The 57,671-nt window shown below is 35.3% G+C and carries 53 protein-coding genes, 8 tRNA genes and 4 rRNA genes (2 of these 65 running past the window's edge); 62 read left to right on the top strand and 3 right to left on the bottom strand.

Features of this window, described 5'->3' with window-relative positions; translation table 11 throughout:
- The 5 genes in view from PYW35_RS12745 to rsmI are tightly spaced (at most 47 nt apart) and all read left to right on the top strand, a layout consistent with a single transcriptional unit that may run on beyond the window.
- Positions 1–499: the 3' portion of a PSP1 domain-containing protein gene (locus PYW35_RS12745; RefSeq protein ID WP_103322988.1), read on the top strand. 308 nt of this gene lie to the left of the window's left edge; 499 of the gene's 807 nt are visible here — the last part of the coding sequence; its start codon lies beyond the left edge, outside the window; its stop codon occupies positions 497–499.
- Positions 500–513: 14 nt separating this feature from the next.
- Positions 514–849, top strand: a complete 336-nt coding sequence (gene yabA, locus PYW35_RS12740; protein ID WP_016911340.1) for a DNA replication initiation control protein YabA — start codon at positions 514–516, stop codon at positions 847–849.
- 47 nt (positions 850–896) lie between these two features.
- Complete coding sequence (locus tag PYW35_RS12735) at positions 897–1,625, top strand: tRNA1(Val) (adenine(37)-N6)-methyltransferase (protein WP_103322989.1); 729 nt, start codon at positions 897–899, stop codon at positions 1,623–1,625.
- The gene (locus tag PYW35_RS12730) at positions 1,618–1,866 is read left to right on the top strand and encodes a GIY-YIG nuclease family protein (protein ID WP_016911342.1); all 249 of its coding nucleotides are present in this window, start codon (positions 1,618–1,620) and stop codon (positions 1,864–1,866) included. Before PYW35_RS12735 ends, PYW35_RS12730 begins: the two co-directional genes overlap by 8 nt.
- 1 nt (position 1,867) lies before the next feature.
- Positions 1,868–2,710: a 16S rRNA (cytidine(1402)-2'-O)-methyltransferase gene (gene rsmI, locus PYW35_RS12725; RefSeq protein ID WP_016911343.1), complete on the top strand. Its 843-nt coding sequence runs from the start codon at positions 1,868–1,870 to the stop codon at positions 2,708–2,710.
- Positions 2,711–2,773: 63 nt separating this feature from the next.
- Here the strand turns inward: rsmI and PYW35_RS12720 are convergent, their stop codons facing one another.
- Entirely contained in the window at positions 2,774–3,049 is a 276-nt protein-coding gene (locus tag PYW35_RS12720) for a transition state genes transcriptional regulator AbrB (RefSeq protein WP_016911344.1), read from the bottom strand.
- A 232-nt stretch (positions 3,050–3,281) separates the two neighbouring features.
- Between PYW35_RS12720 and metG the strand changes: the two genes are divergently transcribed.
- From metG to PYW35_RS12515, 41 genes are all read left to right on the top strand, one after another.
- The gene (gene metG, locus PYW35_RS12715; RefSeq protein WP_103322990.1) at positions 3,282–5,282 is read left to right on the top strand and encodes a methionine--tRNA ligase; all 2,001 of its coding nucleotides are present in this window, start codon (positions 3,282–3,284) and stop codon (positions 5,280–5,282) included.
- 20 nt (positions 5,283–5,302) lie between these two features.
- The gene (locus PYW35_RS12710) at positions 5,303–6,067 is read left to right on the top strand and encodes a TatD family hydrolase (RefSeq protein ID WP_103322991.1); all 765 of its coding nucleotides are present in this window, start codon (positions 5,303–5,305) and stop codon (positions 6,065–6,067) included.
- A gap of 55 nt (positions 6,068–6,122) precedes the next feature.
- Positions 6,123–6,674 (top strand): ribonuclease M5, encoded by a 552-nt coding sequence (gene rnmV, locus PYW35_RS12705; protein WP_103322992.1) that lies wholly within the window; start codon positions 6,123–6,125, stop codon positions 6,672–6,674.
- On the top strand, positions 6,668–7,561 hold the full coding sequence (rsmA, locus tag PYW35_RS12700; protein WP_026023195.1) for a 16S rRNA (adenine(1518)-N(6)/adenine(1519)-N(6))-dimethyltransferase RsmA: 894 nt from the start codon (positions 6,668–6,670) through the stop codon (positions 7,559–7,561). The genes rnmV and rsmA overlap by 7 nt, the downstream gene beginning before the upstream one ends.
- A 99-nt stretch (positions 7,562–7,660) precedes the next feature.
- Entirely contained in the window at positions 7,661–7,924 is a 264-nt protein-coding gene (veg, locus tag PYW35_RS12695) for a biofilm formation stimulator Veg (protein WP_016911349.1), read from the top strand.
- Positions 7,925–8,072: 148 nt separating this feature from the next.
- Entirely contained in the window at positions 8,073–8,921 is an 849-nt protein-coding gene (gene ispE, locus PYW35_RS12690; RefSeq protein ID WP_103322993.1) for a 4-(cytidine 5'-diphospho)-2-C-methyl-D-erythritol kinase, read from the top strand.
- A gap of 69 nt (positions 8,922–8,990) precedes the next feature.
- A complete protein-coding gene (purR, locus tag PYW35_RS12685; RefSeq protein ID WP_016911351.1) occupies positions 8,991–9,815 on the top strand; it encodes a pur operon repressor in 825 nt (274 codons plus the stop codon).
- Positions 9,816–9,832: 17 nt separating this feature from the next.
- Positions 9,833–10,207 (top strand): RidA family protein, encoded by a 375-nt coding sequence (locus PYW35_RS12680; protein ID WP_016911352.1) that lies wholly within the window; start codon positions 9,833–9,835, stop codon positions 10,205–10,207.
- Between the two features lie 57 nt (positions 10,208–10,264).
- The gene (spoVG, locus tag PYW35_RS12675; protein ID WP_103322994.1) at positions 10,265–10,618 is read left to right on the top strand and encodes a septation regulator SpoVG; all 354 of its coding nucleotides are present in this window, start codon (positions 10,265–10,267) and stop codon (positions 10,616–10,618) included.
- A 212-nt stretch (positions 10,619–10,830) separates the two neighbouring features.
- Positions 10,831–12,189 carry a bifunctional UDP-N-acetylglucosamine diphosphorylase/glucosamine-1-phosphate N-acetyltransferase GlmU gene (gene glmU / locus PYW35_RS12670; RefSeq protein WP_016911354.1) on the top strand — a complete coding sequence of 453 codons (1,359 nt, stop codon included), beginning with the start codon at positions 10,831–10,833 and terminating at the stop codon, positions 12,187–12,189.
- A gap of 46 nt (positions 12,190–12,235) precedes the next feature.
- Entirely contained in the window at positions 12,236–13,198 is a 963-nt protein-coding gene (locus tag PYW35_RS12665) for a ribose-phosphate diphosphokinase (protein ID WP_103322999.1), read from the top strand.
- A gap of 130 nt (positions 13,199–13,328) precedes the next feature.
- A complete protein-coding gene (locus PYW35_RS12660; protein WP_016911356.1) occupies positions 13,329–13,949 on the top strand; it encodes a 50S ribosomal protein L25/general stress protein Ctc in 621 nt (206 codons plus the stop codon).
- Between the two features lie 128 nt (positions 13,950–14,077).
- On the top strand, positions 14,078–14,650 hold the full coding sequence (pth, locus tag PYW35_RS12655; RefSeq protein WP_016911357.1) for an aminoacyl-tRNA hydrolase: 573 nt from the start codon (positions 14,078–14,080) through the stop codon (positions 14,648–14,650).
- Entirely contained in the window at positions 14,647–18,156 is a 3,510-nt protein-coding gene (mfd, locus tag PYW35_RS12650) for a transcription-repair coupling factor (RefSeq protein WP_103322995.1), read from the top strand. Before pth ends, mfd begins: the two co-directional genes overlap by 4 nt.
- Complete coding sequence (locus PYW35_RS12645) at positions 18,143–19,651, top strand: polysaccharide biosynthesis protein (RefSeq protein WP_103322996.1); 1,509 nt, start codon at positions 18,143–18,145, stop codon at positions 19,649–19,651. Before mfd ends, PYW35_RS12645 begins: the two co-directional genes overlap by 14 nt.
- A gap of 7 nt (positions 19,652–19,658) precedes the next feature.
- Positions 19,659–20,825 (top strand): MazG nucleotide pyrophosphohydrolase domain-containing protein, encoded by a 1,167-nt coding sequence (locus PYW35_RS12640; RefSeq protein WP_103322997.1) that lies wholly within the window; start codon positions 19,659–19,661, stop codon positions 20,823–20,825.
- Positions 20,822–21,088: an RNA-binding S4 domain-containing protein gene (locus PYW35_RS12635; RefSeq protein WP_016911361.1), complete on the top strand. Its 267-nt coding sequence runs from the start codon at positions 20,822–20,824 to the stop codon at positions 21,086–21,088. The genes PYW35_RS12640 and PYW35_RS12635 overlap by 4 nt, the downstream gene beginning before the upstream one ends.
- A 16-nt stretch (positions 21,089–21,104) precedes the next feature.
- Positions 21,105–21,482 carry an FtsB family cell division protein gene (locus PYW35_RS12630; RefSeq protein WP_016911362.1) on the top strand — a complete coding sequence of 126 codons (378 nt, stop codon included), beginning with the start codon at positions 21,105–21,107 and terminating at the stop codon, positions 21,480–21,482.
- 90 nt (positions 21,483–21,572) lie between these two features.
- Positions 21,573–21,956: a S1 domain-containing RNA-binding protein gene (locus tag PYW35_RS12625; protein WP_016911363.1), complete on the top strand. Its 384-nt coding sequence runs from the start codon at positions 21,573–21,575 to the stop codon at positions 21,954–21,956.
- A gap of 87 nt (positions 21,957–22,043) precedes the next feature.
- A complete protein-coding gene (gene tilS / locus PYW35_RS12620) occupies positions 22,044–23,315 on the top strand; it encodes a tRNA lysidine(34) synthetase TilS (protein ID WP_103322998.1) in 1,272 nt (423 codons plus the stop codon).
- On the top strand, positions 23,308–23,844 hold the full coding sequence (hpt, locus tag PYW35_RS12615; RefSeq protein ID WP_016911365.1) for a hypoxanthine phosphoribosyltransferase: 537 nt from the start codon (positions 23,308–23,310) through the stop codon (positions 23,842–23,844). Before tilS ends, hpt begins: the two co-directional genes overlap by 8 nt.
- 92 nt (positions 23,845–23,936) lie before the next feature.
- Entirely contained in the window at positions 23,937–26,045 is a 2,109-nt protein-coding gene (gene ftsH / locus PYW35_RS12610) for an ATP-dependent zinc metalloprotease FtsH (protein ID WP_016911366.1), read from the top strand.
- 63 nt (positions 26,046–26,108) lie between these two features.
- A complete protein-coding gene (gene hslO / locus PYW35_RS12605; RefSeq protein WP_016911367.1) occupies positions 26,109–26,987 on the top strand; it encodes an Hsp33 family molecular chaperone HslO in 879 nt (292 codons plus the stop codon).
- A 97-nt stretch (positions 26,988–27,084) separates the two neighbouring features.
- Entirely contained in the window at positions 27,085–28,014 is a 930-nt protein-coding gene (cysK, locus tag PYW35_RS12600; protein ID WP_016911368.1) for a cysteine synthase A, read from the top strand.
- A gap of 132 nt (positions 28,015–28,146) precedes the next feature.
- Entirely contained in the window at positions 28,147–28,938 is a 792-nt protein-coding gene (gene folP, locus PYW35_RS12595; RefSeq protein WP_016911369.1) for a dihydropteroate synthase, read from the top strand.
- Positions 28,931–29,290 (top strand): dihydroneopterin aldolase, encoded by a 360-nt coding sequence (gene folB, locus PYW35_RS12590; protein WP_016911370.1) that lies wholly within the window; start codon positions 28,931–28,933, stop codon positions 29,288–29,290. Before folP ends, folB begins: the two co-directional genes overlap by 8 nt.
- The gene (gene folK, locus PYW35_RS12585; protein ID WP_016911371.1) at positions 29,291–29,779 is read left to right on the top strand and encodes a 2-amino-4-hydroxy-6-hydroxymethyldihydropteridine diphosphokinase; all 489 of its coding nucleotides are present in this window, start codon (positions 29,291–29,293) and stop codon (positions 29,777–29,779) included.
- Positions 29,780–29,987: 208 nt separating this feature from the next.
- The gene (lysS, locus tag PYW35_RS12580; protein WP_016911372.1) at positions 29,988–31,475 is read left to right on the top strand and encodes a lysine--tRNA ligase; all 1,488 of its coding nucleotides are present in this window, start codon (positions 29,988–29,990) and stop codon (positions 31,473–31,475) included.
- 290 nt (positions 31,476–31,765) lie between these two features.
- A 5S ribosomal RNA gene (rrf, locus tag PYW35_RS12575) occupies positions 31,766–31,880 on the top strand.
- A gap of 14 nt (positions 31,881–31,894) precedes the next feature.
- Positions 31,895–31,970, top strand: a tRNA-Val gene (locus tag PYW35_RS12570).
- A 5-nt stretch (positions 31,971–31,975) separates the two neighbouring features.
- Positions 31,976–32,051, top strand: a tRNA-Thr gene (locus PYW35_RS12565).
- A gap of 7 nt (positions 32,052–32,058) precedes the next feature.
- Positions 32,059–32,134 (top strand) — tRNA-Lys (locus tag PYW35_RS12560).
- Positions 32,135–32,166: 32 nt separating this feature from the next.
- Positions 32,167–32,241 (top strand) — tRNA-Gly (locus tag PYW35_RS12555).
- Between the two features lie 16 nt (positions 32,242–32,257).
- Positions 32,258–32,346, top strand: a tRNA-Leu gene (locus PYW35_RS12550).
- An 8-nt stretch (positions 32,347–32,354) separates the two neighbouring features.
- A tRNA-Arg gene (locus PYW35_RS12545) sits at positions 32,355–32,431 on the top strand.
- Between the two features lie 23 nt (positions 32,432–32,454).
- A tRNA-Pro gene (locus tag PYW35_RS12540) sits at positions 32,455–32,528 on the top strand.
- A 17-nt stretch (positions 32,529–32,545) separates the two neighbouring features.
- A tRNA-Ala gene (locus PYW35_RS12535) sits at positions 32,546–32,621 on the top strand.
- 136 nt (positions 32,622–32,757) lie between these two features.
- A 16S ribosomal RNA gene (locus tag PYW35_RS12530) occupies positions 32,758–34,313 on the top strand.
- Positions 34,314–34,568: 255 nt separating this feature from the next.
- Positions 34,569–37,495, top strand: a 23S ribosomal RNA gene (locus PYW35_RS12525).
- A gap of 87 nt (positions 37,496–37,582) precedes the next feature.
- Positions 37,583–37,697: ribosomal RNA gene (rrf, locus tag PYW35_RS12520) — 5S ribosomal RNA — on the top strand.
- Together the 16S, 23S and 5S rRNA genes with 8 tRNA genes alongside form the textbook arrangement of a ribosomal RNA operon.
- 87 nt (positions 37,698–37,784) lie before the next feature.
- Positions 37,785–39,686: an FUSC family protein gene (locus tag PYW35_RS12515; protein ID WP_103322214.1), complete on the top strand. Its 1,902-nt coding sequence runs from the start codon at positions 37,785–37,787 to the stop codon at positions 39,684–39,686.
- Here the strand turns inward: PYW35_RS12515 and pdxR are convergent.
- Positions 39,681–41,090: a MocR-like pyridoxine biosynthesis transcription factor PdxR gene (pdxR, locus tag PYW35_RS12510; protein WP_103322213.1), complete on the bottom strand. Its 1,410-nt coding sequence runs from the start codon at positions 41,088–41,090 to the stop codon at positions 39,681–39,683. The two genes, PYW35_RS12515 and pdxR, sit on opposite strands and share 6 nt — an antisense overlap.
- A 110-nt stretch (positions 41,091–41,200) precedes the next feature.
- Between pdxR and pdxS the strand changes: the two genes are divergently transcribed.
- Both pdxS and pdxT read left to right on the top strand, forming a co-directional pair.
- Positions 41,201–42,088, top strand: coding sequence for a pyridoxal 5'-phosphate synthase lyase subunit PdxS (gene pdxS / locus PYW35_RS12505; RefSeq protein WP_103322212.1), 888 nt, complete (start codon positions 41,201–41,203; stop codon positions 42,086–42,088).
- Between the two features lies 1 nt (position 42,089).
- Positions 42,090–42,668, top strand: a complete 579-nt coding sequence (gene pdxT, locus PYW35_RS12500) for a pyridoxal 5'-phosphate synthase glutaminase subunit PdxT (RefSeq protein ID WP_103322211.1) — start codon at positions 42,090–42,092, stop codon at positions 42,666–42,668.
- 50 nt (positions 42,669–42,718) lie between these two features.
- Here pdxT and PYW35_RS12495 read toward each other — a convergent pair whose 3' ends face one another.
- Positions 42,719–43,939: a NupC/NupG family nucleoside CNT transporter gene (locus tag PYW35_RS12495; protein WP_016911179.1), complete on the bottom strand. Its 1,221-nt coding sequence runs from the start codon at positions 43,937–43,939 to the stop codon at positions 42,719–42,721.
- A gap of 174 nt (positions 43,940–44,113) precedes the next feature.
- Between PYW35_RS12495 and PYW35_RS12490 the strand changes: the two genes are divergently transcribed.
- The 14 genes from PYW35_RS12490 to PYW35_RS12425 all read left to right on the top strand — a co-directional run.
- Positions 44,114–44,575, top strand: a complete 462-nt coding sequence (locus PYW35_RS12490; RefSeq protein WP_016911178.1) for a CtsR family transcriptional regulator — start codon at positions 44,114–44,116, stop codon at positions 44,573–44,575.
- A gap of 14 nt (positions 44,576–44,589) precedes the next feature.
- A complete protein-coding gene (locus PYW35_RS12485) occupies positions 44,590–45,126 on the top strand; it encodes a UvrB/UvrC motif-containing protein (RefSeq protein WP_016911177.1) in 537 nt (178 codons plus the stop codon).
- Positions 45,127–46,131 (top strand): protein arginine kinase, encoded by a 1,005-nt coding sequence (locus PYW35_RS12480; protein WP_016911176.1) that lies wholly within the window; start codon positions 45,127–45,129, stop codon positions 46,129–46,131.
- A gap of 18 nt (positions 46,132–46,149) precedes the next feature.
- The gene (locus tag PYW35_RS12475; RefSeq protein WP_016911175.1) at positions 46,150–48,612 is read left to right on the top strand and encodes an ATP-dependent Clp protease ATP-binding subunit; all 2,463 of its coding nucleotides are present in this window, start codon (positions 46,150–46,152) and stop codon (positions 48,610–48,612) included.
- Positions 48,613–48,767: 155 nt separating this feature from the next.
- Positions 48,768–50,138: a DNA repair protein RadA gene (radA, locus tag PYW35_RS12470; RefSeq protein ID WP_103322210.1), complete on the top strand. Its 1,371-nt coding sequence runs from the start codon at positions 48,768–48,770 to the stop codon at positions 50,136–50,138.
- Between the two features lie 22 nt (positions 50,139–50,160).
- The gene (locus PYW35_RS12465) at positions 50,161–51,219 is read left to right on the top strand and encodes a PIN/TRAM domain-containing protein (RefSeq protein WP_016911173.1); all 1,059 of its coding nucleotides are present in this window, start codon (positions 50,161–50,163) and stop codon (positions 51,217–51,219) included.
- A 1-nt stretch (position 51,220) separates the two neighbouring features.
- Positions 51,221–51,907, top strand: a complete 687-nt coding sequence (gene ispD, locus PYW35_RS12460) for a 2-C-methyl-D-erythritol 4-phosphate cytidylyltransferase (RefSeq protein ID WP_016911172.1) — start codon at positions 51,221–51,223, stop codon at positions 51,905–51,907.
- Entirely contained in the window at positions 51,900–52,379 is a 480-nt protein-coding gene (gene ispF, locus PYW35_RS12455) for a 2-C-methyl-D-erythritol 2,4-cyclodiphosphate synthase (RefSeq protein WP_103322209.1), read from the top strand. The genes ispD and ispF overlap by 8 nt, the downstream gene beginning before the upstream one ends.
- A 15-nt stretch (positions 52,380–52,394) precedes the next feature.
- Positions 52,395–53,849 carry a glutamate--tRNA ligase gene (gene gltX, locus PYW35_RS12450; protein WP_016911170.1) on the top strand — a complete coding sequence of 485 codons (1,455 nt, stop codon included), beginning with the start codon at positions 52,395–52,397 and terminating at the stop codon, positions 53,847–53,849.
- 255 nt (positions 53,850–54,104) lie between these two features.
- Positions 54,105–54,746, top strand: coding sequence for a serine O-acetyltransferase (gene cysE / locus PYW35_RS12445; protein ID WP_016911169.1), 642 nt, complete (start codon positions 54,105–54,107; stop codon positions 54,744–54,746).
- Positions 54,730–56,133, top strand: coding sequence for a cysteine--tRNA ligase (gene cysS, locus PYW35_RS12440; RefSeq protein ID WP_016911168.1), 1,404 nt, complete (start codon positions 54,730–54,732; stop codon positions 56,131–56,133). The genes cysE and cysS overlap by 17 nt, the downstream gene beginning before the upstream one ends.
- A gap of 13 nt (positions 56,134–56,146) precedes the next feature.
- The gene (locus PYW35_RS12435; protein ID WP_162829036.1) at positions 56,147–56,536 is read left to right on the top strand and encodes a Mini-ribonuclease 3; all 390 of its coding nucleotides are present in this window, start codon (positions 56,147–56,149) and stop codon (positions 56,534–56,536) included.
- A complete protein-coding gene (gene rlmB, locus PYW35_RS12430) occupies positions 56,529–57,275 on the top strand; it encodes a 23S rRNA (guanosine(2251)-2'-O)-methyltransferase RlmB (RefSeq protein ID WP_016911166.1) in 747 nt (248 codons plus the stop codon). Before PYW35_RS12435 ends, rlmB begins: the two co-directional genes overlap by 8 nt.
- Positions 57,275–57,671 carry the 5' portion of an NYN domain-containing protein gene (locus PYW35_RS12425; protein WP_016911165.1) on the top strand. Its footprint extends 122 nt past the window's final position, so 397 of the gene's 519 nt are visible here — the first part of the coding sequence; it begins with the start codon at positions 57,275–57,277; its stop codon lies beyond the right edge, outside the window. The genes rlmB and PYW35_RS12425 overlap by 1 nt, the downstream gene beginning before the upstream one ends.

The following is a 57,671-nucleotide window of genomic DNA, read 5'->3' as shown; positions in this document are numbered from 1 at the left end:
AAACTGTGAATATACTTTAGATAAAAGCAAAGTCATTTTTAACTTTACTGCAGATGATCGAATAGATTTTAGAACTTTAGTTAAATCTTTAGCATATGAATTAAAAACGCGTATCGAACTTAGACAAATAGGTGTAAGAGATGAAGCGAAATTATTAGGTGGAATTGGTCCATGTGGTCGTTCGCTTTGCTGCTCAACATTTTTAGGTGATTTCGAGCCAGTTTCTATTAAAATGGCTAAAGATCAAAACTTATCTTTAAATCCAACTAAAATATCAGGTGCTTGTGGCCGATTAATGTGTTGTTTAAAATATGAAAATGACTATTATGAAGATGTAAGAAATGAATTGCCTGACGTTGGAACAACTGTTGTTACGCCTGAAGGTGACGGCAAAGTTGTTGGGTTGAATATTTTAGATATTACAATGCAAGTTAAAGTAAAAGGTTTCGAACAACTTTTTGATTATAAACTTGATGAATTGCTTGAAGTCCATTCATAAGGGAGGATTATATTGTGAATAGGGACGAGTTGTTTGAAACAATTATGACGTTAGAAAGTGAACTAAAACAAATTAATGAGCATATGGAAAAGTTGAAAAACCAGGCAGTGGAATTAGTTGAAGATAATGTTGCGCTTCAAATGGAAAATGATAGCTTGAAGAGAGTGATTGAATCTAATGAAGCGCCTCAACAGAAAAAGGCGAATAAAAAAGTGAAACCACTTCAAAGTAGAGACAATTTCGCTATGTTATATCATGAAGGTTTTCACATATGTCGTGGAGAACTATTTGGTAAACATAGACAAGGACAAGATTGTTTATTTTGTTTAGAAGTGCTGAATAGAGACTAAATGAATCAGGCATTTTATATGCCTGATTTTTTAAATGAGGTGTTTTAATGCTTAATCCAGGAGAAAGACTCGATCAATTATTGAGAGAAAAATATGAAATTATTCAAAATGACGACGTGTTTTCATTTTCAACTGATGCATTGTTATTAGGTGAATTTACGAAAATACGTAACAAAGATAAGGTTATGGATTTATGTACTGGAAATGGTATTATCCCGTTACTTTTAGCATATAAGTCACAATCAAACATTAAAGGCATAGAAATTCAAGAAGCATTAGTTGAAATGGCTCATAGAACAATACGTCATAATCACCTTGATGACCGAATTTCAATTGAGCTTATGAATTTGAAAAATGTATCGAACGTATATAAGCCTTCTACATTTGATGTCGTAACCGTTAACCCTCCGTATTTTAAAGAAAATCAGCAAATGCAACATCAAAAAGAAGCGCATAAAATTGCTAGGCATGAAATATTATGTACACTAGAGGATGTCGTAAAAGCGAGCAAACATTTATTAAAGCAAGGTGGTAAATTAGTGATGGTCCATAGAGCGGAAAGACTGATGGATGTCTTAAGTGCTTTTAGACAGTATAGTATTGAACCTAAAAGATTGAAAATGGTATACAGTACCCCTAATAAGCCAGAAGCTGTTACGATATTAGTCGAAGGGCGAAGTGGTGGACAAGCAGGCTTGAAAGTTGAACAACCATTTTATATTTATGATGCAAATGGTGAATATTCACAAGAAATGAAGGCTGTCTATTATGGATAAACATTATACATATATATTAGAATGTAAGGATCATACACTATATACTGGATATACAACAGATTTAGAAAGAAGATTGAAAGTTCATAATGACGGAAAAGGTGCTAAATATACAAAGATTAGACGTCCTGTTAAACTTGTATATCATGAGACTTTTGATAATAAGTCAGAGGCATTAAAGAGAGAATATGCGCTTAAACAATTAAGTAGAAAACAAAAACTAGCACTTATAAAGGAGGGGTAATATGTCTATACTATATTTAGTCGGAACCCCAATCGGAAATTTAGAAGATATCACATATCGTGCAGTGCGGACTTTAACAGAAGCGGATTATATTTTTTGTGAAGATACACGTGTAACAGCTAAACTGTGTCAACATTATCAAATTCAGACGCCTTTAAAGTCGTATCATGAACATAATAAAGATAAATCCTCAGAACAAATTTTGAAGTTGTTGGAAGAAGGCAAACAAGTTGCGCTAGTTTCTGATGCTGGGTGTCCTTGTATTAGTGATCCGGGATATGAACTTGTTAATCAAGCGAGAGAAAATGATTATCGTGTTGAAACGATTCCTGGACCAAATGCTGCAATAACAGCATTGATGACGAGTGGCTTGCCTTCATATAAATTTGTGTTTTTAGGATTTTTACCAAGACATGCAAAAGAAAAAAATGAAGTGCTTCAAAAATGGATGGGTAGAGAGTCGACATCTATGATTTATGAATCGCCATATAGAATTAAACAAACTGTGCGAGCCATTGCTGAAATCGACCCTGAAAGAAAAGTAGCAATAGGTAGAGAACTTACTAAAAAGTTTGAACAAGTTGAAACAAATCAAATAGAAATTATTGAGCAGATGTTAGAAGATGCGACCATTCCACAAAAAGGTGAATTTGTTATCTTAATCGAAGGTGTAGATGAAGCTAGTCAAGAGATACATTGGTGGGAAGGTATAGATTTAAATCAACATGTCGAAACTTATATAAATGAACACGATATGAGCTCTAAAGACGCAATAAAGCAAGTAGCACTTGATAGAAAAATGAAAAAAAGAGATGTTTATGAATCGTACCATGTACAAGAATAATTAAAAAGGAAAATTCAAAGTACTTTATGCACTTTGAATTTTCCTTTTTTTATGTTTCATTTATTATTTTGATTTATTTTCAATCTCATTCATTAATTGCTGAGCGCCTTCTTTACTTAAGACAATTTTACCATCAGCTAATACAAAGTTCTCTTCTGAAACATCACCAGTAACTTGACATGTCATGTTTGGTGAGTATTTTTTTAAGATTATTTTGTCATTGTCAGTGTATATCTCTAAAGCATCTTTTTCAGCGATGTCTAATATGCGTCGTAACTCGATAGGAATTACTACACGGCCTAGTTCATCTACTTTACGCACAATTCCAGTTGATTTCATTTCTTTACCTCCGTTTAATAAATCCATAATTATCTAATTCGACATTCGTTCGACAATTATATAAATAGTATACTAATATGAATTCAAGAAAATGTCAATAAAACAATATATTGCATACGGTTAATTTTTGAAATAAAAACATTTTGTAAGTACTTTACCATAATAGGGCAATATTGAAAAAATGCTTAATTTTCGGTATATTATATAGATAAGATATTAGGAGGAAACGCCGATGACGAAAGAGACTTTTTACATTACGACACCGATTTATTATCCGAGCGGGAATTTACACATAGGTCATGCGTATACAACGGTTGCTGGTGATGTAATTGCTAGATATAAACGGTTGCAAGGATATGATGTTCATTATTTAACAGGTACAGATGAACATGGACAAAAAATACAAGAAAAAGCTAAAGAAGCGGGCTTATCTGAAATAGAATATTTAAATGGGATTATAGAGAGTATCCAATCTTTATGGAAAAAATTAGATATTTCAAATGATGATTTTATTCGTACTACTGAAAAAAGACATAAGCAAGTTGTCGAAAAAGTCTTTGAAAGATTATTAGCTCAAGGCGACATTTACTTAGGAGAGTACGAAGGTTGGTATTCTATACCTGATGAAACTTATTATACGGAAACTCAACTTGTCGATCCAGTTTATGAAGATGGAAAAATTGTCGGTGGTAAGAGTCCTGACTCAGGTCACGAAGTAGAACTTGTTAAAGAGGAAAGTTATTTCTTTAAATTGGATAATTATGCTGATAGATTATTGAAATTCTTTGATGAAAATCCAGATTTCATTTTGCCGATTTCTCGTAAAAATGAAATGATCAATAATTTCATTAAACCTGGTCTTGAAGATTTAGCTATTTCTAGAACTACTTTTGATTGGGGAATCAAAGTACCATCTAATCCTAAACACGTTGTATACGTGTGGATTGATGCGCTTGTAAACTATATTTCTGCGCTTGGTTACTTATCAGATGATGACGAATTATTTAAAAAGTATTGGCCAGCTGATGTACACTTAATGGCTAAGGAAATCGTTCGTTTCCACTCAATTATTTGGCCTATTTTATTAATGGCGTTAGACTTACCGCTACCAAAACGTGAATTTGCACATGGTTGGATATTAATGAAAGACGGAAAAATGAGTAAGTCTAAAGGTAACGTTGTGGATCCTAATGTATTAATTGATAAATATGGATTAGATGCGACAAGATATTACTTAATGAGAGAGTTACCATTCGGTGCAGATGGCGTATTCACACCTGAAGCATTCGTTGAAAGAACAAATTATGATTTAGCAAATGATTTAGGTAACTTAGTTAACCGAACAATTGCAATGGTTAACAAATACTATAACGGTGTTCTTCCTAAATATAAAGGCAAACTACATCCAATTGATGAAGAAGTGGAACAAATGGCGATAGATACAAAAGATAAATTCTATTCAGCTATGGAAAACATGCAATTTTCAGTTGCTTTAGCAGAGATCTGGAAATTAATTAGTCGTACAAACAAATATATAGATGAAACGACACCATGGGTACTTGCTAAAGATGAAAACGAACGTGAAATGTTAGAAAATGTAATGATTCATTTAGTTGAAAATATTAGATTTGCTGCTGTATTATTACGTCCATTCTTAACACATGCACCATATGAAATTTTCCGCCAATTAAACTTGGCAAAAGGTAAGCTTGATACATTTGAAAGTATTGAAGCTTACGGTGCAATCGATCAAGAAATTAAAGTGATTGATAAACCAGAACCAATCTTCCCAAGATTAGATGTTGAACAAGAAGTTGCTTTCATTAAAGATTCTATGCACGGTGGTACGTTACCTGAGGCAGAAGAAGAGACTGCAAAAGCATCTGAAGAGGAAGAAGTGAAATCTAAAGCAGAAATCACAATCGATCAATTTGATAAAGTGGAAATTAAAGCAGCAACTGTAATAGGCGCTGATTACGTTAAGAAATCAGACAAATTGTTGAAAATTAAAGTGGATTTAGGCTTTGAAAAGAGACAAATTGTTTCAGGTATTGCTGAATTTTATAAACCTGAAGATATCGTTGGTAAAAAAGTTGCGGTTGTAACGAACTTAAAACCTGTAAAATTACGTGGTGAGTTATCAGAAGGTATGATTTTATCAGCTGAAAAAGATGGCACACTAACATTAATAAGCTTGCCAAATGCGATACAAAACGGATCTATCATTAAGTAATAATTGGAAGGAAGATTCGAATGCTAATAGATACACATGTCCATTTAAATGCTGATCAATATGACGAGGATTTACAAGAAGTTATAGACAGAGCATTAGAAGAAGGAATCGACAGAATGTTCGTTGTTGGATTTGATACAAAAACAATCGAAAGAACAATGAAGTTAATCGACGAATATGAGTTCATATATGGAATTATTGGTTGGCATCCTGTCGATGCGATCGACTGCACTGAAGAACGTTTAGAGTGGATTGAAAAGCTATCTAAGCACCCTAAAATAATCGGCATAGGTGAAATGGGACTAGACTATCACTGGGACAAATCACCTAAAGATGTCCAAAAAGAAGTGTTTAGGAAGCAAATAGCGTTAGCTAAACGAGTTCAACTGCCGATCATTATTCATAATAGAGAAGCTACACAAGATTGTGTGGATATTTTGAAAGAAGAAAATGCAAGTGAAATAGGCGGTATCATGCATAGTTTCAGTGGTTCGAATGAAATAGCTGATGAAATACTAAAAATGAATTTTTATATTTCATTAGGAGGACCAGTTACTTTTAAAAATGCTAAACAACCTAAAGAAGTAGCACAACACGTACCTTTAGATAGATTGCTAGTTGAAACGGATGCACCATATTTATCACCGCATCCTTATAGAGGAAAAAGAAATGAGCCTGCGCGTGTTAAACTTGTTGCTGAACAAATTGCCGAATTAAGAGGCATCTCATATGAAGAAGTGTGTGAAGCAACTACACAAAATGCAGAAAGACTATTTAAATTATAAAATTAGATGCCCCAAAACTGTGGTTTTGGGGCATCTTTAAAAGAAGGAAGATATCATGAAGATAAATGAATTTGTTGTGGTAGAAGGTCGTGATGATACAGTTAATGTTAAACGTGCTGTAGATTGCGATACGATTGAAACGAATGGATCGGCAATATCGAAAGAAACACTTGAAGTAATAAAACAAGCTCATGAAAAACGTGGTGTCATTGTATTAACGGATCCTGACTTCCCGGGTGATAAAATTAGAAATACGATTAAGCAATATATCCCAAGTGTTAAACACGCATTTATTCCACGGGAAAAAGCTAAAAACAAAAGAGGGAAAATTGGTGTTGAACATGCATCTGTAGACACAGTTAAAAATGCGCTTATGAATGTCAGCTCTCCATTGGAAGCAAACATTGAAACGATTGATAAAGCAGTCTTAATTGATTTAGGGTTAATAATAGGTCCTGATTCCCGAAGAAAAAGAGAAATACTGTGTAGCAAATTAAATATTGGCCATTCAAATGGTAAACAATTGCTAAACAAATTAAATGCCTTCGGTTATACTGAAAAAGATGTAAAAGAAGCGCTTGGATATAAAAAAGGAGGGACATCATGAACGATAAAGATATAGCAACACCTAAACGTACAAAGGCATTGCTCGACCAATATGGCTTTAAATTCAAAAAGAGCTTAGGTCAGAATTTTCTAATTGATACGAATATCATACAAAAAATCATTTCAGCTAGTGATATTGATGAAAATACAGGTGTAATCGAAGTAGGTCCTGGTATGGGGTCTCTTACAGAACAATTAGCGAGATCTGCAAAAAAAGTATTGGCTTTTGAAATCGACCAAAGACTGATACCTGTTTTGGAAGATACATTAAGTCCATATAATAACGTAACAATCGTAAATGAAGATATACTTAAAGCGAACGTTAAGGAAGAAATAGACAAGCATTTACAAGATTGCGATAAAATCATGTTGGTAGCAAACTTACCTTATTATATTACTACGCCTATACTCATGAATTTACTAGAAAATCATTTACCAATCGATGGTTACGTTGTGATGATGCAAAAAGAAGTGGGAGAACGTTTAAATGCCCAAGTAGGTAGTAAAAGTTATGGATCGCTATCTATTGCTTGTCAGTATTACACTGAAACAGAGCGCGTTTTAGTGGTCCCTAAGACGGTCTTCATGCCACCACCTAATGTCGATTCAATTGTAATCAAATTGACTACACGCAAGGAACCTATCGTTGAGGTGGAAGATGAAAAATTGTTATTCACGCTTTCAAAAGGTGGATTTGCACAACGAAGAAAAACAATTTTGAACAATTATATTAGTACAATCAAAGAAGGCAAGGCGCATAAAGAAGAAATTGTTGAGTGGTTAAACGATTCAAACATAGACCCTAAGCGACGCGGAGAAACGTTAACAATACAAGAATATGCACATCTTTGCAACAATTTGAAAAAATACCCTAATTTATCTGTGTAAATATATTGACAATACTTTCCCTAATTGATAAAATTTAAGATTATTTGACAAAACCTTGCTTTCGTAGTATAATTTTATTTATAGCGAGGTGAGGGCAATATGCCGAAGACTTTAGTAGACATCAAAAAAATATTGGATTGTCAATTAGGAAATCGTATTGTACTTAAAGCTAATGGAGGACGTAAGAAGTTAATTGAGCGAAGTGGTGTGCTTAAGGAAACGTATCCATCAGTTTTCGTGGTCGAATTAGATCAAGAGAAACATAATTTTGAGCGTGTATCTTATACATACACTGATGTATTAACTGAGAATGTCCAAGTAACTTTTATGAACGAACTTAAAGAAGAATTTATAGTTCAATAATTTAAAGGTATGTAATAAAAAACTCTACGCGATATGACTGTGATATGGCGTAGGGTTTTTTATTATGCAAAAAATAGCTTAAAGCTAATACTTTCTAACTTTTATTTATGGTAAAATCATAATAATAAGTTTTAGAGAGGGCAAGTATATGATTTATGAGACTGCACCAGCAAAAATTAATTTAACGCTAGATACATTGTACAAACGTGATGATGGTTATCATGAAGTAGAGATGATCATGACGACTGTCGATTTAAACGACCGATTAACTTTCGAAAGTAGAGATGACGGTGAAATCATAATTGATGTTGAACATAATTTCGTTCCAAGCGATCATAGAAATTTAGCATATAAAGCAGCGAAATTGATGCAAGATAAATACAATATTAAAAAGGGCGTAAAGATTTCATTAGAAAAAAGTATACCCATTTCTGCTGGATTAGCAGGTGGTTCAAGCGATGCAGCTGCAACATTCAGAGGCCTAAATGAGCTCTGGGAGATTAATGAGTCACTAGAAGTTCTAAGTGAATTGGCAGCAGAAATTGGATCGGACATAGCTTTTTGTATTTATGGTAAGACTGCATTGTGCCAAGGAAGAGGTGAGCAAATCACTCATCTTCCGAAACCGCCTTCAGCATGGGTTGTGATTGCTAAACCAGATATCGGTGTTTCAACACCAGAAATATATGGTGCATTAGATTTGAATGAGAAAGTTGAAGTGCGTACGCAAGACTGCCTAGATGCGATAGAAAATAATAACTATGAATTGCTGTGCCAATCTCTTGGCAATAGCCTTGAAAAAATCACAATGAAGTTGTATCCCGAAGTAGAGAAATTAAAGAATACAATGAAAAACAGTGGAGTTGATGCTGCACTGATGAGTGGAAGCGGACCAACTATATATGGGTTTGTACAAAAGGAAAGACAAGCTAAGCAAGTATACAACGCTTTAATGGGTTGTTGTCATGATGTGTATATTGCACGTCTACTTGGGTGATTTTGTAGAACGCTTACAGTTATAGTATAATTATGCTTAAAATACGTAGTAGAGATTGGAGTTTTATAAATGCGTTTTAAACGAAGTGAACGAATCGTTTATATGACACAATATTTATTGAAACATCCGAATGAATTAGTGCCGTTGACTTATTTTGTTAATCATTTTGGTCAGGCTAAGTCATCTATTAGTGAAGACATACAAATTATCAAAGAAACGTTTAATGCTGAAAGACTTGGCATTATCGAAACAACTGCAGGAGCAAGTGGCGGTGTTACTTATCGCCCTAAAATGTACGTTGAAGAAGCGCGTGAACTGATAGCAAGATTGTGTGAGTTGCTAAAAGAGAAAGAAAGGCTATTGCCAGGCGGCTATTTATTCATGTCAGATTTAGTAGGTAATCCTAAGCTGTTGAATCAAGTTGGAGAATTGATAGCTACAATGTACATGGATGAAGAACTTGATGCGGTAGTTACAATAGCGACTAAAGGGATTTCTTTAGCTAACGCAGTCGCAAAAGTGCTTAATTTGCCAGTTGTTGTCATAAGAAAAGATAATAAAGTGACTGAAGGGTCAACAGTGTCAATTAACTATGTTTCAGGTTCATCGAGGAAAATTGAAACAATGGTTTTATCTAAAAGAACATTAGATGAATATTCGAATGTATTAATCGTCGATGACTTCATGAGAGCAGGCGGCTCTATAAATGGCGTAATCAATTTGATGAATGAGTTTAAAGCTACAGTAAAAGGGGTATCAGTACTTGTAGAATCAAAAGAAGTTAAACATCGATTGATTGAAGATTATACATCTTTAGTGAGATTATCTGACGTAGACGAATACAATCAACAATTTTCAGTAGAAGAAGGCAACTGTTTAAAAAGATTTAATTAAAAGGAGAGGTATTCAACATGAAAAGTATTAACTCAGCAAACGCTCCAGAAGCATTAGGACCATATTGCCATGCAGTAGTAGTAGATAATTTAGTATTTACTTCAGGTCAAATACCATTAAATCAGCAAGGTGAAATCGTATCAGATGATGTTAAAGCACAAACTAAACAAGTACTTGAGAATTTAAAAACAGTACTTGAAGAGAGTGGCGCGACGTTAGATAGTGTCGTTAAATCATTAATCTTTATAAAAGATATGAATGATTTCCAAGACATCAACTCAGTATACGGAGAATATTTTGATGAGCATTTGCCTGCTAGAAGTTGTGTGGAAGTAGCACGTTTACCTAAAGATGTAAAAGTTGAGATTGAAATGATCGCTAAAATAAAATAACTAACTTCAATTAATATGATGCTGCTTTAAATAGACGAAACAGGGGGCACACAAATCATGAAGGTAACAGATGTGAGATTAAGAAAAATTCAAACAGATGGAAGAATGAAGGCATTAGTTTCAATTACATTAGACGATGCCTTTGTCATTCACGATTTAAGAGTGATTGAGGGAAATTCAGGGCTATTTGTTGCTATGCCAAGTAAACGTACGCCTGATGGGGAGTTTAGAGATATTGCGCATCCTATTAACTCTGAAATGAGACAAGAAATACAAGAAGCGGTTATGAAAGTTTATGATGAAACTGATGAAGTAATCATTCCTAAATCTGCTCAAGAAGCGTCTAAATCAGAGAATGAAGAAAATGAAAATGAAAATGAAGATAAAAACGAAAACGAAAAAGAAGTATAACCAATCAAAACGATACAATTTCGTTGGATTTTATTTAACTGTCGACAAAGCCTTGAAACTTTGCGACAGTTTTTTTATGTGATTTTCTATAATATTGTAATAAGAAGTGTTATTTACACCAAATTAATTCATATAAAAATAACTCTTCCTTGATAGTCATATGTAGATTAAATTATAATAGACTAAAGTGTGTATAAATGGAGGTATTTGCAATGCAAAAATATGCAGTCGTATTAGCTGCTGGTAAAGGGACAAGAATGAAATCTAAACTTTACAAAGTTTTACATCCAGTGGCTGGTGAAGCTATGGTTCAACATGTTATTGATAGTGTCAAAAACGCTGGTGTAGAAACGGTTGTTACAGTTGTTGGACATGGAGCAGAAAAAGTTAAAGAAACAATCGGTCATGCATCTCAGTTTGTACATCAAGAAGAACAATTAGGAACGGCTCATGCAGTTAAGACTGCTAAAGATATATTAGGAAATAAAAAAGGAACGACAATTGTAGTGTGTGGTGACACACCATTAATCAGTGATGAAACAATTCATGCACTTTTAACATTTCATGAATCTGAAAATACTGTCGCTACTGTACTATCTGCAAAGGTAAACGATCCATTCGGTTATGGCAGAATTATTCGTGGTAATGATGGTCAGGTTTCAGGCATTGTTGAACAAAAAGATGCTACTGCAGAACAAGCTGAAGTAAATGAAATTAGTTCTGGAATTTTTGCATTCGATAATCAAAAATTATTTGAAACTTTAGAAAAAGTAAATAATGATAATGCACAAGGTGAGTATTATTTACCAGATGTTATTCGCATTTTAAAAGAAGAAGATGAAAAAGTATCAGCTTATATTACAGATGATGTAGATGGTATTATGGGTGTGAACGACAGAGTACAATTAGCAAAAGCTGAACAAAAGATGAAAGAAAGAATAAATTTACAACATATGATAAATGGTGTGACAATTGTTGATCCGGCTACGACTTATATTGGTAAACATGTTGTAATTGGTGAGGACACTGTTATTGAACCAGGTACAAGCATTAATGGTAAAACAATTATAGGAAAAAATGTTACGATAGGAATGAATTCTGACATCAAAAATAGTACAATTAAAGATGATGCTACAATTAAACAATCTGTTATAACAGATTCGGTTGTAGGTGAATTTTCTACAGTTGGACCTTTTGCACAATTAAGACCAGGTTCCGAGCTAGGTAAAGAGACGAAAATTGGTAACTTCGTAGAGACTAAGAAAGCAGTCTTGAAAGACGGCGCCAAAGTTTCTCACTTAAGCTATATTGGTGATGCAGAAGTAGGTGCAAGAACAAATATTGGCTGTGGTTCAATAACTGTTAATTATGACGGGGTTAATAAATTCCGTACGATTATAGGAGATGATGCGTTTATTGGATGTAATTCAAATCTAGTTGCACCAGTAGAAGTTGGAGATGGAGCATTCATAGCAGCAGGTTCAACAATTACAGATGATGTACCTGATGAAAGTTTGGCACTAGGTCGTGCTAGACAAACTACAAAAGAAGGATACTATAAAACGAAATAAAAGGAGCCGTCAAAACATGAGTCAAAATGATATCGGAGGTACAGAAATGTTGAATACTGAATATAAGAACTCTTCATTAAAAATATTTTCACTTGAAGGTAATCAGCCTTTAGCACAAGAGGTTGCAAATTTAGTAGGAATTCCACTAGGAAAATCTACTGTTAAAAGGTTTGCTGATGGTGAGGTTCAAATCAATATTGAAGAAAGTATCCGTGGTTGTGATGTATTTATAATTCAACCAACATCAAATCCAGTAAATGAACACTTGATGGAATTATTAATTATGATTGATGCTTGTAAACGCGCATCAGCTGCAAACATTAATATCGTAATGCCTTATTATGGCTATGCTAGACAAGACCGCAAAGCAAGAAGCCGTGAACCAATCACAGCGAAACTTGTGGCAAACATTATTGAAAAAGCGGGTGCTAGCAGAATGATTGCACTTGATTTACATGCTCCTCAAATTCAAGGATTCTTTGATATACCGATTGATCATTTAATGGGCGTACCAATCTTATCTAACTACTTCTTTGAAAAAGGTTTAGACCCTGAAACGACAGTAGTTGTATCACCTGATCATGGTGGGGTAACAAGAGCTCGTAAAATGGCAGACCGTCTAAAAACACCTATAGCAATTATTGACAAACGTCGTCCAAAACCTAATGTCGCAGAAGTGATGAATATCGTCGGAGATATTGATGGTAAGACTGCTATCATTATCGATGATATTATTGATACAGCTGGAACGATTACATTAGCGGCTGATGCACTTATTAAAAAAGGTGCAAAAGAAGTATATGCTTGTTGTACGCATCCTGTATTATCAGGGCCGGCAAAAGAACGTATTGAAAATTCTCAAATTAAAGAATTAGTAGTTACAAACTCTATACAATTACCAGAAGATAGAAAACCATCTAATGTTAAAGAATTATCAGTAGCAGAATTATTAGCGCAAGCGATTGTTCGTGTGTATGAACAAGAATCTGTTAGTGTGCTATTTGATTAATTTTTAATAATCGTGTATAATAACAAACGGTTCATTTTAATGGACTAAATAACCACTTACAAGCAACATTTATTGTTGATGGGTGAGTGTAGGAGCGCATATTGCGCATATATGAAAGGTGGAAAAGATAATGGCTTCATTAAAGTCAGTTATCCGTCAAGGTAAACAAACTCGTTCTAGTTTACGTAAATTAAGAACTTCAGGTATTATTCCAGCAGTAGTATACGGTTACGGTGCTAAAAATACATCTGTAAAAGTTGATGAAATTGAATTCATCAAAACAATTCGTGAAGTTGGACGTAACGGTGTTATCGAATTAGGCGTTGGTTCTAAAACGATCAAAGTTATGGTTTCAGATTATCAATTTGATTCTCTTAAAAACCAAATCACACATGTTGATTTCTTAGCAATTAACATGAAAGAAGAATTAACTGTTGATGTACCTGTAGTATTAGTAGGTGAAGCAGTTGGTGCTTCTGAAGGTGGCGTAGTTCAACAACCATTATTCGACTTACAAGTTACAACTACTCCAGATGCAATTCCTGAAAATATCGAAGTTGATATTACAGAATTAGGAATTGGCGATAGTTACTTAGTAGGTGACTTAGATGCAACTGATAAATACTCTATCGAAAACGATAAAGAAGATGCAGTTGTAACAGTAGTTCCTCCAACAGATGAGCCTGCTGAAGATGCTGAAGAAACTGCAGCTGAAGAAGCTAACGCAGTATCAGCAGAAGACGCTGAATAAGAAAGTAATCTTCTAAACAACTAAAACCCAACACTTATGTGTTGGGTTTTTTTATTTGAGTATAGTTAGATGAAAATAATTATAAAAATGCTATAATATATACTTAGTATTAATATGGAGGTTACAACATGAAATGTATTGTTGGACTTGGAAATATCGGAAAAAAATATGACCGTACACGTCATAACATTGGATTTGAAGTAGTAGATGAGCTTCTTAAACGCCATCAATTACAAATAGATAAACAAAAATTTAAAGGTGCATATACAATAGGATTAATAAATGGAGAAAAAGTCATGTTAATTGAACCCATGACTTTTATGAATTTATCAGGAGAAGCTGTAAGACCACTTATGGATTATTACAACGTAGACATCGAAGACTTAGTGGTACTTTACGATGATATGGACCAATCTCAAGGACGTTTGAGGTTACGTCAGAAAGGAAGTGCTGGTGGCCATAATGGTATTAAGTCATTAATTCAACATTTAGGAACAGATCAATTCGATAGAATAAGAATCGGAATTGATCGTCCAACAAATGGTATGAGTGTACCTAGTTATGTGCTTCAAAAGTTCTCTGACGATGAAATGATCACAATGGAAAAAGTGATCGAGCGCGCAGCTGATGCTTGTGAAGCTTTAATTAAAGGGGAAACTTTTCAGAATGTAATGAACCAGTATAATGGTGAGATAAAATGAAGCATGTTATTCATGAAATCATACAAGCAGATGAACGATTTCAAGATTTAGAACATATTTTTGGTGACAAAAACATACTGATTACTGGATTGAATCAATCGAGTAAAGCATTGCTTATTTTAGAACAATACCTTAAAAATGATAAGCAATTAGTTATTGTGACAAACAACTTGTATCAGGCGGATAAATTAGAAGCAGACATCCTGCAATTACTACCTTCGGAAGAAGTATTTAAGTTCCCTGTGCAAGATATTATGATAGAAGCATTTTCAACACAAAGTCCAGATTTAATGAGTGAAAGAATTAGAACATTAACCCATCTTGCACAAGGCAAGAAGGGTCTATTTATCGTGCCTATTAATGGCTTGAAAAAGCAATTAACGCCAAAAAATATTTGGAATGAACACTACAAATCTATTAAAATTGGTGACGACATTGATTTAGATGAGTGGGCTAAACAACTAGTTGATATGGGCTATAAGAGACAATCATTAGTTTCGACAATTGGTGAATTTTCTATTCGTGGTGGCTTAATTGACATTTATCCAGTAACAGCTGACCCAGTTCGTATCGAGTTATTTGATACGGAAGTTGATGGTATGAGGTTGTTTGATGTCGAAACACAACGTTCTTTAGGGAATGTTGAACAAGTTGAAATTACAACTGCAAGTGATTATATTTTCACAAGTGAACAAATCAATCAACTATCAGAACGTATGGAAGATTCATATGAAAAAACTCGACAAAAATTACCGACTGAAATGCGTGCAGACTTAAAAGATACATATCAAAATATCTTGATGCAAAGCGATGAATTGAAAGATCATCAAATTTTGAGACGTGTTATAGCGTTTATGTATGATGAGGTTACAACTTTTACAGATTATTTAGCTGAAGATGCACTGATTGTTGTAGATGAATATAATCGAATCAAGGAAACAGAGAATGCTTTAGATGTTGAAATTGAAGAGTTTACACAATCTCTTGTTGAATCGGGTCAAGGTTTTATAGGACAGCGCTTCATTGCTGAGAATGCTTTTACTGATTTATTGAATCAGCATAAAGTTGCTTATTTTACTTTATTTACAGCAAGTATGCCAGTTGAAATCGAAGAGATGGTTAAGTTTTCATGTAAACCAGTTCAAAGGTTTTACGGACAGTATGACATTATGCAATCGGAATTTGACCGATTTATGAAACAAGGATTTACAGTTGTTCTATTGGCTGAATCTGAAACGAGAAAGTCTAAAATTCAAGGTATGTTAACTGATATGAAGATACCAACAGTAATCGATAGGGTAGAACAAGTTGGTGAAAGAGGTCAAGCTGTTGTAACGGACGGTGCTTTATCAGAAGGATTCGAACTGCCTTATATGAAATTGGTTGTTGTCACGGAAAAAGAATTATTCAAAGCGCGTGAACGTAAACAATCTAAAAGAAGACAAAAATTATCTAATGCAGAAAAAATAAAATCATACCAAGAGCTTAATGTTGGAGATTACGTTGTACATGTTCATCACGGTGTCGGTAAATACTTAGGTGTTGAAACTTTAGAAGTTTCTGGTATACACAAAGATTATATTAAAATTCAGTATAAAGGTACGGATCAATTATTTGTGCCTGTTGACCAAATGAATGATGTTCAAAAATTTGTTGGTTCAGATGATAAAGTACCAAAAGTTAATAAACTTGGTGGTACTGAGTGGAAGAAAACTAAAGCGAAAGTACAAAAAAATGTTGAAGATATTGCAGATGAATTGTTAAAGCTATATCAAGAGCGCGAGCAAGTTGAAGGATATCAATATGGTCCTGATAACGAAGAACAAATGACATTTGAAATGGACTTTCCTTATGAACCTACACCTGACCAAGTGACTTCTTTAGAAGAAATCAAAGCAGATATGGAAAAAAGAAGACCGATGGATAGACTGCTATGTGGTGATGTAGGTTACGGTAAGACTGAAGTAGCTATTAGAGCTGCATTTAAAGCTGTCTTAGAAGGCAAGCAAGTTGCCATACTAGTGCCGACCACAATCCTTGCACAGCAACACTTTGAAACATTTAGAGAACGTATGCAAGAATATCCTGTAGAAATACAAATGATGAGTCGATTTAGAACGCCAAAACAAGTAAAAGAAACTAAAGAAGGCATTAAATCAGGCTTTGTAGATATTGTTGTAGGTACGCATAAACTGTTAAGTAAAGATGTAGAATATAAAGATTTAGGACTGTTGGTTGTTGATGAAGAGCAAAGATTTGGTGTAAAACATAAAGAACGAATAAAAGCATTAAAAACAAATGTAGATGTGCTGACATTAACAGCAACACCAATACCGAGAACGCTTCATATGAGTTTATTAGGTGTAAGAGATTTATCAGTTATTGAAACGCCACCTGAAAATAGATTTCCAGTTCAGACATATGTGTTAGAGCAAAATATGAACTTTGTAAAAGAAGCACTTGAGCGAGAGGTTTCAAGAGGCGGGCAAGCTTTCTATTTGTACAACAGAGTGCAGTCTATCTACCAAAAAAGCGAACAGTTATCCATGTTAATGCCGAACGCAAGAATAGGTGTTGCACATGGACAAATGTCAGAACGTGAACTAGAAGAAACAATGCTGAATTTTGTAGGTGGAGAATATGATATTCTTGTTACGACAACGATTATCGAAACAGGTGTAGACGTTCCGAATGCTAATACACTAATTATAGAAGATGCAAATAGATTTGGCCTAAGTCAGTTGTATCAATTACGAGGAAGAGTTGGCCGTTCGAGTCGAATTGGCTATGCATATTTTCTACATGAACAAAATAAAGTGTTAACAGAAGTTGCGGAACAAAGGCTACAAGCCATTAAAGAGTTTACTGAATTAGGATCTGGCTTTAAAATTGCAATGCGAGATTTGAATATTCGTGGCGCAGGTAACCTCTTAGGTAGTCAACAACACGGATTTATAGATTCTGTAGGTTACGACTTGTATTCTCAAATGTTAGAAGAAGCAGTTAATGTGAAGCGAGGTATTGAACCTGAATCTGAAGTACCGCAATTAGAAGTCGATATTAAAATAGACGCATATATTCCAGCTGAATATATCAAAAATGAACAAGCTAAAATTGAAATGTATAAAAAATTAAGATCTATCACGACACATAGTCAGCTTGAAGATATAAAAGATGAATTAATGGATCGTTTTGGAGAATATCCAGTAGAAGTGCAACGATTATTAGATGTTGTCGAAATTAGGTTGAACGGTATTCATTTCGGTATTACAGAAATTAAAGAAGTCGCTAAAACAATACAATTAACAGCATCTGAATATACGACCAATCATTTAAAAGGTGATGTACTATTCAAAGTGACTGAACCTCTAGGTAGAAAGCTGAAAATAGCAGTGGCAGATAATCAAATGGTATTTAAATTACAAAAAACGAAGCAATGGATGGATGATTTAAAATTCTTAACTAAAGTGATAAACGAAAGTTTGGTAGACGATGACACAATCTAAACCTATTTTTAATAGTGTATTGCTGTTAACGGGCACAATGGTCATAGTGAAAATATTAAGTGCGATATATAGAGTGCCTTATCAAAATGTGCTAGGTGATGAAGGGTTATATGCTTATCAACAAGTATATCCGCTTGTAGCAATAGTGAGTGTGGTAAGTTTAAACGCTTTACCAAGTGTTATGAGTGGTTGGATGACTAAAAGACGACAGTCTGAGATTGTTGGGATGTTTTGGTTTTTACAAATTGTATGTTTCTTGCTCGGGTTAGTCATATTTCTTAGTGCTCGGTTTATAAGTGAATTGATGGGTGACGCCAATTTAACGCCTATGATTAGAATGGCTAGTTTGGCAATGTTACCACTCGTTTTTATCTCGATGGTTCGTGGATATTATCAGATGAACCATCGAATGAATATGATTGCGATCTCTCAAGTCATTGATCAAGTACTAAGGGTGAGTGTCATATTATTTGCTATCGTTCTTTTTGTAGCAATGGATATCTCTATTTATCAAGCTGGCACATTAGCTATTGGCGGCTCAGTGTTAGGGTTAAGCTGTGTTGTTGTTTACTTTTGGTTTAAGAGAAAGCCTAAATTACAATTTTCCTGGGAAATAAAGTTGAAAGATACTCAGAATATTATAACGATGACCGTTTTGTATGCAATTTCTTATTTGATACTTATTTTATGGCAAATTGTAGATTCGTTTACGCTAATTCATCTGCTTCAAGAAACAGGATATTCTTTTCACGAAAGTATAAAAGTAAAAGGTGTGTTTGATAGAGGTGCATCCCTTATTCAGATGGGGCTTATTATCACGACAACGTTTAGTTTTGTCTTAATTCCGTTACTAACGGAACAATTGCAAAAGAAAAATACGAAGCTTGTGAATGAGTATGCTAACACTTCTTTAAAAATAACTGTGTTGTTTAGTATGGCGGCGGCAATTGGTTTAATCAATTTATTACCACTGCTTAATAAAGTCTTCTTCAAGACAAATGAATTAACCGGAACATTAAGCATCTTTATGCTTGCTGTCGTATTTGTCACATTTATTATTATGTATACCGCTTTATTACAAGTGAAGTTAAAAAGAAGGGTATTATTTACAGCGTTACTTGTAGGGCTTATTACGAAAGTGGTAGGAAATTATATATTTGTGTTGCAATTTGGCATACTAGGAGCAAGCTTATCAACGGTGTTGTCATTAGCGATCTACACAATAGTCTTGCATGTATTTGTAATGAAGCTTTATCAAATTCAAAACATGGGATTATTTATCGTTAAAGTTATGTCACTTCTTATAATTATGTCGGTATTTGTACAAATAATACTACTGATACCGGCAGATTCAAGATTAACTAATTTAGCTTTAATGTTAGTGGCGGGTATTGTTGGCGTAATTGTAGTCATAATAGGTATAATAAAGATGAAAATACTAATAAAAGATGAATGGAAACATTTACCTTTAATGGATAAAATAATAAAGGAGTAATTAAATCATGGCACAACAAATTGTAGTTGTTGGTTTAGGTAATTATAGTATTGATGAATTACCTATGGGTGTCTATCGTAAACTGCAGTCTGTTGACACAGTATATGCGAGAACATTAGAACATCCAGTCATAAATGAATTAAAGGATATAAACTGGAAAAGCTTTGACAGTGTTTATGAAAAGCATGACGACTTTATTAATGTATATACGGAAATAGTAGATACATTAATTGAAAAAGCTGAAACTGAAGATGTCATTTATGCTGTTCCTGGTGACCCATCAGTTGCAGAAACAACGACACAACTTCTGTTAGAAAAGTTCCCAAATGTAAAAATTCTTGGAGGAAAAAGCTTTTTAGATGATATGTTTAGAGCAGTTAACATTGATCCCAATGATGGCTTTACATTATTAGATGGAACTAATTTATCTGAAACAACATTAAATGTAAGAACAAATACGATTATTACTCAAGTGTATGACCAATTAGTTGCTTCAGATATAAAAGTGACATTAATGGAAAGATATCCTGACGAGCATGAAGTCATGATCGTGTCTAACGCTCGATTGGGTGAAGCGGATGTTATAACTTGTCCTTTATACGAAATGGATCATCATGCCGAATTATCTAATTTGACGAGTTTATTTGTTCCTAAGATTTTAGAAGAACATCAAATGTATAACGATTTCCAATATTTAGAACATACGATTGATACACTTGTATCTGAAGATGGTTGTCCATGGGATAAAGTGCAGACGCATGATTCCTTAAAACGTTATATTATTGAAGAAGCGTTTGAATTGATTGAAGCAATTGATGAAGAAGATATTGATCATATGGTAGAGGAGCTTGGCGATATCTTATTACAAGTAATGTTGCATGCTTCTATAGGTAAAAAAGAAGGCTTCTTCGATGTTAGAGAAGTGGTACAAGAACTAACAAGTAAGATGATCCGTAGACATCCGCATGTCTTTTCAGATCAAGAAGCCAATGATATTGAAGACCTTAATCGAATTTGGCAAAGTGAAAAAATTAAAGAAGGTAAAGTAGAACGCGAGAAATTAGAAAAAATATTTGCTGATTACTTTTTGAAGCTGTATGATAAAACCAAATTAGAGGGTCTTGGAGAAGATGGACTAAAAGAATTTATAAACAAAGGAGACTTAACAATTTGAGATTAGATAAGTATTTAAAAGTATCTCGACTAATTAAACGTCGTACGCTTGCGAAAGAAGTAAGTGACCAAGGTAGAGTTAAAGTGAATGGTCAAACTGCTAAAGCAGGAACAGTGGTAAGTGTAGAAGACGAACTAGAAATAAGACTTGGAAATAGAATTATCGTTGTGAAAGTAACGGGATTGTCTGAGCATGCAAATAAAGAAAATGCTAAGACGATGTTTGAAGTAATCAAAGAAGAAAAAATACAAGATTCTTTATAAATAAGGAGGTACGTATATGGCGCAAAAAATTAAAAATCTAGATAATGAATTTACGCAGTCTCAAAATAAACGAAAGAAGACTGTCAATAAAACGCGCCAAGTGGTACGAAAGCGACTAACCTTATTTGGTGGAGTATTATTGTTAATGATTCTTATCATGATTATCATGTTGGTTCTTCAAAAAAATCGTAATGATGAATTAGTGCAAGAGCGTAAAGAGAAAGCTGTAACATATGAAAAAATGCAAGATAAAGAAATCGAGTTAAAAGAACAAATTAAACGACTTAATGATAAAGAATATATTGAAAAGCTTGCAAGAAGTGAATACTTCTTAAGTAATGATGGTGAAATAATATTTAAATTACCAGAAGAGAAAAAAGAATCGGAAAAATGATAAATAATCTATATATGACGTTGTATAATTTTGTATAGAAGCATATAATAAGGTTAAAGTGAAATTATATCAGGAGGATACAGTAATAATATGTCAATTGAAGTAGGCAATAAAGTCAAAGGGAAAGTTACAGGTATTAAGAATTTTGGTGCATTTGTAGAATTACCTGAAGGTAAAAGTGGCCTTGTGCACATCAGTGAAGTTGCTGATAACTACGTCGAGAACGTAAATGACCATTTAACTGTAGGCGACGAAGTAGAAGTTAAAGTATTAACAGTAGCCGACGATGGGAAAATTAGTTTATCTATAAAAAAAGCTAAAGAACGTCCAAAACGTCAAGCTCCAAAGAAAGAACCAAAGCCTGAAGATTTTGAGAAGAAATTAACAAACTTTTTGAAAGATAGTGAAGATAAGTTGACGTCTATTAAAAGACAAACTGAATCACGTCGTGGTGGAAAAGGTGCAAAACGATAATTGATTATAATAAAAAGAGGCTAATTAGTTGAGCCTCTTTTTATTTTGAACAGATCAAGTGAATTTTTAAAATTGAGGTGTGTAACAATGCTTGATATAACTTGGAATGAAAATGATAATTTAGCATTGGCTGTTTCGACTGGGATAGATAGTATGTCGCTATTACACATGTTAAATACAACATACAAGCACACATATCATCATTTAATTTGTTTACATGTTAATCATGGTTTAAGGTCAGAGTCAAAAGAAGAAGCGGAATTTATTGAACAATATTGTAAAGAACATAACATTAAAATATATATTAGAACACTAGATTTAAGCGAAGTTGTTAATCGAAATAAAAGCATACAAGATGTGTCTAGAAAGATAAGGTATGAATGGTTTGATGAAATGATGCAACGCACTCAGAGTGACGTGTTATTAACAGCACATCACTTAGATGATCAAAAAGAAACAATATCATATCGATTATTTACTGGAAGAATTGGCCGTGCTTCATTAGGCATCAATCAAGTTCAAAAAAGAAATGATTATGTTATTTGCAGACCATTTTTAAACGTATCTAAATCAACACTAAAGAAATATCAGCAAGAATTTGCATTTCGTTATTTTGAAGATGCTTCAAATAACGATAATAAATATACACGCAATTATATACGCAATAAAATATTACCGGTTATAGAGCAACGAGAAGATTTTTCAACAGGACATTTACTCGATTTAAATCAATGGATGAACGATGCAAGAAGTTTAATTATTGATCAAGCTAAAGCATTTATAAATAATGAAGTTCAGCAACTAGATAAAGTAGTGATTAATAGATGCGCATTTAATCAATTAAACCCTTTAGTTAAAACACAAGTACTAGATCAATTGCTAGAAACATATGTGCAGCAAAGGTTCAGCGTTAAGGCTTATAAAGAATGGATGAGTATATTTGACAATTTTGAAAAACAATCCATCTTTCATATATCTGATGATTGGCAGTTTATTGTTGCATATGATAAATTATTACTATGTGAAGATATTGAGTTCAATGCAAATTCTATATTTATAAATCGTAATGAACAATATGTATTTGGGAATTGGTTAATTGAAGCGAACGACATAGCATCGCCTTTATTTGTAAGAACGAGATTGTCTGGAGATCGTATTCAGTATTATAACCGGGGAAATAAACATCACAAAAAAGTTAACAGAATCATGATTGACAACAAGATAGACATACATAAACGAAACAATTGTCCAATTATTTTACATGGTGATGTTATTATTGCAATTGGTGACTTTTGGATAGATTCTAACTTTAAAAACGCATTAACTATTACTTATATTGGAGATGACTTTAATGAATGATTCGATTAAGTCTGTTGTATTATCAGAGGAACAGATTCAAGAAAGATGCAAAACATTAGGAAAGCAAATCACTGAAGATTATAATGGAAAGACACCTATTTGTGTTGGTATTTTAAAAGGTTCAATCATGTTTATGGCTGATTTAGTAAAATACATTGATACGCATATTGAATTAGATTTCATGGATGTATCTAGTTATCATGGTGGTACGGAATCAACGGGAGAAGTTAAAATTTTAAAAGATTTAAGTACTTCAGTAGAAAATAGAGATGTCATTATTATTGAAGACATTTTAGAAACGGGTACGACATTAAATTCTATAGTCGATTTATTGAAATATAGAAATGTTAAATCTATTGAAATCGTAACATTATTAGATAAACCGATGAAACGTAAAGTAGCTATTGAAGCTAAATATGTAGGCGAAAAAATTCCTGATGAATTTGTAGTAGGATATGGCCTTGATTTTGCAGAGAAATATCGTAACTTACCTTACATTGGTACGCTTAAACCAGAAATATACCAATGATGCGTATAATTAAGGTTAATTACTAGCGTAAGAAATTACAAATATGGTAAAATTTTTGTTAGTTTTATTAATTGAGTAGGAGGACAAATTGAATGCAAAAAGCTTTTCGAAATATATTAATGATCGCGCTTTTAGCTATCGTCCTATTTGGTGTTTTCCAGTTCATTAATGGCAATGGACAATCACCAAAACAGCTTACATATAACGAGTTTATGACGAAGCTTGAAAAAGGCGATTTAAAAACGTTAACTATTCAACCCGAACAGAATGTTTATATGGTTAGCGGTGAACTGAAAAAAGGTAAAGATGCAACATATACATCTTCTATCTTGTTTAACAACCAAGATGATTTGAAAAAAATTACTGAAACTGCCGAGAAACAAGATGAATTGAAATTTAATGTTAAAGAAGAAGAAAAACAAAGTGTCTTTGTTAGTGTCTTAACAACGCTTATCCCTGTTTTAATTATTGCATTTTTATTCATATTCTTCTTAAGCCAAATGCAAGGCGGCGGCGGTGGCGGCGGCCGAGTAATGAACTTTGGTAAATCAAAAGCCAAGCTTTATGATAACCAGAAGAAACGTGTACGATTCTCTGATGTAGCAGGTGCTGATGAAGAGAAACAAGAATTAGTAGAAATTGTCGATTTCCTTAAAGATAATCGTAAGTTCAAAAAAATGGGTGCACGTATTCCTAAAGGTGTTTTACTCGTTGGTCCTCCAGGTACAGGTAAAACATTACTTGCTAGAGCGGTAGCTGGTGAAGCAGGAACACCATTCTTCTCAATAAGTGGTTCTGACTTTGTTGAGATGTTCGTTGGTGTCGGTGCCAGTCGTGTACGTGATTTATTTGAAAATGCTAAGAAAAATGCACCATGTATCATCTTTATAGATGAGATTGATGCAGTTGGTCGTCAGCGTGGAGCTGGTGTTGGTGGCGGTCACGACGAACGTGAACAAACGTTAAACCAATTATTAGTTGAAATGGATGGATTCGGTGAAAATGAAGGCATCATTATGATTGCTGCAACAAACCGTCCTGATATTTTAGACCCAGCATTATTACGTCCAGGTCGTTTCGACAGACAAATTCAAGTAGGACGTCCTGATGTTAGAGGACGTGAAGCAGTACTTAAAGTGCATGCTCGTAATAAACCTTTTGATGAAACAGTTGATTTAAAAGCAGTTTCTCAAAGAACACCAGGATTCTCTGGTGCAGATTTAGAAAACTTATTAAACGAAGCATCATTAGTAGCTGCGCGTTCTAATAAAACTAAAATTGATATGAGAGATATAGAAGAAGCAACAGATAGAGTGATTGCAGGTCCTGCTAAGAAAACAAGAATGATTTCTGAAAAAGAAAGAAATATTGTTGCTTATCATGAAGCTGGTCACACAATTATCGGCTGTGTATTAGATGAAGCTGAAATGGTTCATAAAGTTACCATTGTTCCACGTGGACAAGCTGGTGGTTACGCAATGATGCTTCCTAAAGAAGATCGTTACTTTATGACTGAACCAGAACTATTGGATAAAATAGTTGGTTTACTAGGTGGTCGTGTATCTGAAGAAATTAACTTTGGAGAAGCATCAACTGGTGCTCATAATGACTTCCAACGTGCGACAAGTATTGCACGTAAGATGGTTACTGAATATGGTATGAGTAAAAAATTAGGTCCATTACAATTTGGTAGTTCTGATAGTGGACAAGTATTCTTAGGTAAAGAAATGCAATCTGAACCAAACTATTCAGACCAAATTGCGTATGAAATTGATTCAGAAGTTCAACGTATTATTAAAGAACAATACGAACGTTGTAAACGAATTTTAACTGAAAATAAAGAACAATTAGTATTAATCGCTAAAACTTTATTAGTTGAAGAAACGTTAGTGGCTGAACAAATTCAATCATTATTCCATGAAGGTAAGTTACCAGAAGTTAAATATGATGATTCTCATTTAAACGAAAATGATGATTCAGATGAAGATAAATATGAAGGTGACTTAAAAGAACAAGAAGGTACATTAGATATTGAAGACGATGAAGTTGGTAAATCTTATGAAGAAGTTAAAGATGAAGTATCTCATGAAGAAAAAAATGAAGATGCAGATTCAGATAGCGAATCAAAAGAGCCAGCTCACGAAGAAGAGCCAAATATTGATGACCTAGGTGACAACAAACCGACAGATCGTAAAAAATAATTTCACAAAGTCCCTTTCAATGCATTGATTGAGAGGGGCTTTTTTTAAAGAAGGAGTATAAAAATGACACAAGATTATTTAGTAAGAGGCTTAGCTTTTAACGATGAAGTTAGAGCTTTTGCTGTAAAAACAACAAATACTGTTCAAGAAGCACAAACACGCCATTATACTTGGCCAACAGCATCAGCTGCATTAGGAAGATCTATGACAGCAGGTATAATGATGGGTTCAATGTTGAAAAATGAAGAAAAATTAACGATAACGATTGATGGTGGTGGACCAATCGGAAAAATTATGGTCGATGCTAATGGTAAAGGTGAAGTAAGAGGATACGTGCAAAACCCTCAAATACATTTTCCATTAAATGAACAAGGTAAATTAGATGTGAGACGTGCAGTGGGAACGGAAGGTATGTTAAATGTTGTTAAAGACATTGGATTGAAAGACTACTTTACAGGTTCTACACCAATTGTTTCTGGAGAACTAGGAGAAGACTTCACATACTATTTTGTTACAAGTGAACAAGTTCCTTCAGCTGTAGGACTTGGCGTACTTGTTAATCCTGATAACTCTATTAAAGCTGCAGGTGGATTTATTATTCAGTTAATGCCGGGAGCATCTGAAGAAACTATTTCAGCAATAGAAGAAAAAATAAATCAAATGGAACCAGTATCTAAATTAATAGATAGAGGTTTATCACCTGAAGAACTGATTGAAACAGTATTAGGTAAAGAAAATACGAGAATTATTAATAATATGGATATAGATTTCAAATGTAATTGCTCTAGAGAGAAATTTTTAAATGCTATTAAAGGTCTTGGTGAAGCAGAAATCGATGGCATGATAGAAGAAGATCATGGTGCCGAAGCTGAATGTCATTTCTGTAGAACAAAGTATCAATATAGTGAAGAAGAGCTTGTCGCGCTTAAAAATTCGCTTTAATTTAGTAAATACTTTCACTTTATTTGAACTTTTGTTATAATCAATATATCCGATAAATAAACTAAGGTATAAAATACTGTTTAGGAGTGAAGTATAAATGGCTAAGAGAGTAAATAATATTGTAGAATTAATAGGTGACACACCTGTTGTTAAATTAAACAATGTAGTTGAAGATGGTTCAGCAGATGTATATGTTAAATTAGAATATCAAAACCCAGGTAGTTCGGTTAAAGATAGAATTGGTTTAGCAATGATAGAAGCCGCTGAAAAAGAAGGAAAAATTAAACCAGGTGACACTATTATTGAACCTACATCAGGTAACACTGGTATCGGTTTAGCGATGGTTGCAGCTGCTAAAGGTTATAAAGCAGTATTTGTTATGCCAGATACAATGAGTAGTGAACGTCGCGCATTATTAAAAGCTTACGGTGCTGAATTAGTATTAACACCTGGAGCTGAAGGTATGAAAGGCGCGATTAAAAAAGCTAAAGAGCTTAAAGAGGAAAAAGGTTACTTTGAACCTCAACAATTCGAAAACCCAGCGAATCCTAAAGTACATGAGTTAACTACAGGACCTGAAATTGTAGAACAATTTGACGGCGTTCAAGTAGATGCTTTCTTAGCTGGCGTTGGTACAGGTGGTACTTTAACAGGAGCTGGTAAAGTATTGAAAGAAAAATATCCTGAAATACAAATCGTTGCGATTGAACCAGAAGCTTCTGCAATTTTAAGTGGTGGTAATCCTGGACCGCATAAATTACAAGGTTTAGGTGCTGGATTTGTACCTGACACATTAGACACTGACGTTTATGATGATGTCATTAAAGTTGGAAACGAAGAAGCAATGGCAATGTCTAGAAAAGTTGCTAAAGAAGAAGGTATTCTTGGTGGTATTTCATCAGGAGCTGCAATTGTAGCTGCGTTGAAAAAAGCTAAAGAATTAGGTGAAGGAAAAACAGTTGTAACTGTATTACCAAGTAATGGTGAACGTTACCTATCTACTCCTTTATACGCTTTTGAAGACTAAGCATTTAAAATCATAATAATGCATTAAGTATCACGTCTATAATAAATAACTTTTATAAGTTATTTCATTTAGGCGTGATTTTTTAAATTTGTTATAATAAGTTTATCTATGTGAAAAGGAAGGAAGACTATTTTGGTTAATACAAAAATCATGGGCATTTTGAATGTTACGCCAGATTCATTTTCAGATGGTGGTTCATATAATAGTGTTGAAAAAGCAAGGGTTCATGCCGAAAAGCTTATTTCTGAAGGCGCTGATATTATAGATATCGGTGGAGTATCTACAAGACCTGGGTATACAGAAGTGAGTTTGGAAGAAGAGCTTAATAGAGTAATCCCGGTAGTAGAAGCGTTAAATGACTTAGATGTTCAGCTTTCAGTGGATACATATAGAAGCAAAGTTGCTGAAGAATCATTAAAGAGAGGCGTAACAATGATAAATGATCAGTGGGCTGGCCTTTATGATCCTGAAATTTTAAATGTCGTAGCCGAATACAACGCTGAAATTGTGCTTATGCATAATGGTGACGGTAATAGAGAACTTCCAGTTATGGAAGAATTATTACTTTCTTTATTAAAGCAGGCCAATCAAGCTGAAATGGCTGGAATTCCAGAGAAAAATATATGGTTAGATCCAGGGATAGGTTTCGCTAAATCGAGAGAAGAAGAACGCATAGTCATGTCGCGTTTAGATGAACTAGTTGCGACAGGTTATAATGTCTTACTTGCTACGAGTCGAAAACGATTAATTAATGATTTGTTAGGCGGCAATAGTAGTGTTGACGAACGAGATGAAGGTACAGTGGCTACTACGGCTTATGGTATTGAAAAAGGCGTTCGTGCTGTTAGAGTTCATAATGTACAAATGAACAAAAGGGTAGCACAGGTAATCGATACTTTAAAGGAGATTCGAGTCGATGGATAGAATTATATTAAAAGGCATGTCCTTTTATGGATATCATGGCGCATTTGAAGCGGAAAATGAGCTAGGACAAATATTTTTAGTGGATTTAGAATTATATTTAGATTTATCTGAAGCAGGAGAAACTGATGATCTTGAAAAGACAGTTCATTATGGAGAAGTGTTTGAATTGGTCAAAGAAATTATGGAAGGTAAACCCGTACAATTAATTGAACATCTCGCAGAACGTATTGCAAAACAAGTCTTTTCACACTATAATCGAGTATTGGAAACTAAAGTTAAAATTACAAAAAATAACCCACCGATACCAGGTCATTATGAAGGTGTAGGTATTGAGATAGTGAGGAAGAGATAAATGCATACCGCATATTTAGGTTTAGGCAGTAATATGGGGGACAGAGAACTTCAATTAGTAGAAGCAATTAAACTACTCAATGAAGTAGAAGGTATAGAAGTTACCCAAGAATCTCCAATATATGAAACAAAACCAATAGGATACACAGAACAACCTGATTTTTTGAACATGTGTATTGAAATCTCAACTGAATTAGAATCATCAGAGTTATTAAAAGTTTGTATGATGGTTGAACAACAGCTCCATCGAGTTAGAGTAGAAAGATGGGGGCCACGTACAATTGATATAGATATTTTATTATATGATCAATCCGTTATTCAATCACCAGACCTAGAAGTACCACACCCAAGAATGACAGAAAGAGCATTTGTGATGGTACCACTTAACGATATCGCCTCAAATGTAGTTGAACCAATATCTAAAAAATATATATGGGAACTATTGCTAAACGACGAACAAGTAGTAAAGTATAAGAGTGAAAGAAATTAGAGTGTCTGGAAATTAGGACATGTTGAAATGAACAACTGAGTAGTTTTGACGGCAATGGCAAGTCTTATATGTGCAAAAATGGTAAAGTGTGAAAAGCGATTAATCAAGCTGAAACTAGAGATGAATTAGTCGGTATCCTTGAACAGTTTGTTGAAGAAATAGCAGAAAAAGAAGAAGTTATTGCAATTTAATTAAGGAGTGGAATATCATGTCAGAAGAAATGAATGACCAAATGTTGGTTCGTAGACAAAAATTACAAGAATTAAGAGATTTAGGAATTGATCCATTCGGTGAAAAATTTGTAAGAAGCGGAGATTCTGAAACTTTGCACGAAGAATGGGATCAATTTAGTAAAGAAGAACTTCATGATAAAGAAGACGAATCAGCTGTTGCTATAGCAGGTCGTTTAATGACTAAAAGAGGTAAAGGTAAAGCCGGATTTGCTCATGTGAAAGATATTACTGGCCAAATTCAAATTTATGTTCGTAAAGACCAAGTTGGAGACGAGCAATTTGAAATATGGAATCATGCAGATTTAGGTGATATTGTCGGCGTTAAAGGTGTAATGTTTAAAACGAACACTGGGGAATTATCTGTTAAAGCTAAAGAATTTACAGTTTTAACTAAGTCTCTACGCCCTTTACCAGATAAATATCATGGTTTACAAGATATAGAGCAACGTTATCGTCAACGTTATTTAGATTTAATTACAAGTGAAGAATCAACTAAAACATTCATTACAAGAAGTCAAATCATTCAAGAAATGAGAAACTACCTAAACACTAAAGGATTCTTAGAAGTAGAAACGCCAATGATGCACCAAATCGCAGGTGGCGCTTCAGCACGTCCTTTCGTAACACATCACAACGCGCTTGATGCGACTTTATACATGAGAATCGCTATTGAATTGCACTTAAAACGATTAATCGTTGGTGGTTTAGAAAAAGTATATGAAATCGGAAGAGTATTCCGTAATGAAGGTGTATCAACAAGACACAACCCTGAATTTACAATGATTGAGTTATATGAAGCATATGCAGATTATAACGATATTATGGATTTAACAGAGTCAATGGTAGCTTCTATTGCTGAAAAAGTATTAGGCTCAACTACTGTTCAATACGGAGAAGAATCAATTGATTTAGCACCGAAATGGAAAAGATGGCACATGGTTGACGCAGTAAAAGAACATACTGGTGTCGATTTCTATGAAGTTAAAACGGATGAAGAAGCGCACGCTTTAGCAAAAGAACATAATATAGAAGTAGAAGGTCGTATGACGTATGGTCATATCTTAAATGAATTCTTTGAACAAAGAGTAGAAGAGAAACTTATTCAGCCTACATTTATTTATGGACATCCAATTGAGATATCACCATTAGCTAAGAAAAATCCTGAAGATCCAAGATTTACTGATCGTTTTGAGTTATTTATTGTAGGTAGAGAACATGCTAATGCATTTACTGAATTAAATGATCCGATAGATCAACGTGAAAGATTTGAAGCTCAAATGAAAGAAAAAGATCAAGGTAATGACGAAGCACATGAAATGGATGATGATTTCATTGAAGCTTTAGAATATGGTATGCCTCCAACTGGTGGATTAGGTATAGGTATTGATCGTTTAGTTATGTTATTAACAAATTCTGCATCTATAAGAGATGTTTTATTATTCCCATACATGAGACAAAAATAATAATTTACAAAAAATATGTGATCAACTACTTGTTGATTGCATATTTTTTTAATGTAAACATTATTAAAAACGTTGATATGAAGGGATTTGTAAAAATAATGATAAAAATTTTCGTTAAAGTGTTGACGAAAACTTAAAAATTAGGTACTATATATAGGTCGCTGAAAGCAGGACGCATTATCAATTCGAGATATTTGTAAAGAAAGTTAATAAGGTGTAAAATTGACTATTGAAAAGCCTTGATAAGTTCTTTATAATAAATAAGGTAAGACAAAAACGAAACAACATTGTCTGGTGGCGATAGCAAAGAGGTCACACCTGTTCCCATGCCGAACACAGAAGTTAAGCTCTTTAGCGCCGATGGTAGTTGGGCTTACGTTCCGCGAGAGTAGGACGCTGCCGGGCAATATTGTTAAAATGGAGAATTAGCTCAGCTGGGAGAGCATCTGCCTTACAAGCAGAGGGTCGGCGGTTCGAACCCGTCATTCTCCACCATTTTTGCCGGCCTAGCTCAACTGGTAGAGCAACTGACTTGTAATCAGTAGGTTGGGGGTTCAAGTCCTCTGGCCGGCACCATTTTTCAGAGCCATTAGCTCAGTTGGTAGAGCATCTGACTTTTAATCAGAGGGTCAGAGGTTCGAATCCTCTATGGCTCACCATTATTTAATATAATAATAAAAATAATAATTTAGCGGAAGTAGTTCAGCGGTAGAATACGACCTTGCCAAGGTCGGGGTCGCGGGTTCGAATCCCGTCTTCCGCTCCATTTTTATTTTTTTCTTGCCGGGGTGGCGGAACTGGCAGACGCACAGGACTTAAAATCCTGCGGTAAGTGATTACCGTACCGGTTCGATTCCGGTCCTCGGCACCATTTTTTTAGCGCCCGTAGCTCAATTGGATAGAGCGTTTGACTACGGATCAAGAGGCTAGGGGTTCGACTCCTCTCGGGCGCGCCATTTTTAAAATGAATTTAAAATAACGGGAAGTAGCTCAGCTTGGTAGAGCACTTGGTTTGGGACCAAGGGGTCGCAGGTTCGAATCCTGTCTTCCCGACTTCTATTAATACTTATGGGGGCTTAGCTCAGATGGGAGAGCGCCTGCTTTGCACGCAGGAGGTCAGCGGTTCGATCCCGCTAGTCTCCACCATTTAAAAAAATAGATTATGAACATTGAAAACTGAATGACAATATGTCAACGTTTAATTCCGATAAATGAGTACTGAAAGTACTTCAAAGAGTGATTGGCTTAACCAATCAAAGATGAGCTAATCAAGCTTACTTCTATTATGGAGAGTTTGATCCTGGCTCAGGATGAACGCTGGCGGCGTGCCTAATACATGCAAGTCGAGCGAACAGATGAGAAGCTTGCTTCTCTGATGTTAGCGGCGGACGGGTGAGTAACACGTGGGTAACCTACCTATAAGACTGGGATAACTCCGGGAAACCGGGGCTAATACCTGATAATATTTTGAACCGCATGGTTCAATAGTGAAAGACGGCTTCGGCTGTCACTTATAGATGGACCCGCGCCGTATTAGCTAGTTGGTAAGGTAATGGCTTACCAAGGCAACGATACGTAGCCGACCTGAGAGGGTGATCGGCCACACTGGAACTGAGACACGGTCCAGACTCCTACGGGAGGCAGCAGTAGGGAATCTTCCGCAATGGGCGAAAGCCTGACGGAGCAACGCCGCGTGAGTGATGAAGGTCTTAGGATCGTAAAACTCTGTTGTTAGGGAAGAACAAATTTGTTAGTAACTGAACAAGTCTTGACGGTACCTAACCAGAAAGCCACGGCTAACTACGTGCCAGCAGCCGCGGTAATACGTAGGTGGCAAGCGTTATCCGGAATTATTGGGCGTAAAGCGCGCGTAGGCGGTTTCTTAAGTCTGATGTGAAAGTCCACGGCTCAACCGTGGAAGGTCATTGGAAACTGGGGGACTTGAGTGCAGAAGAGGAGAGTGGAATTCCATGTGTAGCGGTGAAATGCGCAGAGATATGGAGGAACACCAGTGGCGAAGGCGGCTCTCTGGTCTGTAACTGACGCTGATGTGCGAAAGCGTGGGGATCAAACAGGATTAGATACCCTGGTAGTCCACGCCGTAAACGATGAGTGCTAAGTGTTAGGGGGTTTCCGCCCCTTAGTGCTGCAGCTAACGCATTAAGCACTCCGCCTGGGGAGTACGACCGCAAGGTTGAAACTCAAAGGAATTGACGGGGACCCGCACAAGCGGTGGAGCATGTGGTTTAATTCGAAGCAACGCGAAGAACCTTACCAAATCTTGACATCCTTTGATCGCTCTAGAGATAGAGTTTTCCCCTTCGGGGGACAAAGTGACAGGTGGTGCATGGTTGTCGTCAGCTCGTGTCGTGAGATGTTGGGTTAAGTCCCGCAACGAGCGCAACCCTTAAGCTTAGTTGCCATCATTAAGTTGGGCACTCTAGGTTGACTGCCGGTGACAAACCGGAGGAAGGTGGGGATGACGTCAAATCATCATGCCCCTTATGATTTGGGCTACACACGTGCTACAATGGATAATACAAAGGGCAGCGAAACCGCGAGGTCAAGCAAATCCCATAAAATTATTCTCAGTTCGGATTGTAGTCTGCAACTCGACTACATGAAGCTGGAATCGCTAGTAATCGTAGATCAGCATGCTACGGTGAATACGTTCCCGGGTCTTGTACACACCGCCCGTCACACCACGAGAGTTTGTAACACCCGAAGCCGGTGGAGTAACCTTTTATTAGGAGCTAGCCGTCGAAGGTGGGACAGATGATTGGGGTGAAGTCGTAACAAGGTAGCCGTATCGGAAGGTGCGGCTGGATCACCTCCTTTCTAAGGATATTACGGAATGACCTTTAGGTCATGGAATTAACGTGGACATATTGTATTCAGTTTTGAATGTTTATTTAACATTCATCATTGCACATTGAAAACTAGATAAGTAAGCAAATAGATTTTACCAAGCAAAAAACCGAGTGAATTTCTAACGAAATTCAACAAGCTTAATAATCGCGCGTCGTCTTTTTAGACGACATCACAGATTAATAACAGTTATTTTCTTAAACATTTATGTATAAGGAAATATTAGATTAAGTTATTAAGGGCGCACGGTGGATGCCTTGGCACTAGAAGCCGAAGAAGGACGTTACTAACGACGATATGCTTTGGGGAGCTGTAAGTACGCTTTGATCCAGAGATTTCCGAATGGGGAAACCCAGCATGAGTTATGTCATGTTATCCACATATGAATACATAGTATGTGAGAAGGCACACCCGGAGAACTGAAACATCTTAGTACCCGGAGGAAGAGAAAGAAAACTCGATTCCCTGAGTAGCGGCGAGCGAAACGGGAATAGCCCAAACCAACAGGCTTGCCTGTTGGGGTTGTAGGACACTCAACACGGAGTTACAAAGGAAATAATTAGACGAATGGCTTTGGAAAAGCCAACCATAGAAGGTAAAAGTCCTGTAGTCGAAAGTTATTTCTCTCCTGAGTGGATCCTGAGTACGGCGGAACACGTGAAATTCCGTCGGAATCTGGGAGGACCATCTCCCAAGGCTAAATACTCTCTAGTGACCGATAGTGAACCAGTACCGTGAGGGAAAGGTGAAAAGCACCCCGGAAGGGGAGTGAAATAGAACCTGAAACCGTGTGCTTACAAATAGTCAGAGCCCGTTAATGGGTGATGGCGTGCCTTTTGTAGAATGAACCGGCGAGTTACGATTTGATGCAAGGTTAAGCAGTAAATGTGGAGCCGTAGCGAAAGCGAGTCTGAATAGGGCGAATGAGTATCTGGTCGTAGACCCGAAACCAAGTGATCTACCCATGTCCAGGTTGAAGTTCAGGTAACACTGAATGGAGGACCGAACCGACTTACGTTGAAAAGTGAGCGGATGAGGTGTGGGTAGCGGAGAAATTCCAATCGAACTTGGAGATAGCTGGTTCTCTCCGAAATAGCTTTAGGGCTAGCCTCAAGTGGTGATTATTGGAGGTAGAGCACTGTTTGGACGAGGGGCCCCTCTAGGGTTACCGAATTCAGACAAACTCCGAATGCCAAATAATTCAACTTGGGAGTTAGACTATGGGTGATAAGGTCCATAGTCGAAAGGGAAACAGCCCAGACCACCAGCTAAGGTCCCAAAATATATGTTAAGTGGAAAAGGATGTGGCGTTGCCCAGACAACTAGGATGTTGGCTCAGAAGCAGCCATCATTTAAAGAGTGCGTAATAGCTCACTAGTCGAGTGACACTGCGCCGAAAATGTACCGGGGCTAAACATATTACCGAAGCTGTGGATTATCCGTAAGGATAGTGGTAGGAGAGCGTTCTAAACGTGTCGAAGCATGATCGTAAGGACATGTGGAATGTTTAGAAGTGAGAATGCCGGTGTGAGTAGCGAAAGATGGGTGAGAATCCCATCCACCGATTGACTAAGGTTTCCAGAGGAAGGCTCGTCCGCTCTGGGTTAGTCGGGACCTAAGCCGAGGCCGATAGGCGTAGGCGATGGATAACAGGTAGATATTCCTGTACCACCTATGATTGTTTGAACGATGGGGGGACGCAGTAGGATAGGCGAAGCGTGCTGTTGGAGTGCACGTCCAAGCAACAAGACTGAGTGTTAGGCAAATCCGGCACTCGTAAGGTTGAGTTGTGATGGGGAGCTGGATCATGTATCCGGCGAGTCGTTGATTTCACACTGCCAAGAAAAGCCTCTAGTTAGAAAATAGGTGCCCGTACCGCAAACCGACACAGGTAGTCAAGATGAGAATTCTAAGGTGAGCGAGCGAACTCTCGTTAAGGAACTCGGCAAAATGACCCCGTAACTTCGGGAGAAGGGGTGCTTTTTAGGGTGCAAGCCTTGAAGAGCCGCAGTGAATAGGCCCAAGCGACTGTTTATCAAAAACACAGGTCTCTGCTAAACCGTAAGGTGATGTATAGGGGCTGACGCCTGCCCGGTGCTGGAAGGTTAAGAGGAGTGGTTAGCTTCTGCGAAGCTACGAATCGAAGCCCCAGTAAACGGCGGCCGTAACTATAACGGTCCTAAGGTAGCGAAATTCCTTGTCGGGTAAGTTCCGACCCGCACGAAAGGCGTAACGATTTGGGCACTGTCTCAACGAGAGACTCGGTGAAATCATAGTACCTGTGAAGATGCAGGTTACCCGCGACAGGACGGAAAGACCCCGTGGAGCTTTACTGTAGCCTGATATTGAAATTTGGCACAGCTTGTACAGGATAGGTAGGAGCCTTAGAAGCGTGAGCGCTAGCTTACGTGGAGGCGCTTGTGGGATACTACCCTGGCTGTGTTGACTTTCTAACCCGCACCATTTGATCATGGTGGGAGACAGTGTCAGGCGGGCAGTTTGACTGGGGCGGTCGCCTCCTAAAGAGTAACGGAGGCGCTCAAAGGTTCCCTCAGAATGGTTGGAAATCATTCGCAGAGTGTAAAGGCACAAGGGAGCTTGACTGCGAGACTTACAAGTCGAGCAGGGTCGAAAGACGGACTTAGTGATCCGGTGGTTCCGCATGGAAGGGCCATCGCTCAACGGATAAAAGCTACCCCGGGGATAACAGGCTTATCTCCCCCAAGAGTTCACATCGACGGGGAGGTTTGGCACCTCGATGTCGGCTCATCGCATCCTGGGGCTGTAGTCGGTCCCAAGGGTTGGGCTGTTCGCCCATTAAAGCGGTACGCGAGCTGGGTTCAGAACGTCGTGAGACAGTTCGGTCCCTATCCGTCGTGGGCGTAGGAAATTTGAGAGGAGCTGTCCTTAGTACGAGAGGACCGGGATGGACATACCTCTGGTGTACCAGTTGTCGCGCCAGCGGCATAGCTGGGTAGCTATGTATGGACGGGATAAGTGCTGAAAGCATCTAAGCATGAAGCCCCCCTCAAGATGAGATTTCCCAACTTCGGTTATAAGATCCCTCAAAGATGATGAGGTTAATAGGTTCGGGGTGTAAGCGCAGTAATGTGTGTAGCTGACGAATACTAATCGATCGAAGACTTAATCAAAATTTTTAAATCGGTTTTTTGCCGTAAAATCTGCTTACTATCTAGTTTTGAATGTGCAATACATTCTAATATAGTTTTTACTATTTGTCTGGTGACGATAGCAAAGAGGTCACACCTGTTCCCATGCCGAACACAGAAGTTAAGCTCTTTAGCGCCGATGGTAGTTGGGCTTACGTTCCGCGAGAGTAGGACGTTGCCGGGCAAATATTTATAAATGGATGCGATGAGCCGCACTCGAGACCTGTTAGGTCTCTTTTTTTTGTTCGAAATCTAGAAGGGAGCTAATAAAATGAAAAAATATTTTGAAGAGACGTTCAAAGTAAATAAAAAGAACTTAGCAACCAAAAAAGCATTAATGCAAGCTATTATAGTATTTATTATTTTATCGTCTAGTGTACTTTTTGGAAGATTCGATCTTGGATTGACGGCAGTACTAGGATCATTTAGTAATATTTATGTAATTAATGGATCTTATCCATCTAGAATAAGAAAAGTTATTGTCGTGTCTGTTATGTTAAGCATTTGTTTAATGTTAGGAACTTTAACAATTACAGTTCCATTTTTATATGCTTTAATATTAGGATTAATTGGTATGATTGCTCACTTTGTCTTAAAAGCATTTCAAATACCAGGACCATCTTCACTGTTTTTCGTACTTACTTATAGTGTTGCATCGATTATGCCTATTATGCCAGAAGATTTTCTGAACAGAGGTTTACTTGTATTATGTGGAGGACTTGTAAGTACAATAGTTGTTATAGTTGATGCTATTTTTAATCATAAAAAACCGGAAACTGAGAGTGTTTTAAATATTTTTAAAAATTTAGCTCATTTAACTAAAAACTTTAGTGGAAAAACATTTGATGATGCTCGTAGTGATACTTTAAACTCGATACATCATGCGACTAACACATTAACAACTGCGAATACTTTTTGGAATAAAAACAAAGATTATAATCGCTTATTACAATTAAAAGGTAGAGCAGAAGCTATATGGTCTAGTTGCTTAGAATTATCTTCAAAGGGCTATAAAGTTTTACCAATAGAAATAAGTGAATCTCTAAAATACATATATAAGAGAATTGAAGGAACTGAAACTTCAGATTATCTACCAATAGATTACACTGGAGAAGATATATATATAAGTGAATTAGCTGATTTGATTAATAATACGGTTAAGTTGCTTAATGAATCTGATTTACAACTAGACAAACAAATTAGCTATAGAAAGCCTATGTATTCAAGGATTATTAAAGAAAACTTATCTAAAGACTCTTTAGTGCTTATGTCATCTATGCAATATGGCATTATTTTATTTGCTTCTGTTATTATTGCATTTGGAATGGGATTTGAAAGAGCTTATTGGATACCTATGTCATGCTGTTCTGTATTGTTAGGTTCATCTTCTTTATCAACTATACAAAGAGCATTACAAAGAACAGTTGGTACAATTATAGGTATGTTAGTCGCAGTTTTGATTTTAGTATTTGAGCCGAATACATGGACCATTGTAATTTTAATGGCTATCTTGATGGGGACAGCTGAATTATTAATCGCATTTAACTATACGATTGCTGTTATGTTTATAACGCCAAATGTACTATTAATGTCTGCAGCTATAACTAAACACTTCGACACTTATTTAGTGGTACCTAGAATAACAGATGTTATCATTGGATCAGTGATAGGTTTGATAGGTGTACTAATAGTTGGAAGAAATCAAGCTTCTAAAAAATTACCGAAAACAATTAATAATACTTTGAGGTTACAAGCTAATATATTACACACACTATTTTCATCAAATAAATATCAACATAATATTGCAGATTCAACAATCATCAGAGAAATGCATACAGAAATCATGAATACTAAAGCGATGTATCAAGCAGCTTTAAATGAAATGGATAACAACGTTAAGAAGGTTGAATATTTATATCCAATTATATTTACCGTAGAGCAATTAGCTTTTACATTAGAAAGAGCATATGAAAAAGGTAACATCAGTACTTTATCTGATCAATCTATAGGTCTTTACTTAACAACCTATGAAAATATATGCAAAAAAGTAGTGTTTAATACAAGTTATGAACCTATTGAATTACCGCAATTAAAAGAGTTTACGAGTATTAGAACGGAATTAATGAAATTGCAAAGTTTAAGCAGTAATAAATTAGACAAAAAGACTTCATAACGATGAAGTCTTTTTTCTTTTGGTTAAACATGATATTAATGCGTTAATATGATCTTCTGTATCTTCTGTATTTATTCCGCCAAAGCCCAGTACAAAATGTGGTTTGTTGTCTGTTTTTTTGAAACGGTAGTGAGATAGTGGTTTTATGTCTATATCAGCTTCTTTAATTCTGCTTATACAGTCTTCTATAGTTAGACCGTTTGTAACAGTTAATATAAAATGCATCCCGGTTAATTCTCCTGAGATTGCAAAAGTTTCTGGATACTTTCTAAGTTGTTTGAGAATATGATCTCTTTTAGTTCTATATATTTTCCTCATTCGATTCAGATGTCTTTCAAAATGTCCTTCATTCATAAAACGACTGAGCATGTATTGAGTATGTCTAGGTACCGTGCCACCTTCTATATTGGTTTTCTTTTGATAGAGTGTGATTAAGTTTTTAGGTAATACTGCATAAGCTACACGTAGAGACGGAGAGATTGATTTAGAGAATGTACTGACATATATAACACTATCGGAGTTGTCTAAACTTTGTAGCGCTGGAATAGGTCTGCCACCATATCTGAATTCCGAGTCATAGTCATCTTCAATTATAAAGCGATTAGATTTCTCTGATGCCCATTTTATAAGTTGAGTTCGTCGTTTTAAATCCATAATGACGCCGGTAGGAAACTGATGGCTTGGTGTGATATAGACGACATCATAATCAGTCTTTTTGATTTGTTCAATATCAATTCCATTTTGCGTTACAGGTATAAACTCAAAAGGTACATGTTTTCTTTTGAGTAAATTTCTCACTTGTTTATATAGTGGGTCTTCTATCATATATTTTGAATCAGAAATCATATCTGTGATAATGGATAATAATTGTTCAGTTGATGAACCTACAATGATTTGTTGTGGTGAACAGTTCACGCCACGACTGTGAAATACATAATGTCCGATTTCTTTTCTTAAATTTAAATCTCCTTGTTTATGACCACTATCCAAAAGGTGAACTTGTTGCTCGTCGAATGCTTCTTTTGCATATTTTCTGAACAGGTCACTTGGGAAGTGTTCTTTATCTATTGCACCCAGTTTAAAACTATATTTATAGCTTATTTCATCTTGGTTAGTTTGAGCAGGTACTTTTGTTTTATAAGTTACAGGCAAGTTTACAATATCATTAATATAGAAGCCTGATCGATTTTTGCTATAAATATAACCCTCGTCACATAGTAGTTGATATGCATGTTCGATAGTTGTCTGACTGACAGAGAGATAGTGACTCAATTGTCTTTTTGAAGGTAGTTTTTCATCGTGTCTCATGACATCGTTAATGATATTTTGTTTAATATTTTCATAAAGTTGTTGGTATATTGGTATATTAATATTTCTATTAATATCAAACATAAGCATTTCCATATCGTTAACCTCAAATCTGACCACTTATTTTTTGATAAATCTGACTCTTTTAGCAGTTCAGAATTTAGTATAACCTACTAATAAGCGGTTTAAAAGGAGGAAGTTTTAAGATGTCAAAAATTACTGGTTCAGATAAAGTTAAAAGAGGTATGGCAGAAATGCAAAAAGGTGGCGTAATCATGGATGTGGTTAATGCTGAACAAGCTAAGTTAGCTGAAGAGGCTGGTGCTGTAGCTGTAATGGCATTAGAACGTGTTCCATCTGATATTAGAGCGGCAGGTGGCGTAGCAAGAATGGCAGATCCTCGTATAGTGGAAGAAGTAATGAATGCTGTTTCAATTCCAGTTATGGCAAAAGGAAGAATTGGTCATATAACTGAAGCGCGCATTTTAGAATCAATGGGTGTGGATTACATAGATGAGTCAGAAGTATTAACACCAGCTGACGAAGAATATCATTTAAAGAAAGATGATTTTACAGTACCATTTGTATGTGGTTGCCGTAATTTAGGTGAAGCTGCACGTAGAATTGGTGAAGGTGCGGCCATGTTACGTACGAAAGGTGAGCCAGGTACTGGTAATATTGTTGAAGCTGTTCGTCATATGAGACAAGTTAATTCAGAAGTACGCAAATTAGCAGTTATGAGCGACGATGAAATTATGACTGAAGCTAAAAATATTGGTGCCCCTTATGAAATCCTAAAAGAAATTAAAGATTTAGGTCGTTTACCAGTTGTGAACTTTGCTGCAGGTGGTGTGGCAACACCAGCTGACGCTGCGTTAATGATGGAGTTAGGCGCTGACGGCGTATTTGTAGGTTCTGGTATATTCAAATCAGAAGCACCTGAAAAATTCGCAAAAGCTATCGTTCAAGCTACTACACATTACCAAGATTATAAATTGATCACTGAACTTTCTAAAGAATTAGGACCAGCTATGAAAGGTTTAGATATTAATCAATTATCATTAGAAGAACGTATGCAAGAGCGTGGATGGTAATATGAAAATTGGTGTTCTAGGTCTACAAGGTGCGGTAAGAGAGCATATTAAGCATATAGAGCAAACTGGTCATGAAGGTATTGTAATTAAGACAGTCAATCAATTAAATGAAATTGATGGTCTCGTATTACCTGGTGGAGAATCGACAACTATGCGAAGATTAATGGATTTATATGGTTTTACTGAGTTGCTGAGAAATAGTGAATTACCTATGTATGGCACTTGTGCTGGTCTTATACTGTTAGCTAAAGCAGTTGTTGGACAGGAAAGTCATTTAAATAAATTAAATGTAGTTGTTGAAAGAAATTCGTTTGGTAGACAAGTCGATAGTTTTGAACAGGATTTAGATGTGAAAGGAATAGATGAAGCGGTTAATGCAGTATTTATACGTGCCCCGCACATACAATCTGCTCATGAAGGTGTAGAAGTGTTATCTACAGTTGAAGATAGAATAGTAGCTGTAAGACAAAATCAATACTTAGGTATATCTTTCCATCCAGAACTAACAGATGATTATAAAATCATGAAATATTTTATTGAAGAAATTGTTGAACAATATCAAGTGAAACAACCACAATAAAAATAAAACAGTCAACTGGCTTAAAAAGTCAGTTGACTGTTTTTGTTTTATTATAAGAAGAATCCAGCGATAGTTGCTGATAAGAATGATACAAGTGTTGCACCGTATAATAGTTTTAAACCAAATCGTGCAACGTTATCTCCTTGTTTATCATTTAATGATTTTACAGCACCGGCAATGATACCAATTGATCCAAAGTTTGCAAATGAAACTAAGAATACAGAAATGATACCATTTGCTCTTTCAGAAATGTCTGCTTCAGGTAAAATACCCATTGCAACGAATTCATTCGAAAGAACTTTAGTTGCCATAATACTACCAGATTGTACTGCATCTGCCCATGGAATACCTGCTAAGAAAGCAAATGGGGCAAAGATAAATCCAATTAAAGTTTGGAAGTCCCAAGAAATAGAACCTCCAGAAACAGCTGAGAAGATATTAGATGTGACACCATTTAAGAGGCCAATCAATGCTACATAACCGATTAACATTGCTGCAACGATAACCGCTACTTTGAAACCATCTAAAATATATTCTCCTAACATTTCGAAGAACGACTGTTTTTCTCCAGACTCTTGAATCATAATGTCGTCTTCTTTAGGGTCTACTGTATATGGATTTATAATGGATGCCATAATAAATCCACCAAATAAGTTTAATACAATTGCTGTTACAACATATCTTGGTTCAACCATTGTAAAGTATGCACCGATAATAGATGCAGAAACTGTTGACATAGCTGAAGCAGTTAATGTATACATACGATGCTTAGGAATTAAAGGAAGTTGTTTTTTTATAGAAATAAATACTTCAGATTGACCTAAAATTGCAGATGCAACTGCGTTATATGATTCTAATTTTCCCATACCATTTATTTTAGAAATAACTAATCCTAAATATTTAATGATAAGAGGTAATACTTTAATATATTGTAAGATACCGATAAGTGCTGATACAAATACGATTGGCATCAATACGTTAAGGAAATAAACTGAAACAGGTTTGTTACTCTTTGGATCGACGTTTGCTACACCATCAAACACAAAGTTTATCCCCTCCATCGCTTTTGCTATGATATAGCTAAAGCCATTTGAAATTCCACCTATGATAGTTAATCCACCTGTTGTTTTTAATAATAAGAAAGCAAATATAAACTGAATTACGATCATTAATCCTATATACTGCCATCTGACGCGCATTTTATCAGAGCTTACTAGCCATGCTAAAAATAGGAATAATAAGATACCGATAATCCCGATAATATAATGCATTACTAACACACCTTTCCCTTGGTATTCTCTCTTTAATAACCTATCTTATATCATAACTTATTTCTTTTGAAAGCGGTATGAAATTTTAAAAATTTTTCAAGAAACAAATTAATTGAAATAATAAAGTGCAGAACATATAATATAGTCAAAGAAGGTCAAAAGAGGTGATGATTAATGCACAACATGTCGGATATCATTGAGCAATACTTAAAGCAATTGTTGGAAGAGGCTCAAGGTGATGTCGTTGAAATTAAACGTGCGCATATTGCTGAAAAGTTTGATTGTGTACCTTCCCAGTTAAACTATGTTATTAAAACAAGATTTACTAATGAGCACGGTTACGCTATTGAAAGTAAAAGAGGTGGTGGAGGTTACATTCGTATTTCTAAAGTCGAAACGAATAGTCAATCAGCATTTATTAGACATTTAATAGAGTTGACAGGTGATCAAATATCGCAAGCAAATGCATTTAGAATCGTTGACGGCTTATTTGAGAATAAGCTAATTACGGATAGAGAGAAAAAAATGATTTTACAAACACTTCATAGAGATACATTACAAATAGAAATACCATATAGAGATATTATTCGAGCAAATATATTGAAACGTATACTTGCCGTCATACATTATAGTTAAAAAGGAGTGACAGTATGCTTTGTGAAATTTGTGGTAAAGAAGAAGCAACGATTCAATTAACATCAACTGGTAAGAAACATAAAACTGAACAATGGATTTGTAAAAACTGTGCTTCAGAACATTTTTATTTCCAAGATGATCAAATGAGCGATCAAAATTTAGATCAAGAATTTGTTGTGAATCAATTTTTACAATATCTCGTAGGTAAACACGGCATTAACTTTAAGCAAGTTCAACCACAAGAAGAAAAGCACTGTCCTACTTGTGGCATGACTTTACCTGATATAGCTAAAGTAGGTAAGTTTGGTTGTCATGACTGTTATGAAACGTTTAAAGATGATGTACCTCAAATTATTAGAAGAGTGCAAGCGGGTAGTGGCGAACATACAGGTAAGATACCTGTTTCATCTAGAAGCAAAATCCAGCTTAAACAACAAATAGCTGAAAAAGAAAAAATCTTACAAGGTTTGATTGAAGAACAAGCTTTTGAAGATGCGGCAGTTGTTAGAGATGAAATCAAAGCTTTGAAAGCAGAAGGTGAGGTCAAGTAAATGGAAGAACATATCAATGAACATATTAGCGATTGGATGAAAAAAACAGATGATACGCCAATTGTCATGAGCTCCAGAATAAGACTTGCTCGAAACCTTCAAGATGAAGTTCATCCGCTCAAATACGAAGATGACGAAACAGGAAATAAAGTAATTGATAAAGTTAGTAAGGCATTATCAAATTTAAAACTTACAAAGTTATCTGAATTAAGTGAGCTTGAGCAAAATAAATTAGTATTTAAACATTTAATCAGTCCTGCACTTACGAAACAGCAGTCCGGCGCAGTACTATTAAATGAAGATGAATCTACAAGTGTTATGATTAACGAAGAAGACCATGTAAGAATACAAGTAATGGGCAACAATCTCGTGTTAAATGAACTTTATGAAACAGCATCTAAATTAGATGATGAGTTAGACAAACATTTAACAATTTCATACGATGAACAACATGGATTTTTAACGACATGTCCTACTAACATTGGAACTGGTTTAAGAGCGAGTGTCATGTTGCATTTACCAGGACTGAGCATTATGAAACGTATGAAAAGAATTGGCCAAGCAATTAATCGATTTGGTTATACAATTCGGGGTATATATGGAGAAGGAACAGGTGCACTAGGCCATGTATATCAAATATCGAATCAATTAACACTTGGTAAGACTGAACAAGAAATTATTGAAGACTTAACACAAATTGTTGAACAGATTATTAGTGAAGAAGAACAAATTCGACAAAGACTTGATCGCTTTAACCATATGGAAACGAAAGATAGAGTCCATCGTGCTAAAGGTATCTTAAAGTCAGCGCAGTTAATATCTGTTGAAGAAGCATCACTTAGGTTAAGTGAAATGAAACTCGGTATAGATTTAGGTCATCTCGAGAGTAATGACTTTAATTTTGATAATTTAATGGTTACAATACAAACACCATTCTTTGAAGGTGAAGACTCGGAACAATCTGTAGATGAAAAGCGAGCAACCTTTTTAAGAGAACACATATAAAAATTAGGAGGTTAGTTTATGCTATTTGGTAGATTAACAGAGCGTGCACAACGCGTATTAGCGCATGCACAAGAAGAAGCAATGAGATTGAATCATTCAAATATAGGAACAGAACATTTATTATTAGGTTTAATGAAAGAACCAGAAGGAATTGCAGCTAAAGTTCTTGATGCGTTTGGTATTACTGAAGAAAAAGTAACTAAAGAAGTTGAGAATTTAATTGGTCAAGGCCAAGAGCAAGTAGGCGCAATTCATTACACACCTAGAGCTAAAAAAGTAATCGAACTTTCTATGGATGAAGCAAGAAAGCTCAACCATACATTCGTAGGAACAGAACATCTTTTATTAGGACTCATTCGTGAAAACGAAGGTGTCGCTGCTCGTGTGTTTGCTAACTTAGATTTAAATATTACAAAAGCAAGAGCACAAGTTGTGAAATCATTAGGTAGTCCAGAACAAGGTTCGAAAAATGCACAAACTACTAAAAATCAAGCAACACCTACTTTAGATGGATTAGCTAGAGACTTAACAGTGATTGCTGAAGATGGAACTTTAGATCCAGTTATTGGACGTTCAGACGAAATCACAAGAGTGATAGAAGTATTAAGTAGAAGAACTAAAAACAACCCAGTTCTAATTGGGGAACCTGGTGTCGGTAAGACGGCGATTGTCGAAGGACTAGCACAAGCAATTGTACAAAACGAAGTGCCTGAAACATTAAAAGGTAAACGTGTTATGTCGTTAGATATGGGAACAGTTGTTGCTGGTACTAAATATCGCGGTGAATTTGAAGAAAGATTGAAAAAAGTAATGGAAGAAATTCATCAAGCTGGTAACATCGTGTTATTCATTGATGAGTTACACACACTTATTGGTGCTGGTGGTGCAGAAGGTGCGATTGATGCATCTAATATCTTGAAACCTGCACTAGCGCGTGGTGAATTACAATGTATCGGTGCTACAACATTAGATGAGTATCGTAAATATATTGAAAAAGACGCAGCGTTAGAAAGACGTTTCCAACCAGTTAAAGTTGATGAACCAAATACTAAAGATTCTATTTCAATCTTAAAAGGATTAAGAGATCGTTATGAAGCGCATCACCGTATCAACATTTCAGACGAAGCAATTGAAGCGGCTGTTAATATGAGTGATCGTTATATTTCTGATAGATTCTTACCAGACAAAGCAATCGACTTAATTGATGAAGCAAGTTCTAAAGTGAGACTTAGAAATTATACGACACCACCAAGTCTTAAAGAGCTTGAATTAGAACTAGAAACAGTTAAGAAAGAAAAAGATGCAGCAGTGCACTCTCAAGAATTTGAAAATGCTGCTAACTTAAGAGATAAACAAACAAAACTTGAAAAACAATTAGAAGATACGAAAAACGAATGGAAAAAAGCACAAGGTGAGAAGAATACTTGTGTAACGGCTGAAGATATTGCTGTAGTAGTAGCAAATTGGACAGGTGTTCCAATTACAAAATTAAATGAAACAGAATCAGAACGACTATTAAACTTAGAGTCTATACTTCATGGTCGTGTAATCGGTCAAAATGATGCTGTTCAATCTATTTCTAAAGCAGTTAGACGTGCAAGAGCAGGATTGAAAGATCCTAAGAGACCAATTGGTAGCTTCATATTCTTAGGTCCAACTGGTGTTGGTAAAACGGAACTTGCTCGTACACTAGCTGATGCAATGTTTGGTGAAGAAGATGCAATGATCAGAGTTGATATGAGTGAGTTCATGGAGAAACACTCTGTCAGTCGATTAGTAGGTTCTCCTCCAGGTTATGTAGGTCATGATGATGGTGGTCAATTAACTGAAAATGTAAGACGTAAACCATATTCAGTTATTTTATTTGATGAAATTGAAAAAGCACATCCAGATGTATTTAATATCTTATTACAAGTGTTGGATGATGGTCATTTAACAGATTCTAAAGGTCGTAAAGTAGACTTTAGAAATACGGTTATTATTATGACATCTAACGTAGGTGCTCAAGAGCTACAAAACGCTAGATTTGTAGGCTTTGGTGCGAAAGATAGTGGACCTGATTATGAAACAATCAGAAAAACAATGATGGATGAGTTGAAACAACAATTCAGACCAGAATTCTTGAACCGTGTGGATGATATTATCGTATTCCACAAACTAGAAAAGTCACATCTTAAAGAAATTGTTGCTAAGATGGCTGGCAACTTAACTAAACGTCTATCAGAACAAGGTATTCACATCACACTTTCTGATCCAGCACAAGAAAAAATTGCTGATGAAGGATTTGATCCTGAATATGGTGCGAGACCATTAACGCGTGCTATTCAAAAACATGTAGAAGATAACTTAAGTGAATTAATTTTATCTGGCCAAGACTTAGTAGGTAAAGATGTCATGGTTGATTACAGAGATGATGAATTTAAATTTGATATATCAGATCATAAAGAAGACGAAACAGAACAAGAAACTTCACAAGCTTAAAAATTAAAATGTAATTTTAATCATATAATGAGTCCGCAAACTATTGCTATTAATAGTCTGCGGACTTTTTATGTTTGTTTTAAAGTATATTAATTTGTTTTTACAGTCAGTCAAGTTTAAAATATAACTATTTAATTAATACGGAGGTAACATGGATGGCAAAAAAGAAAGTAGTATTTGAATGTTTAGCCTGCGGATTTCAATCTCCTAAATGGATGGGTAAATGCTCAAATTGTGGTGCGTGGAATCAAATGGAAGAATCTATTGAACAAAAAGAAACTAAAGGACCTAAAAATACATTTAAGTCAGATGTTCCAGTTCAAAAAATAGAAAAATTAAAAGATATTAAAGAAGAAGATACACCTAGAATAAAAACTAAAATTAATGAATTTAACCGTGTCTTAGGTGGGGGAGTCGTACAAGGTTCACTTGTATTAATAGGTGGAGACCCCGGAATTGGGAAATCTACATTACTATTACAAATATGTGCGGCACTATCCCAACAAAAGAATGTGTTATATGTATCAGGTGAAGAATCGGTAAAACAAACTAAACTAAGAGCAGAGCGTTTAGTTGAAGATTCTGGAGAATTAAATGTATATGCAGAAACGAATTTAGAGATTATACACAGTATGGTTCAAAAAGAAAAACCAGATGTATTAGTTATCGATTCTATTCAAACTGTTTATCATCCAGAAGTTACATCTGCGCCAGGTTCAGTTTCTCAAGTGAGAGAATGTACACAAAATTTAATGCACATAGCTAAACAAATGAATATAGCTACATTCATCGTTGGACATGTAACGAAAGATGGACAAATAGCTGGTCCAAGATTATTAGAACATATGGTAGATACCGTTTTATACTTTGAAGGTGATACACATCATGCTTATCGTATATTGAGAGCAGTTAAAAACCGTTTTGGTTCAACTAATGAAATGGGTATTTTTGAAATGAAACAAACTGGGCTTAATGAAGTAACGAACCCTTCAGAAATGTTTCTCGAAGAAAGAACGAAACATGTGTCTGGTTCGACCATTGTTGCGACGATGGAAGGGACAAGACCTATATTAGTTGAAGTCCAAGCACTTGTAACACCTACAACATTCCATAACCCACGAAGAATGGCTACAGGTATAGATCATAATAGATTAAGCTTGTTAATGGCCGTACTAGAGAAAAAAGAAAACTTCTTATTACAACAGCAAGATGCATATATTAAAATTGCTGGTGGTGTTAAATTGAGCGAGCCTGCTGTAGACTTAAGCATTATCATAGCGATAGCTTCAAGTTTCCAAGATAAACCAACTAAAGGTGATGATTGCTACGTTGGTGAAGTTGGTTTGACGGGTGAAGTAAGAAGGGTAGCAAGAATTGATCAAAGGGTCCAAGAAGCTGCTAAACTCGGATTTAAGCGTATTATTATACCTAAAAATAATATTAAAGGTTTAGAATTTCCAGAAGGCACTGAAGTGATTGGTGTATCAACGACAAGAGAAGCATTGAAACTTGCTTTTAATGCATAATTAACCATTAGGAGGATAACGTATGAAAATTTTAAAGGGACTAATCATATTGTGTTACTTAGTCATAGGTTCCTCGCTTGGTATTATGGTGATTCCAGAACTGATTAATGCGTTTAGTATCCAACCTGAAGAAGTGCTCACTAATTCATACATTGATGGTCTTATTGGAGCAGTTGTCATTTTCTTATTGTTTGGATTTTTAATAGATAAAATTGTAGACATGGCTGATCAAGGAGAAAAGTATTTATTAAAGAGAAGTATTCTTGAAATATTTTTTGCTACTATCGGTGTGATGATTGGTTTAATGATTGCGGTGATGGTCTCATTTATATTAGAAATGATCGGTGCGCCAGTCTTGAAACATATTTTACCAATAATTATTGCTGCTTTTTTATGTTATTTAGGATTTCAGATTGGCTTGCAAAAGCGTGAAGAGATATTACGATTATTTCCAGAAAGCATATCAAATTCATTAATGAGACAAACAACTTCAAAATACGCGAAAATTTTAGACACAAGTGCGATTATTGATGGACGAATTTTAGATGTTGTGAAATGTCGTTTTATAGATGGTGAAATACTTGTTCCTCAAGGTGTTATAGAAGAGTTGCAAGTAATTGCTGACGCTAAAGATAGTGTTAAACGAGATAAAGGTCAACGTGGATTAGATATTTTAAATTCACTTAAGGAAACGGATTTCTCAATTTCAATAATTGAACCAACTTCTACACATAAAGATGTAGATGCGCTATTAATTACTTTAGCTAAAAAATATAACGCGAGTATTATTACGACAGATTATAATTTGAATAAAGTTTGTGCTGTGCAAGGGATTAAAGTATTGAACGTTAACGATTTGTCAGAAGCTATCAAACCTGTCTTACATCAAGGAGATATTTTCGATTTATTAATCACGAAAATTGGTAAAGAAGATGATCAAGGTGTCGGGTATTTAGATGATGGGACAATGGTTGTTATTGAAAAAGGTAGAGAATGTATTGGTAAAACAATTACAGTTGAGGTTATGAGTTTATTACAAACGTCCTCTGGTAGAATCATATTTGCGAAGAAGGTGTCATAAATTGGGGTTTACTACGATAATACCAGCAGCTGGGCAAGGCAAAAGAATGGGAACCGAAATAAATAAATTATTCCTGGAAGTTGATGGAGAAACAATTATTCGAAGAACCGTGTCTGTTTTTCAAGAAATTGAGAAATGTGAACAAATTTTTATTGCTGCACATCCAAATGAAGTTCATTTAATGGAGGAACATTTAAAAGATTTCAGTAAAGTTGCTGGAGTTATTCCTGGTGGTAAAGAAAGACAACATAGTATCAATGAAGTATTAAAAGTATTAATAGATACAGAAGTTGTTATGGTTCATGATGGTGCTAGACCATTTATTACGCACGAAAAAATAAATCAGCTTTATCAAGAAACTTTAAAAAACAATGCTGTTATATTAGCAGTACAGGCTAAAGATACAATAAAAAGAGTAATCGATGGTGTTGTAGAAGAAACTTATGATCGAGCGACTATGTTTCAAGTACAAACACCTCAATCTTTTAGTAGGAATGTCATTTTACAGGCTTATAATTTAGCTGAAAAAGATGGGTTTATAGGTACTGATGATGCTTCGTTAGTAGAGCGAGCAGGGTACAAGGTACATATTACAAATGGCGATTATGATAACATCAAAATTACAACCCATGAAGACTTAATAATTGCTGATTCTATATTAGAAAGACGAGGTAATTGTGATGTTTAGAATAGGTTATGGTTATGACGTACATGAATTTGATCAAACAAGGCCACTTATAATTGGTGGCATTAAAGTAGAACATACTCACGGATTAAAAGGGCATAGTGATGCTGATGTATTACTCCACGCAATTACGGATGCTATTCTTGGTGCTGCCAGTCTCGGTGATATAGGTAAACTTTTTCCAGATACAGATCCTACATTTAAAAATGCGGATTCAAAACGGTTATTAAATGAAGCTTATAAACAAGTTTTGAAAAAGGGATATAAACTTGGAAATGTAGATGCTACAATTATAGCTGAACAACCAAAATTTAGACCCCATATAGATAAGATGAGAGACGCAATTGCTTCAATATTTGAAGTGTCTATTGAGGATGTAAATGTGAAAGCGACTACTAATGAAAAATTAGGATTTCTAGGAAGAGAAGAAGGCATACAAGCGCAAGCTGTGGTATTATTAACAAGTAAAGAATAAAACAGGAGTGAGACGATGAGTAACAAAGTAAGAGTAAGATACGCGCCAAGTCCGACTGGTTACTTACACATCGGTAACGCAAGAACCGCATTATTTAACTATTTATTTGCTAAACATTATGATGGGGATTTTGTTATACGTATTGAAGATACTGATATAGCCAGAAATTTAGAAGACGGAGAAGCGTCACAATTTTCTAACCTTGAATGGTTAGGATTAGGATGGGATGAATCTGTCAATAAAGACGGAGGATATGGTCCATATCGCCAATCAGAGCGCGGACATTTATATCAACCATTAATTGACCAATTATTAGCCGAAGATAAAGCTTATAAATGTTATATGACTTCAGAAGAATTAGAAGCTGAACGCGAAGAACAAATCGCTAGAGGAGAAATGCCTCGTTACGGTGGTAAACACGCACATTTAACTAAAGAAGAACAAGAGGCTTTTGAAGCAGAAGGCAGACAACCAAGTATTCGTTTCAGAGTACCACAAAATACTGAATATAAGTTCGACGACATCGTTAAAGGTGAAGTTGCATTTGATTCAAATGGTATTGGTGACTGGGTTATTTGTAAAAAAGATGGTATACCAACTTATAACTTTGCTGTTGCAATTGATGATTATTATATGGAAATTTCTCACGTTATTCGTGGTGATGATCATATTTCAAACACGCCTAAACAACTTATGATATATGAAGCTTTAGGTTTTGAACCGCCACAATTTGCACACATGACGTTAATCGTTAATGAAGACCGCAAAAAATTAAGTAAACGTGATGGACAAATTCTACAGTTTATTGAACAATATAAAGATTTAGGTTATTTACCTGAAGCAATCTTTAATTTTATCGGATTATTAGGATGGTCTCCAGAAGGCGAAGAAGAACTCTTCTCTAAAGAAGAATTCATTAAAATCTTCGATGAAAAACGCCTTTCAAAATCACCAGCTTTCTTCGATAAGAAAAAATTAGAGTGGATTAATAACCAATACATGAAAGAAAAAGATTCTGAAACAGTCTTTGAAATGACAATTCCACATATGGTTAAAGCTGGTTTGTTATCAGAAAGTCCTTCAGAAGCGGAATTATCTTGGGCAAGAGATTTAGTAGGTTTATATCAACAACAAATGAGCTATGCAGGCGAAATTGTTCCGTTATCTGAACTATTTTTCAGAGAACATCTTGATTTCACTGAAGAAGCACAAGAAGTCTTAGATGGCGAACAAGTACCAACTGTAATGGCTGAGCTTGTAAAACAACTTGAAACTTTAGAGCCATTTGAATCAGCCGAAATTAAAAAATCTATTAAAGCAGTACAAAAAGAAACAGGCATCAAAGGTAAACAATTGTTTATGCCTATTCGAGTTGCTGTTTCAGGTCAAACACATGGCCCAGAGTTACCTAACACAATCGAGTTATTAGGTAGAGATAAAGTGTTAGCAAGATTAAAACGTTTCGTTTGATTTTTTTAAAACAAGACTCTATGATAAAAATGACTTAAAGGATAAGTAGTTTGGATAATGTGAAATTAGAGAGTACATGGTTGCTGAAAATGTGCCACATTATATAAACGAATGCACCTTTATTATACAAGGTAAATATATCAATATTTAAATGAGTGAGCATTTTAAAATGCTAAAAAGAGTGGAACCGTGCAAAAAGGCACCTCTAGCAACTATTGTTAGAGGCGCCTTTTTGTTATCTGAGGGGGGATTTAAATGTTTAGAAGAGTCAAAGATGATATTCAAATGGTATTTGATCAAGACCCAGCAGCAAGGTCTTCATTTGAAATCGTTATGACTTACTCAGGGCTGCATGCTATATGGAGTTATTTGATTGCAAATTGGTTCTTTAAAAAGAAAATGTACTTTATTGCAAGATCAATATCGCAAATATCTCGATTCTTTACAGGTGTCGAGATTCATCCAGGCGCTACTATTGGAAAGAGGTTATTTATAGACCATGGTATGGGGATTGTAATAGGTGAAACATGTCGTATTGGAAACAATGTGACAATCTACCAAGGTGTGACACTAGGCGGAACTGGTAAAGAGCGAGGGAAAAGACATCCCGATATCGGTGATAATGTTTTAATAGCTGCTGGTGCAAAAGTACTTGGCAATATAGAAGTTGGAAGTAATGTGAATATTGGAGCGAACTCAGTCGTGTTAAAAGATGTTCCAGATTACTCTACTGTTGTTGGCATACCAGGTAGAATTGTTAAGCAAGACGGATTGAAAGTCGGTAAGAACTTTAATCATACTAATTTACCAGATCCTATATATGAACAATTAAAAGAATTGGAACGTCAACTTGAAAAGACGAAGAATGGAGAGATTGTTGATGATTACGTTATATAATACGTTAACGAGACAAAAGGAAAAATTTATTCCCATTGAAGAAGGGAAAGTAAAGATGTATGTTTGTGGTCCAACTGTTTACAACTACATTCATATAGGGAATGCTAGAGCGACAGTTGCCTTTGATGTTGTAAGGAGATATTTAGAATATCGTGGATATGATGTTCAATATGTATCTAACTTTACTGATGTTGATGATAAATTAATTAAGACCGCAAATGAATTAGGTGAAACAGTACCTGAAATTGCAGATCGTTTTATAGAAGCATTCTACGAAGACACTGGGGCATTAAATTGTAAACGTGGTACGTCTAATCCAAGAGTTATGGATCATATGGACGATATCATTGCTTTTATAAAGGTGCTTGTGGAAAAAGGATATGCATATGAAAGTGGCGGCGATGTTTATTATCGTACGCGACGTTTTGATGACTATGGTAAGTTAAGTCACCAATCTTTAGACGACTTAAAAGTTGGTGCAAGAATTGAAACTGGTGAACAAAAAGAAGACGAACTAGACTTCACATTATGGAAACAAGCTAAACCCGGCGAAATTAAATGGGATAGTCCATGGGGTGAAGGCAGACCAGGATGGCATATAGAATGTTCAGTAATGGCACAAGTTCACTTAGGTGATACAATTGACATCCATGCAGGTGGGACAGATTTACAATTCCCTCACCATGAAAATGAAATAGCACAATCAGAAGCGCACAATGACAAGACCTTCGCTAATTATTGGATGCATAATGGTTTTGTAAATATAAATAATGAAAAAATGAGTAAATCATTAGGGAACTTTATTTTAGTGCATGACATTATTAAAGAAATTGACCCAGATGTATTAAGGTTCTTTATGGTTGGTGCGCATTATAGAAATCCAATCAACTATGATTTGGATCTCGTTCAGTCGGCAAATAAAGGGTTAGAAAGAATACGTAATAGTTATAAATCATTAACGGATAGAGAAAGTTTTGCATTACGTGAAAATGATGAAACGAATCAATATATTGAAAACATCAATCAAATATTACTAGACTTTGAAACATATATGGATGATGATTTTAATACTGCTAATGCTATGACAGCTTGGTATGATTTAAATAAATTAGCGAATAAATACTTATTAGAAAATACAACTTCAACACAAACTATTCAACGCTTTAAAGAAGTATATCAAGTTTTTAGCGACGTATTAGGTGTGCCTTTAGTTGGTAAAGCTCAAAATGAATTGTTAGATGAAGAAATTGAAGCGTTAATAGAAGAGCGTAATGAAGCAAGAAAAGCTAAAAATTTCCAAAGAGCCGATGAAATTAGAGATGCGCTTAAAGAACAAAACATTATTCTTGAAGACACAGCTCAAGGTGTGAGGTTTAAACGTGGATAAATTAACAGTAAAAATGTTAAATCCTTTATCTTTAGCGTATATGGGAGACTCGATTTTAGATACTTATGTCCGAAAGCATATTATTCTTAAAATTAAAGGTAAGCCGAATCGTTTACATCAATTATCTAAGCAATATGTTTCTGCAAAAGGACAAGCCTTTGCACTTAATATATTGATAGAAGAATCTTTTTTTAATGAAGAAGAATTAGATATTATTAAACGTGGTCGAAATGCAAAGAGTTATACGAAAGCTAAGAATACAGACATTCAGACCTATAGAAAAAGTTCGGCAATTGAAGCGGTTCTTGGCTATTTATTTTTAATAGATGAAACAGAACGATTAGAAGCACTAATAAATAAAATGATAGAAATTACAGAAGAAAGGGTGAGTGCGAATGGATGAATCCATCATTGTTGGTAGACATGCGGTAAAAGAGGCTATAACTTCAGGGCATACAATTAATAAAGTGCTTATTCAAGAAGGTATCAATAAGAAACAAATTGGTGAAATTTTAAAAATTGCAAAAACTGAAAAAATAGTTGTTCAAACTGTACCTAAATCAAAAATTGATTACCTGACAGATGTTCCACATCAAGGGATTGCTGCACTAATTGCACCATATCCATATAAAGAACTGGAAGATTTCATTTCCGAAACGAAAGATATAGATCATCAACCTTGCTTATTAATGTTAGATGGTTTAGAAGATCCACATAATTTAGGCTCAATAATGAGAACTGCTGATGCTATCGGCATTGATGGAATTATCATACCGAAAAGAAGATCAGTTCAGCTAAATGCAACTGTAGCTAAAGCGTCTACTGGCGCAATTCAACATGTTCCAGTAATTCGAGTTACAAATTTACCGCATACTATTGAACGTCTTCAAGATGTGGGCTATTGGGTTGCGGGTACTGATGCTAAGAATGCAACAGACTATCGCCAAATGGATGCTGGAATGCCGTTAGTAATTGTTATTGGTAGTGAAGGTGAAGGAATGAGTCGACTAGTTAAAGATAAGTGTGACTTTCTTATTAAATTACCAATGGTCGGGCACGTAAACAGTTTAAATGCATCAGTTGCGGCAAGTCTATTGATGTATGAAGTATATCGTAAAAGGCATCCTATAGGTCAGTCATAATGAAAGATATCTATTTAATTATCGATGGCTATAATTTAATAGGGCAGTCAAAGGAGTTATCTTCAATTGCTCAAGTTTCTTTAGAAGAAGCGAGAGACAAACTGTTAATCACACTTATTAATTACAATACACAACATGATGGTGAGATGATTGTAGTTTTTGATGCTTATGGCGTAGAAGGCACAGAATCTATTGAAATTAAACATGGTGTAAAAGTGGTTTATACAAAAGGTAAAGAAACGGCAGATAGCTACATTGAGAAATTAACATATGAATTATATAGAAAGCACATCACACATATAACAGTAGTAACAAGTGATATGAGTGAACAACATGCTATTTTTGGTTCGGGTGCATATAGAATTTCTTCGAGAGAAATGTGGTCGACGATTGCCA

Source organism: Mammaliicoccus vitulinus, from assembly GCF_029024305.1.
In the GTDB taxonomy this organism is placed as follows: Bacteria; Bacillota; Bacilli; order Staphylococcales; family Staphylococcaceae; genus Mammaliicoccus; species Mammaliicoccus vitulinus.
Note: the sequence above shows the minus strand (reverse complement) of the source record. Positions and strands in the feature narration are given on the sequence as shown.

Excerpts from the sequence above, each read along its gene's own strand:
- hslO (WP_016911367.1), top strand. The coding sequence starts at position 26,109 with ATGACACAAGATTATTTAGTAAGAGGCTTAGCTTTTAACGATGAAGTT.
- PYW35_RS12485 (WP_016911177.1), top strand. The coding sequence starts at position 44,590 with ATGCTTTGTGAAATTTGTGGTAAAGAAGAAGCAACGATTCAATTAACA.
- cysE (WP_016911169.1), top strand. The coding sequence starts at position 54,105 with ATGTTTAGAAGAGTCAAAGATGATATTCAAATGGTATTTGATCAAGAC.
- pth (WP_016911357.1), top strand. The coding sequence starts at position 14,078 with ATGAAATGTATTGTTGGACTTGGAAATATCGGAAAAAAATATGACCGT.
- hpt (WP_016911365.1), top strand. The coding sequence starts at position 23,308 with ATGAATGATTCGATTAAGTCTGTTGTATTATCAGAGGAACAGATTCAA.
- metG (WP_103322990.1), top strand. The coding sequence starts at position 3,282 with ATGACGAAAGAGACTTTTTACATTACGACACCGATTTATTATCCGAGC.
- folB (WP_016911370.1), top strand. The coding sequence starts at position 28,931 with ATGGATAGAATTATATTAAAAGGCATGTCCTTTTATGGATATCATGGC.
- PYW35_RS12735 (WP_103322989.1), top strand. The coding sequence starts at position 897 with ATGCTTAATCCAGGAGAAAGACTCGATCAATTATTGAGAGAAAAATAT.
- PYW35_RS12645 (WP_103322996.1), top strand. The coding sequence starts at position 18,143 with ATGACACAATCTAAACCTATTTTTAATAGTGTATTGCTGTTAACGGGC.
- PYW35_RS12660 (WP_016911356.1), top strand. The coding sequence starts at position 13,329 with ATGGCTTCATTAAAGTCAGTTATCCGTCAAGGTAAACAAACTCGTTCT.
- tilS (WP_103322998.1), top strand. The coding sequence starts at position 22,044 with ATGCTTGATATAACTTGGAATGAAAATGATAATTTAGCATTGGCTGTT.
- gltX (WP_016911170.1), top strand. The coding sequence starts at position 52,395 with ATGAGTAACAAAGTAAGAGTAAGATACGCGCCAAGTCCGACTGGTTAC.
- PYW35_RS12665 (WP_103322999.1), top strand. The coding sequence starts at position 12,236 with ATGTTGAATACTGAATATAAGAACTCTTCATTAAAAATATTTTCACTT.
- pdxS (WP_103322212.1), top strand. The coding sequence starts at position 41,201 with ATGTCAAAAATTACTGGTTCAGATAAAGTTAAAAGAGGTATGGCAGAA.
- rsmI (WP_016911343.1), top strand. The coding sequence starts at position 1,868 with ATGTCTATACTATATTTAGTCGGAACCCCAATCGGAAATTTAGAAGAT.
- pdxT (WP_103322211.1), top strand. The coding sequence starts at position 42,090 with ATGAAAATTGGTGTTCTAGGTCTACAAGGTGCGGTAAGAGAGCATATT.
- PYW35_RS12490 (WP_016911178.1), top strand. The coding sequence starts at position 44,114 with ATGCACAACATGTCGGATATCATTGAGCAATACTTAAAGCAATTGTTG.
- PYW35_RS12680 (WP_016911352.1), top strand. The coding sequence starts at position 9,833 with ATGAAAAGTATTAACTCAGCAAACGCTCCAGAAGCATTAGGACCATAT.
- rlmB (WP_016911166.1), top strand. The coding sequence starts at position 56,529 with ATGGATGAATCCATCATTGTTGGTAGACATGCGGTAAAAGAGGCTATA.
- PYW35_RS12480 (WP_016911176.1), top strand. The coding sequence starts at position 45,127 with ATGGAAGAACATATCAATGAACATATTAGCGATTGGATGAAAAAAACA.
- PYW35_RS12495 (WP_016911179.1), bottom strand. The coding sequence starts at position 43,939 with ATGCATTATATTATCGGGATTATCGGTATCTTATTATTCCTATTTTTA.
- PYW35_RS12720 (WP_016911344.1), bottom strand. The coding sequence starts at position 3,049 with ATGAAATCAACTGGAATTGTGCGTAAAGTAGATGAACTAGGCCGTGTA.
- PYW35_RS12435 (WP_162829036.1), top strand. The coding sequence starts at position 56,147 with ATGTTAAATCCTTTATCTTTAGCGTATATGGGAGACTCGATTTTAGAT.
- PYW35_RS12475 (WP_016911175.1), top strand. The coding sequence starts at position 46,150 with ATGCTATTTGGTAGATTAACAGAGCGTGCACAACGCGTATTAGCGCAT.
- pdxR (WP_103322213.1), bottom strand. The coding sequence starts at position 41,090 with ATGGAAATGCTTATGTTTGATATTAATAGAAATATTAATATACCAATA.
- folK (WP_016911371.1), top strand. The coding sequence starts at position 29,291 with ATGCATACCGCATATTTAGGTTTAGGCAGTAATATGGGGGACAGAGAA.
- ispE (WP_103322993.1), top strand. The coding sequence starts at position 8,073 with ATGATTTATGAGACTGCACCAGCAAAAATTAATTTAACGCTAGATACA.
- PYW35_RS12710 (WP_103322991.1), top strand. The coding sequence starts at position 5,303 with ATGCTAATAGATACACATGTCCATTTAAATGCTGATCAATATGACGAG.
- mfd (WP_103322995.1), top strand. The coding sequence starts at position 14,647 with ATGAAGCATGTTATTCATGAAATCATACAAGCAGATGAACGATTTCAA.
- cysS (WP_016911168.1), top strand. The coding sequence starts at position 54,730 with ATGATTACGTTATATAATACGTTAACGAGACAAAAGGAAAAATTTATT.
- PYW35_RS12630 (WP_016911362.1), top strand. The coding sequence starts at position 21,105 with ATGGCGCAAAAAATTAAAAATCTAGATAATGAATTTACGCAGTCTCAA.
- lysS (WP_016911372.1), top strand. The coding sequence starts at position 29,988 with ATGTCAGAAGAAATGAATGACCAAATGTTGGTTCGTAGACAAAAATTA.
- ispF (WP_103322209.1), top strand. The coding sequence starts at position 51,900 with ATGTTTAGAATAGGTTATGGTTATGACGTACATGAATTTGATCAAACA.
- PYW35_RS12515 (WP_103322214.1), top strand. The coding sequence starts at position 37,785 with ATGAAAAAATATTTTGAAGAGACGTTCAAAGTAAATAAAAAGAACTTA.
- PYW35_RS12625 (WP_016911363.1), top strand. The coding sequence starts at position 21,573 with ATGTCAATTGAAGTAGGCAATAAAGTCAAAGGGAAAGTTACAGGTATT.
- ftsH (WP_016911366.1), top strand. The coding sequence starts at position 23,937 with ATGCAAAAAGCTTTTCGAAATATATTAATGATCGCGCTTTTAGCTATC.
- veg (WP_016911349.1), top strand. The coding sequence starts at position 7,661 with ATGCCGAAGACTTTAGTAGACATCAAAAAAATATTGGATTGTCAATTA.
- glmU (WP_016911354.1), top strand. The coding sequence starts at position 10,831 with ATGCAAAAATATGCAGTCGTATTAGCTGCTGGTAAAGGGACAAGAATG.
- cysK (WP_016911368.1), top strand. The coding sequence starts at position 27,085 with ATGGCTAAGAGAGTAAATAATATTGTAGAATTAATAGGTGACACACCT.
- PYW35_RS12640 (WP_103322997.1), top strand. The coding sequence starts at position 19,659 with ATGGCACAACAAATTGTAGTTGTTGGTTTAGGTAATTATAGTATTGAT.
- rnmV (WP_103322992.1), top strand. The coding sequence starts at position 6,123 with ATGAAGATAAATGAATTTGTTGTGGTAGAAGGTCGTGATGATACAGTT.
- PYW35_RS12730 (WP_016911342.1), top strand. The coding sequence starts at position 1,618 with ATGGATAAACATTATACATATATATTAGAATGTAAGGATCATACACTA.
- radA (WP_103322210.1), top strand. The coding sequence starts at position 48,768 with ATGGCAAAAAAGAAAGTAGTATTTGAATGTTTAGCCTGCGGATTTCAA.
- PYW35_RS12465 (WP_016911173.1), top strand. The coding sequence starts at position 50,161 with ATGAAAATTTTAAAGGGACTAATCATATTGTGTTACTTAGTCATAGGT.
- spoVG (WP_103322994.1), top strand. The coding sequence starts at position 10,265 with ATGAAGGTAACAGATGTGAGATTAAGAAAAATTCAAACAGATGGAAGA.
- purR (WP_016911351.1), top strand. The coding sequence starts at position 8,991 with ATGCGTTTTAAACGAAGTGAACGAATCGTTTATATGACACAATATTTA.